Consider the following 56,610-nt stretch of genomic DNA (forward strand, 5'->3'; position numbering starts at 1 on the left):
GGTGCTGCCGATCGGCGGCGCCGACATGCCCGTGGTGATCTCGCTGCTCAACGCGCTGACGGGTCTGTCGGCGGCGGCGGCGGGTCTGGCGCTGAACAACCAGGCGATGATCGTGGCGGGCATGATCGTCGGCGCGTCGGGTTCGATTCTGACGAACCTGATGGCGAAGGCGATGAACCGGTCCATCCCGGCGATCATCTTCGGCTCGTTCGGTGGCGGTGACGCCGGCGGTGCCGGCGCGAGCGCGTCGGGTGGCACCGTGAAGGCCACCTCCGCCTCCGATGCGGCGATCCAGATGGCGTACGCCAACCAGGTGATCGTGGTGCCGGGTTACGGGTTGGCGGTCGCGCAGGCGCAGCACGCGGTCAAGGAGATGGCCAGCATGCTCGAGGAGCGGGGGGTGGAGGTCAAGTACGCGATCCATCCGGTCGCGGGCCGGATGCCCGGTCACATGAACGTGCTGCTGGCGGAGGCGGACGTGGAGTACGACGCGATGAAGGAGATGGACGACATCAACGGCGAGTTCTCTCGCACGGATGTCACGATCGTGATCGGCGCCAACGACGTCACGAACCCGGCCGCGCGTCAGGACTCGTCCAGCCCGATCTACGGGATGCCGATCCTGAATGTCGACCAGTCGAAGTCGGTGATCGTGCTCAAGCGGTCGATGTCGTCGGGGTATGCGGGTATCGACAATCCGCTGTTCACGGCGGATCAGACGTCGATGCTGTTCGGTGACGCGAAGAAGATGGTCTCCGAGGTCACCGAGGAACTGAAGGCGCTGTAACTCGCGCGCTGCAACACCACCGGTGGTGTCGCATCGACGGCGCTGTGACACCACCGGCTCTGCACCGACACGGGCACCTTCGCGCGGCTGGACCGCGCGAAGGTGCCCGTCACTCGTTGAGGACGGCGGGCCGGATCACGGTGTGGGCCGGAGCAGTCCGGCGAACCGACACGCGATCAGGACGCACAGCAGTGGCACCGCGAGTGTCGCGGTCAACGGCATCAGCTGCGTCAACCACCCCAGCAGTGCCGGACCGGCCAGCAACCCGAGATACCCCATGCCCACCACCCGGGACATGTTCACGCCCGGGGAGCCCGCGTGCAGGTTGCCCGCGGCGGTGAAGATCTGCGGGATGCAGCCCGAGAGCCCGAGTCCGAACAGTGCCCAGCCGAGCAGGGTGAACGGGACCCAACTCGACGCCATCACCGCGCCCATCCCGACGGCCGCGATCAGGGTGCCGTAGCGCACCACCGCGACCGGTCCCAGCGCGGCCGCGACCCGGTCCGCGGTGAACCGGCCGACGGTCATCATCACCGCGAACGCGCCGAACGCCAGTGCCGCGGTCGCGTCGGAGGTGCCGAGATGTTCCTTGACCTGCAGGGTGCTCCAGTCGTTCGCGGCGCCCTCGGCGAGGAACACGGCGAACGCGATCGCGCCGAGGGCGAGGACCTTCGCGGTCGCGGGACGATCGGGCGACCCCGCCGAGCCGGTGGCCGCGGACTGTTCGTGAGCTTCGTGCGGCAGCAGCGCCGGCAGGCAGGCCAGGATGACGACGGCGCCGAGCGCGGCGGCCCCCGACAACGCCGTGAGCGGAACCACGCCCGCGGCCAGCGTCGCCGCACCGAGCAGCGACCCGGCGACCCCGCCGAGCGAGAACAGCGCGTGGAACGCCGACATGATCGGCCGTCCGTACGCCCGCTCGACGTGCACGGCCTGCGAGTTCATCGACACGTCCAGCGCCCCGTTGCCGAGCCCGAAGACGGCCAGCGCCACGCCCAGGCCCACCGCGTCGGACGCCAGCGCCGGCCCGATCGCACCCGCGGACAGCAGCAGCCCTGCGACCCCGACCATCGTGCGACTGCCCCAGCGGTCCGCGAGCGGACCGGCGATCTGCATGCCGATCAGCGCCGCACCCGCCAGCACCAGCAGCAGCCAGCCCAGCGCGGCGTGGCTGACGCCCGTGCGCTGCGAGATCGCCGGGATGTGCACCACCCAGGCCGCGAGGAGGAATCCGTTGACGGCGAAGACGCCGAACACCGCGGCGCGGGACCGACGCAGGCGGACGGGGTCGACAGTGGTGAGCAGCATCCGTTCCATTGTGGCGGCCGTGCCGCGGCGCTGCTCAGGCCCGGGCCAGGAGGGCGAGCGGGTCGGTCAGGGCGGCCGCGACATCGGCGAGGAACCGCGACCCCTGCTCGCCGTCGACGATGCGATGGTCGAAGGACAGTCCCAGTGTCGTCACCCAGCGGGGCACGACCGCGTCGCCGACAACCCACGGTCGGCGGGCGATCGCCCCGAGGCACAGGATCGCGGCCTGCCCGGGCGGGAGGATCGGGGTGCCCGCGTCGACGCCGAACACCCCGACGTTGGTGATCGTGATCGTCCCGCCGGTCAGGTCCGCCGGGGTGGCGGTGCCGGCGCGGGCGGTCGCGGTGGCCACGCCGATCGCGCGGGTCAGGTCGACCAGGCTCATCGTGTGCGCGTCCGCGATCGTCGGCACCAGCAGTCCCCGCTCGGTCGCGGTCGCGATCCCCAGGTTCACGTAGTGCTTGGTGACGATCTCCTGCCGCACCTCGTCCCAGCTCGCATTCAGCTCGGGATGCGACCGCAACGAGACCAGCATCGCCTTCGCGACCAGCGCCAGTGGCGTCAGGGACAGGTCGACGAACGCCGGGGTGGACCGCAGCCGGTCGACGAGGTCCATCGAGGCGGACACCTCGGCCGTCACGAACACGCTGACGTGCGGTGCGGTGAACGCACTGTGGACCATCGCGGCCGCGGTCTCCTTGCGGACACCGTGGATCGGGACACGGGACTCGCGGCCGGCCGGCGCCGGTGCCGACGATGCGGCCGGGCGGTTCGCGGCGGAGCGCACGTCGTCGACGGTCACGGCGCCGCCCGACCCGGTGCCGGGGACCGCGGCGAGGTCGATGCCGAGTTCGTGGGCGAGTCGGCGGGCCGCCGGTTTCGCGTCGGGCCGCCCGGCGTCCCCCGCGTCACCGCTCCGCGCGCCGTCCGCGATGGCGGGCGTGGGCACCCGGTTCGTGCGGCGTCTGCGCCTGCTCGCCGCCGGTGCCTCGGGGCCGTAGCCGACGAGTACGGAATCCCGGTGCGGTGCTTCGGTTTCGGTGGGAACCGGGGAGTCGGCGTCGCCGATCCGGAGCAGCGGAGCGCCGACCGGGACCGCGTCGCCGGGCTCCGCGAGCAGGGCAAGGACGGTGCCGGCGAACGGTGACGGCAGCTCCACGACCGCCTTCGCGGTCTCGACCTCCGCGATCACCTGGTTGAGGACGACGGTGTCGCCCACGGACACCGACCACGACAGCAGTTCCGCCTCGGTCAGTCCCTCGCCGAGGTCGGGCAGGCGGAACTCGTGCGAACTCGGCGACGGCGAATCGGGTTCGGTCACGGGCTGGTCCGTTCAGGCGGCGAGCGTCTTGTCGACGGCGTCGAGGATGCGGTCGGGGTCGGGCAGGAAGTACTTCTCGAGCTTCGCCGGCGGATACGGTGTCGCGAACCCGCCGACCCGCAGGACCGGTGCCTCGAGCTGGTAGAAGCAGCGTTCGGTGATGCGTGCGGCGATCTCCGCTCCGAGCCCGGCGAACACCGGGGCCTCGTGCACGACCACGAGGCGTCCGGTCCGGCGCACCGACGCCTCGACCGTGTCGAAGTCGATCGGAGACAACGACCTCAGGTCGATCACCTCGAGGGTGTGCCCTTCCCGCTCGGCCTCGTCCGCGGCCGTCAGTGCGGTCGCGACCATCGGCCCGTACGCGACGACGGTCGCGTCGCTGCCGGCGCGCACGATCCGTGCCCGGTACAGCTCGAGCCCGGGCGGCGCGTCGAGATCGACCTCGCCGCGCTCCCAGTACCGCCGTTTCGGCTCGAAGAACAGCACCGGGTCGTCGTCGGCGATCGCCTGCTGGATCATCGTGAACGCGTCGCCGGGAGAGGACGGACTGACCACCCGCAGCCCGGCGGTGTGCGCGAAGTACACCTCCGGCGACTCCGAATGGTGTTCCACGGCACCGATTCCACCGCCGAACGGGATGCGGATCGTCATCGGCGCCCGGACCCGGCCCTCGGTGCGGTAGTGGATCTTCGCGACCTGCGAGACGATCTGGTCGAACGCCGGATACACGAACCCGTCGAACTGGATCTCGCAGACCGGACGGTAGCCGCGCAACGCGAGGCCGAACGCCGTGCCGACGATGCCGGACTCGGCGAGCGGGGTGTCGATCACGCGCGCGCCGCCGAAGTCCTTCTGCAGGGTGTCGGTGACGCGGAAGACGCCGCCGAGCGCGCCGACGTCCTCACCCATCAGCACCACCTTGGGGTCGCGTTCGAGGGCGCGCCGCAACCCGGCGTTGATCGCGCCCGCGAGGGTCAGCGTGGTCACGACGGCACCTCCTCGAATGTGCGCAGGTAGTCGGCGTAGCGGTCACGTTCCTCGTCGAGCAGGGGATGGGGACCGGTGTAGACGTGGTCGAACAGGGTCATCGGATCGGGGTCGGTCAGGGCCAGGGTGCCTGCGCGGAACGCGGCGGCCGTGTCGTCGGCCTTCTCCCGGACCCGGGTGTCGAAGGCGTCGTCCCAGGCTCCCTCCCGCTCGAGCAGTCGGCGGACCCGGTCGATCGGATCCCTGGCCCGCCACGGCTCCAGGTCGGCCCCGGTCCGGTAGCGGGTCGGGTCGTCGGACGTGGTGTGCGGACCCATCCGGTACGTCAGCGCCTCGATGAAGCTCGGCCCGCTGCCGTCACGGGCGCGGGCGACCGCGGTCCGGGTGACCGCCAGGACCGCCAACACGTCGTTGCCGTCCACCTGCACCGACGGGATCCCGTAACCGGTCGCTCTCTGCGCCAACGGAATCGGGCTCTGCAGGTGCACCGGTTCGCTGATCGCCCACTGGTTGTTCTGGCAGAAGAACACCACCCCGGCGTTGAAGCTTGCCGCGAACCCGAGTGCCTCGGCGAGGTCGCCCTGGCTGGTCGCGCCGTCTCCGAAGTACGCGACGGTCGCGATCTCGGCGCCGTCGAGGTGTGCGCCGAGCGCGTACCCGGTCGCGTGCAGTCCCTGCGCGCCGACGACGATCGCGGGGTTGGTCAGTGCGAGCGCGTTCGGATCCCAGCACGACAACGCCACTCCGCGCCACAGCCGGGGCCACTGCGCCGGGTCGACCCCGCGGCAGTACGCCAGGGCGTGCTCGCGGTAGCTGGTGAAGACGTAGTCGTCGGGGTGCAGCGCGTGCGCCGATCCGACCTGGGCGGCCTCCTGCCCGAGGCTCGGTGCCCAGATTCCGAGCTGACCCTGTCGTTGCAGTGCGGTCGCCTCGGTGTCGATCCGCCGCACGACGACCATGTCCTCGTACAGTTCGCGCAGCCCGCGGGCGTCGACGTCCGCGACGACCTCCGCGCATCGTGCGCCGTGCACCCGTCTGCCGTCCGGTTGGACGAGCTGGACCGGATAGACCATTTTGTCGGTCACCGGGACCTCCTCGTGCGGGCGCCGAACGGGTCCTCGTGAGACCGTGCCCGACGCGCTGTGCCCTCACCCACCAGGATCCCCCTTTACGGTGGCGACGCAAGAGGCCGGCGGGCGCGCGATCAGCGGCGGCGCAGACCGAGACGCAGGTTCACCGGTTTGAGCGTGAACTCCTCCGCCACCTCGAGTTCGTAGCCGGGGTCGGGTTCGAGGTCGTACCGGTGCAGGATCAGGGCGAGCGCGAGCACCGACTCGTGCAGCGCCAGTTGCCGTCCGATGCACTGGCGCAGCCCGGTGCCGAACGGCTTGTAGATCCCGGGCGGACGGGTCCGGGCGCGTTCGGGCAGGAACCGGTCGGGGTCGAAGGCGAGGGGGTCGGGACCCCACACCGGGTCCCGGTGCACGGCGAGCGTCAACGCCACCATCGGCTGCCCGGCCCGGACCGGGTAGCGACCGCCGAGCAGGGTGTCGCGGAGCGGCTCCCGGAGGAATCCGGGCGCGATCGGCCACAGGCGCAGCGTCTCGTCGACGACCCGGCGCACGTACTTGAGTTTGTGGATGTCGGCGAACACCGGGTCGGGATCGGTGCCCGCCGGCCACAACGACTCGATCTCGGCGCGGGCCAGGTCCGCGACGTCGGGGTGGGTGGCGAGCAGGTGCAGGGCGAACGACAGAGTGCCCGAGGTGGTTTCGTGACCGGCGTTGAGGAACGTGATCACCTGGTTGCGGATGTTCTCGTCGCTGAGGAAGCGCCCGCCCTCGGGGTCTGCGGTGGTCAGCATCAACGCCAGCAGGTCGTCGTCGGGGGCGCCTTCCGGGTGGGTCCGGCGGGTGCGGATCACGTCGTCGACGACACTGCGGGTGTACGCGAGGTCGGCCTCCACCTGGGCGATCGTGCGGCGGTGCACGAGGTGGTCGAGCCAGTGCACCGGTATCCGGTACCCCGACCGTCCCATGTAGGCGAACACCCCTGTCACCGCGGTCGCGTACGGATCCGGCTCGGACGACTCGAACGAGCGGAAGTCGTGCCCGAAACCGATCCTGCCGATCGTCTGCAGGGTCAGCTTGCTGGTGTCGGTGTGCACGTCCACCGGGCCGGAGCGGGCGCGCTCGTCCCAGTACGCGATCAGTTCGCGGGTGGTGTCGACCATCGTGGCGTGGTAGTTCTTCATCGCGGACAGCGAGAACGCCGGCTGCAGGATGTTGTGCGCTCGTGACCAGTTCGGCTCGGTCGTGTACGCGGAGAACAGGGCGTCGGCGACGACCTCGCGGGCGAAGCCGATGCTGAATCCGACGTGCTTGCCGAACCGTTTCTCGTCGCACAGGTCCGCGTACAGGTCCGTGCCGGACACCACCGTCAGGTGGTGTCGAAAGATCTGGGTGTCGAAGATCGGGCCGAGTTCGGGCACCTGCTCGGCCAGGTGCTGGGTGGGACGGGCGGGGTCGGCGGTGAGGACGTCCCCGAGGACGGGCAGGCGGTGCGGGGGGTGCGGCAGGGTGGTGGTCATCGTGATGCACTTCGATTCGGCTGGCCCTGGGATGACGTGGTCCGATGCCATTGTCCCGCGGTCGGCGGCCGAAGTCTGCTCCCGAATCGTGATGCGTCGGACCCGTTTCGGTACCGCAGGTTTCGATTCGGGTCGCCTTACGCTGGACGAGCCCGGCCACGGGCGGACAACGCGGACCGGAAGGGGATGCGCATGGGACTCGGCAGGGGACTGGTGACGACGGCGGCGGTGACGACAGCGGCGGCGCTGGCCCTGGCGCCCTCGGCGTCCGCGGCCACCACGTACCGGATCACGACCGTCCCACCGATCGGCACGGTGTACGCGAACAACCTGGTGACGCTGGGTGTCTCGGTCGGGCCCGTGCCGACCGGGGCGGATGCGACGACCCCGGTCGCGCTCACGATCACCGAACCGGACGGCGACACCCGCTCCGTCACGATGCCCCTGACTCTCGGGGTCGCCACGGTGGCCACACCGATCCACGAGGCCGGACGGTACGTCGCCACGTTCACGTTCGACCCGGCCGGTGGCGACCGGGCCGAGGCGACCGTGCAGTTCGACGCGGTGCCCTCACCGCTGGGCAGCGGCAGCGCGTCGTAGCCGCCGACCCCCGCCGGGGCACAGCGATATCGGTCCGGGCGGACCTGGGTCGAACTACCATCGACGGGTCAGTGCCGGGGTGGTTCGACGGCGGAACCGTCGCACATCGCGGTCGCGTTCGCCGCGCATCCACAGTGAGGGGAGCAGTCGATGAACAAGGTCGTGGGGCTGGACGAGCAGGCCGTGTCCGCCTGGATCGCCGAACTGGGGGTCGGTGCGCTGGCTCCGCTGACCTACAGGCGGATCGGCAACGGACAGTCCAATCTCACCTTCCTGGTGACCGATTCGGGCGGGTCGCACTGGGTGCTGCGGCGGCCGCCGCTCGGGCATCTGCTGGCGTCCGCGCACGACGTCGCCCGGGAGTACCGGATCCTCTCGGCCCTGCAGGGTACCGGGGTTCCCGTTCCGAAAGCGCTTGCGCTGACCGAGGACAACGCGGTCACCGACGCGCCGCTGATGCTGATGGACCACGTCGACGGAATCGTCATCGACAGCATCGGGGTGGCCAAGCAGTTGACGCCGGACCGCCGGCGTCAGACCGGCGAGTCGATGCCGAGGGCACTGGCCAGCATTCACCAGGTCGACCTCGAACTCGCCGGTCTCGAGGATCTGTCGAGCCGGTCACCCTTCGCGGAGCGGCAGATCCGACGGTGGTCCGGGCAGTGGGCGAAGTCGAGGACCCGCGAGGTGCCGCAGGTCGACGAACTGACCGCGATCCTGACCCGTTCGATTCCGCAGCAGAACGAAATCACCTTGGTGCACGGGGACTTTCACCTGAGCAACGTCATCACCTCCCGCGACGACGGCCGGGTCGTCGCGGTCCTGGACTGGGAACTGTGCACCCTCGGCGACCCACTGGCGGACGTGGGGGCGCTGCTCGCCTACTGGTCGCAGGCGGACGACGCGGTACCGGGCCCGTTCGTCGCGTCGACGATGGACGGGTTCCCGACCCGCGACGAACTCGCGGCCATCTACTTCGAGGAGACCGGACGCGATCCCGCGGCGCTCGGCTTCTGGCACACCCTGGCGCTGTGGAAGCTGGCGATCATCGCCGAGGGAGTGCTGCGTCGCACCATCGACGACCCCCGCAACACGGCCGAGACCGGGGCGCCGTCGACCCGGATCATCGACGACATCGTGGCCCGCGCGATCTCGACCGCCGCGGACGCAGGCCTGCGGTGAGCGGCGGCTTCCAGCAGAATCCGCCCGCGATAGTTGTGGATTCGTGATCCCTCCGGTCTTGAAATGTTTGTTCCCGGTTCGGGCTAGGCCTCGCAAACGGGGCACGGCCCCGCCACAACTTTCCGTCCGCCCCGCTCGTGCCCGAGCGGGGCGGACGGCGTCGTTCGGGGGTCAGCCTCGGACGAGCGGCGCCACGGCCCTGCGGATCTCGTCGGGCACGGGGACCGGTCGGCGGGTCGCCGAGTCCACGTACACGTGCACGAACCGTCCGGTCGCGGCGAGCGAGAGATCCGGACCGGACTCGCGGAAGATCGCCAGCGCGTACGTGATCGAGCTGGTGCCCAGGCGATCGACCGCCAGGCCGACCCGCAGCGCGTCCGGGAAGCTGAGTTCACTGAGGTACGTACAGGAGGTCTCCGCCACCACGCCGATCGCCGGCAGTGCGCGAATGTCGACACCGGACTCGGCGATCAGGTAGGCGTTCACCGCCGTGTCGAAGTACGAGTAGTACGTGACGTTGTTGACGTGCCCGTAGTGGTCGTTGTCCGCCCAGCGGGTCGGCACCGGCCACAGCACCGGGTAGTCGGCGGAGGTGGGGGCGGGCGGTGCGGTGGTCATGGTGCCGACCTTAGAACAGCGGCCGTCGGCGCCGGAGCGCCCGGTGACGTGGCGCCGACGCGGCGGCCCGGGGAACGCGGGGAACCGGCCGCGCCCTTCCCGGAGTACCGCCGATCACCGGCCCCGACCCCGGGGACGTCGTCACCGAGTCGGCCCGGATCGTCTCAGGGAGTGTCGGGGCGCCTGATCCCGCGCAGCACCAGCCTGGTCGCCAGACCGGCCACGAGCGCCCAGAACGCGGATCCGATGCCGAGGATACCGACCCCCGAGGCGGCGATCAGGAACGTCAGCACCGCCGCCTCCCGGTCGGAGTCGTCCGCGACTGCGGCGGCGAGTGCGCCGCCGAGGGTGGCCAGCAGGGCGAGGCCGGCGACCGCCTCGATCACCCCGGCCGGTGCGGCCGCGACGAGGGCGGCCAGCGCCGCGGAGCAGAACGCGAGCACGAGGTACGCCCAGCCGGAGGTGAACGCGGCGATCCAACGACGATTGCGATCGGGGTGCGCGGTGGGGGCGGCCGACAGCGCTGCGCTGATCGCGGCGAGGTTGATCGCGTGTCCGCCCGCGGGCGCCCCGCAGACGGTGCCGAGTCCGGTGACGGTCATCGCGGCCCGCCACGGCACCCGGTAACCGAAGGACGACATCACCGCGACACCCGGGATGTTCTGCGAGGCCATCGTCACGATGTAGAGCGGGACCGCGATGCCGACCAGCGCTTGCCAGGTCCAGTGCGGCACGGTCGGGTCGAACCGCGGAATCAGCGCGGTCGCGTCGAGGGAGCGGTCGTCGCGGGCGAGGCTGACGCCGATCACCACCGCCGCGGTGGCGAACGCGGCAGGCACGGCCCAGCGTTTGGAAAACCGTTGCAGGACAAGCCAGACCGCCACGACCGGCGCGACCGCGGCCGGGGAGTCCCGGAGTGCGGTGATCGGGGCGAGGCAGAGCTGCAGCAGCACGCCGGCGAGCATCGCCTGGGCGAGGGTGGTCGGGATCGCGGCGATCAACCGACCCAGCCGTGGCCACAACCCGGTGAGGACGACGGCCAGGCCGACCACGACGAACGCCCCGACCGCGGCCGGCCACCCGCCCTGGACCGCCCCGGTGCCGGCGAGCAGCGCGGCGCCCGGCGTGGACCAGGCCAACGTGATCGGCATCCGGTACCGGCGCGAGAGCCAGAGGATCCCGACGGCCTGCGTCACGCACAGCGCCATCAACCCCGATGCCGCCTCCGTGGGGCTCGCCCCGACCGCGCGCAGCCCGGTGAGCACCACGGCGAACGAGCTGGTGAACCCGACCAGCGCGGTGACCACCCCGGCGCTGATCGCGTGTGTGAGCACCGGGTCGGTGGTGGACGGCTCGGGTTCGAGGGTGCGCGACACGACGGCCATCCTGCCTCAGCGGTGTCGACCGGTGCCGTCCGCCCAGGTCCAGCCGGAATCGTCGGTCCGGACCGCCCGGGCCATGTCATCCGAGTAAATGACTCTTTGTCTTTGCTTTGGACAGGGAATGGATATGGAGGCAGACTCGACCTCGAGCCGAAGCCGGCTCGAGGGAAACACGAGACAAAGGGAGTGATCCATGGAAAAGATCATCGAACTGCTCACCGGTCTGCTCACCAGCTTCTCCGCCGACGCCGAGACGCCCGAGACCCCCGAGACTCCCTAGTCGCCTCGGCACCACGCAGCCGTTCGCTGCGTCGACCTCACCGGACGCCCCGCTCGTCGAGCGGGGCGTTCCGTCGTGTCGGGACCGCAAATCCCGCGGGTGCGCCGTGCCGAGGAGTAGGTTCCGACCCACCAAGCACACCTCGACGACGGGACGGGTGATGGCCCCACAGTCCGTGATGAAGACGCACCGGCGCCGGGGGCTGTTCGCGGCCGCGGCCGTCACCCTGCTGGTAGCCGTGGCGGGATGCTCCGACAACTCGACGACCGAGCCGGCCACCACCACGGCCGAGTCGACCGCGGCGATGAACCCCGCCGTCGCGCAGCGGCTCGACTCGGCGATCCAGGCCACGATGGCGGAGGCCTCGGTGCCCGGCGTCATCGTCGGTGTCTGGGGTCCGGACGGCAACTACGTCAAGGCGTTCGGCGTCGCCGACAAGGCCACCGGCGCCCCGATGCAGACCGACTTCTACACCCGGATCGGCAGCCTCACGAAGACGTTCACGGTCACGGGCGTGCTCCAGCTCGTCGACGAGGGCAAGGTCGGCCTCGACGACCCGATCTCGAAATACATACCGGGAGTGCCCGCCGGCGACCAGATCACGATTCGGCAGCTCGCGCGCATGCAGAGCGGGCTCGCGAACTACACCGCGAGCGAGGAGTTCCAGAAGGCGTTCTTCGCGAATCCGCGGGCGCCCTTCACGCCGCAGCAGCTGCTCGGGTACGCGTTCGCGATGCCCGCGTCCTTCCCGCCCGGTCAGGGCTTCCAGTACTCGAACACCAACACCACGCTGCTGGGGCTGGTGGTCGAGCAGGTCAGTGGAATGTCGTTGCCGGACTACATTTCGCAGAAGATCCTCGCACCGCTGAAGATGGATCAGACGAACTTCCCCACCACGAACGCCTTCCCGGCCCCGCACGCGCAGGGGTACACGGTGCAGACCGCGGACGGCAAGGAGGCGACGGCCACCGACTGGGACCCGTCGTGGGGCTGGGCGGCGGGTGCGATGATCTCGACGCTCGACGACCTGCACACCTGGGGGCCGGCACTGGCGACCGGCACGCTGCTCACCCCGGAGACCCAGAAGCAGCGGCTGGAAACCGTGAACGCGCCCGGATATCCCCCGAACGTCGGCTACGGCCTCGGCCTGTTCAACGCCGCCGGGTGGATCGGGCACAACGGCAGCCTGCCCGGCTACCAGACGGTCACGGTCTACCTGCCGGAGAAGCAGACGACCCTGGTGATCATGACCAACACGGACACCGCGTACGAGGGCAGCGAGCCGAGCACGCTGCTCGGGACCGCGATCACCGAGATCATCTCCCCGGACCACGTGTACCGGCTGACCGAGACCGCGCCGACGCCCGGCGAGTCGCCCGCACCGACACCGTCGGCCACCCGCTAGCGGGCCGGGGCACCCATCCGCACACCACCGTGATCCGACGTCCTCGGGACGTACGATGCGAGTGTGCGGAGGCGGGGCTTCCGGTCACCGACGTCATGACCGGACGCGGAGAGGTCACCACCCGGCGCCCGGTGGCGCGGGCGGTGGCGGGGATCGTCGCCGCGGCCGTGGCACTCGGGGTCGGCGAGCTGGCGTCGGTCCTCGTCGGTCCTGACTCCTCGCCCTTCCTCGCTGTCGGATCGGTGACCGTGGACCGCAGCCCGGCCTGGGCCCGCGAGTTCGCGATCACCACGTTCGGCACTCACGACAAACCGGCGCTGTTCGTCGGGATGTCGGCGGTCATCGTGGCGATCGCGGCCCTCGCCGGGCTGATGGAGCGGCCGCGGGGGCCCTACGGCAGCGCGATCCTCGCCCTCCTCGGCGTGGTGGGTGTGTCCGCCGCCGTGTCCCGGCCCGGCGCGACGTGGACGGCCGCGCTGCCCACTGTCGTCGGCGTGGCGCTCGGGGTCGTGGTGCTGCGGCTGCTCACCGCGGCCGCGGTCACACCCGCCCCGCCGGCGTCGGGGGCGTCGTGGCCCTCGCGGCGGCGGTTCCTGCTGCTCGCCGGGGCGGCGGTCGCGTTCGCCGCCGGTGCCGGGGCTCTCGGAGCGCGGGCGGGACAGCGCCTCGCCGGCGTGCTCGAGAACCGGCGCGGCGTCACGCTGCCCAGCGTCGCCGACCGGGCCGCGCCGATCCCGGCCGGCGCGGACGTCGCGGTGCCCGGCGGCACCAGCTTCCTCACCCCCGACGACACCTTCTACCGCATCGACACCGCGTTGCGGGTGCCCCGGTTGCGGACCGACGAGTGGCGCCTGCGCATCCACGGCCTGGTCGACCGGGAACTGACGCTGACCTGGGACGACCTGCGCCGGCGAACCCCGATCGAGCGGGCGATCACGCTGACCTGCGTGTCCAACGACGTCGGTGGGAGCCTGGCCGGCAATGCGGTGTGGATCGGCTACCGCGTCGACGAGCTCCTCGACGAGGTCGGGGTCCGTCCCGACGCCGACATGCTGCTGTCCACGAGCGTCGACGGCTTCACCGTCGGCACGCCGGTCGCCGTGCTGCGCGACGGGCGCGACGCGATGCTGGCGGTCGCGATGAACGGCGAACCGTTGCCCCTCGCCCACGGGTTCCCGGTGCGTCAGGTGGTGCCGGGCCTGTACGGATTCGTCTCGGCCACCAAGTGGGTGGTGGACTGGGAGCTGACCAGATTCGATCGGGCGCAAGCGTATTGGACGCGGCGCGGCTGGGCGGCCCAGGCGCCGATCAAGACGGCGTCCCGGATCGACGTGCCCGCGGCGTTCGCGTCGGTGCCGGCGGGGCGGCTGGTCGTCGCGGGCACCGCATGGGCACAGCACCGCGGCATCGCGGCGGTCGAGGTGCGGGTCGACGAGGGCGCCTGGCATGCGGCGACGTTGGCACCGTCGTACTCCGTCGACACCTGGCGGCAGTGGACGTGGGAGTGGGACGCGTCGGCCGGGACACACGCCTTGCAGGTGCGGGCCACCGACCTCGACGGCAGCGTGCAGACGCCGGAGCGGCGGACCCCGATACCGGACGGCGCGACCGGCTGGCACAGCCGCACGATCACGGTGGAGCGCTGACCCGCCCGTGCGCGAGTTTCACCGCGGTTGGGGGAATCTCACGCACCGGCGCGGGGGTACGGTGAGCCGATGGTGACCATCGACGTCGTCCGAGGCGACATCACCCGGTTCGAGGCCGACGCGATCGTGAACGCGGCGAACTCCGGTCTGCTCGGTGGCGGGGGAGTCGACGGTGCCATCCACCGGGTCGGCGGCCCCGCCGTCCTCGCGGAGTGCAGGCGGCTGCGCGAGACGACCCTGCCGGGTGGTCTGCCCGCCGGGGACGCCGTCGCGACCACGGCCGGAAATCTGCCCGCGCGCTGGGTGATCCACACGGTCGGGCCGGTGTACTCGGCGGCCGAGGACCGGTCCGCGGTGCTGCGGTCGGCCTACACCCGCAGTCTCGCGGTGGCCGACGAGCTGGGCGCGCGGACGGTCGCGTTCCCGCTCGTGTCGGCGGGCGTCTACGGCTGGCCGCACGCCGACGCCGTACACCAGGCGGTCAGCGCCGTGCGGTCGGCGTCGACGTCGGTGCGGAGGGTCACGTTCGTCGCGTTCGGTGACGCGATGGCCGACCTTCTGCGGCGGGAACTGTCGCCGCTGGTGGCGGTGGAGGAGCTGGCCACCAGGCTCGGGTCGGCGCGGCCGACGGTGCTGCTCGACGTCCGGTGGGCGCTGGGCGACCCGCACGGACACGACCACTTCCTGCGCGGCCACCTTCCCGGAGCCCGATTCGTGGACCTGGACACCGAACTGGCCGCGCCGCCGACCCCGGAGCTGGGCAGGCACCCCCTGCCCGCGGCCGCGGACCTGCAGGCGTCGGCGCGGCGCTGGGGCATCGACGACGGCGACGTCGTGGTCGTCTACGACGCCACCGGGAACACGGCGGCGGCGCGCGCCTGGTGGCTGCTGCGCTGGGCCGGCATCGCCGATGTGCGGATGCTCGACGGCGGGCTGCAGGCATGGACCGCGGCCGGATACCCGCTCGAGGAGGGCCCCGGCGTCCCGGTCGCGGCGGGGACCGTCGTGCTCGGCTCCGGGCACCTGCCGACCGTCACGATCGACGAGGTCGCCGACCTGGCGCGGGACGGGATCGTGCTCGACGCCCGGGCCGCGGAACGGTACCGCGGCGAGGTGGAACCGGTCGATCCGCGGGCGGGCCACATCCCGGGCGCCCGCAGCGCTCCGACCACCGAAAACCTCGACGGTGCAGGACGATTCGCCGATGCGGCGACTCTGCGGCGCCGCTTCGCCGAGCTGGGGGCCGACGGGTCGGTCCCGGTCGCCGCGTACTGCGGGTCCGGCGTCAACGCCACCCACGAGGTGGCCGCGCTCGCGATCGCCGGGATCGAGGCCGCCTTGTTCCCCGGCTCGTGGTCGCAGTGGTCCGGCGATCCGGCGCGGCCGGCCGCGACCGGGCCGAACCCGTAGAACCGGCGGCCCGTCCCGTCCTATGCCCGGGAGAACTCCGACGCCCGGCGCACCTGGTCCGGAGTGGGCCGCACGCCGGTGTAGAGCGCGAACTGCGCCGCCGCCTGCAGCGCGATCACCTCGGCGCCGGTGACGACGGTCCTGCCGAGCTCGACGGCCGCGCGGATCAACGGGGTCTCCGGCGGCAGCGCGACCACGTCGAACACCACCTCCGACGCCGCGACGGCGTCCGCGTCGAACGGCAGGTCGTCGGCGCCGGGACCACCCGCCATCCCGATCGGCGTCGCGTTCACCAGCAGCCGTGGTCGCAGGTCCCCGAGTTCGGGGCGCCATGCGAAGCCGTACCGCTGCGCGAGCGCCCGGCCCGTCGTCGCGTTGCGGGCCACCACCGTGACCGCACGGAAACCGTTGTCGCGCAAGGCGGCCACCACGGCCTTGGCCATGCCGCCGCTGCCCGCGACCGCGACCGTCGACGCCGGATCGACGCCGCGGTCGGCGATCAGCGTCGCCACCGCCTCGTAGTCGGTGTTGTAGGCGTGCAGGACGCCGTCCTCGTTGACGAGGGTGTTCACCGAGTCGATCGCGGCGGCCGACGGGTGCATCACGTCGACGAACTCGATGCACGCCTCCTTGAACGGCATCGACACCCCGCAGCCGCGGATGCCGAGTGCGCGGATCCCGGCGATCGCGGCGGGCAGGTCGGTCGTCGTGAAGGCCTTGTAGACGAAGTCCAGGCCCAGCTCCTCGTACAGGAAGTTGTGGAAGCGGGTGCCGATGTTCGACGGCCGCGCGGACAACGACATGCACAGCGTCGTGTCCTTGGTGATGGTGTCCCTGCTGATCCGGTGCACCGGTCCACGGTATCGCCGACCTGGGTCGGGGGCCGGTCGGGCGGGTTCGCCGCTAGTGACTCGCCTCACATCTGGACGTAGAGTCGTCGGTGCGTCACGGCCCTCGCCGTGGCGCGAAATCCGCGGTGGTGGTGGCAGGGGAGCTGCAGGTAGGGGTCTGAGCTGGGTGAAGTTACCAGACGGTAGGTGCGCCGGCCGCCGGGCCGACCGTTGCGCGCCACGCCGATAGCAGTACGCTTGTCTTGTTTGGCGCGCCGACCCGGCGCCCGGGTTCGTTGTATAGGTTTACCGATTGAGTCGTTCGCCGACCGCTCACAAAGCGGACGGCAAACCGTGTGACCAGGGGAAACTTCCTAGGAGGACGCGAAGTACACATGTCCAAGATCAAGGTTGAGGGCACCGTCGTCGAACTCGACGGCGACGAGATGACACGCATCATCTGGCAGTTCATCAAAGACAAGCTGATCCATCCGTACCTCGATGTGAATCTCGAGTACTACGACCTCGGTATCGAATACCGCGACAAGACCGACGACCAGGTCACGATCGACGCCGCGAACGCCATCAAGAAGCACGGCGTCGGCGTCAAGTGCGCGACGATCACGCCGGACGAGGCCCGGGTCGAGGAGTTCGGCCTCAAGAAGATGTGGCGCTCGCCCAACGGCACCATCCGCAACATCCTCGGCGGCACCATCTTCCGCGCGCCGATCCTGATCTCCAACGTGCCGCGCCTGGTTCCGGGCTGGACCAAGCCGGTCATCGTCGGACGTCACGCGTTCGGTGACCAGTACCGCGCCACCGACTTCAAGGTCCCCGGCGCAGGCACCGTCACCATCACGTACACCCCCGAGGACGGCTCCGAGCCGATCCAGCACGAGGTGTGCAAGATTCCCGAGGACGGCGGCGTCGTCATGGGGATGTACAACTACAAGAAGTCCATCCAGGACTTCGCGCGTGCCTCGCTGGCCTACGGCCTGCAGCAGAACTACCCGGTCTACCTGTCGACCAAGAACACGATCCTCAAGGCCTACGACGGCATGTTCAAGGACGAGTTCCAGCGGATCTTCGAGGAAGAGTTCAAGGCCGAGTTCGACGCCGCGGGCCTGACCTACGAGCACCGCCTGATCGACGACATGGTCGCCTCCTCGCTCAAGTGGGAGGGTGGCTACGTCTGGGCCTGCAAGAACTACGACGGCGACGTCCAGTCGGACACCGTCGCGCAGGGCTACGGCTCGCTGGGCCTGATGACGTCCGTGCTGATGACCCCGGACGGCAAGACCGTCGAGGCCGAGGCCGCGCACGGCACCGTCACCCGGCACTACCGTCAGCACCAGCAGGGCAAGCCGACGTCGACCAACCCGATCGCGTCGATCTTCGCCTGGACCCGGGGCCTCGAGCACCGCGGCAAGCTGGACAGCACGCCCGAGGTGATCAACTTCGCGCAGCAGCTCGAGGACGTCGTCATCAAGACCGTCGAGGGCGGCCAGATGACCAAGGACCTCGCGCTGCTCGTCGGCGGGGACCAGGGCTACCTGACCACCGAGGAGTTCCTCGGCGCGCTCGACGAGAACCTGCAGAAGGCGTACGCGGCGAAGTAAACCGCGCGAGCCACACCCGAAGGGGCGTCCGGACACTCCGGGCGCCCCTTCGGCGTTCCCCGGGCGCGAGCGGCGGCGGGTGAGCGAACTCACGCCGTCTCGCTTGGCGGTCCGGGCGCCGCCGCGACCACAATCGACCAGTGGTTTCGTCGACACTGCCCAGCGCCGGACTCGCACCCGCCCGGAGCGGCGGTCGTGCGATGGCGATGCTCGCGCTGTCGCTCGGCGGCTTCGGGATCGGGACCACGGAGTTCGTCGCGATGGGTCTGCTGCCCGAGATGTCGACCGGGCTCGGGGTCGGCGAACCGACCGCGGGACACGTCGTCTCCGCGTACGCGCTCGGCGTGGTGGTCGGCGCCCCGACGATCGCGGCCCTGACTGCGCGGGTCCCGCGCCGCACCCTGCTCGTCGCCCTGATGGTCGCGTTCACCGTCGGAAACGCCGCGTCGGTGTTCGCGCCCGGCTACCCGGCCCTGATGGTCGCCCGGTTCGTCGCCGGGCTCCCGCACGGCGCGTACTTCGGGGTGGCGGCGCTGGTCGCGGCCCACCTCGCGCAGCCGGGTCGGCGGGCGAAGGCGGTCGCGACGGTGATGCTCGGCCTCTCCGTGGCCAACGTGATCGGGGTGCCGGTCGCCACCTGGATCGGGCAGCACCTCGGGTGGCGGGCCGCGTTCGCGCTCGTCGCGGTCGTCGGCGTCGTCACGGTCTTCTCTCTGCTCAGGTGGATTCCGCCCCTGGACGCGATGCCGACGACGAACCCGATCACCGAACTCGGTGCGCTGTCGCGGGTGCAGGTGTGGCTGACGTTGGTGATGGGCATGGTCGGCTTCGGCGGCATGTTCGCCGTGTACGCCTACATCAGCACCACGTTGACCGACGTGTCCGGTCTGGCGCGCTCGCTGGTGCCGCTCGCGCTGATGCTCTACGGACTCGGGATGGTGGCCGGGAACGTGGTCGGCGGTCACCTCGCCGATCGGGCGCTGATGCCCGGGCTCGCCGCCTCGATGGCCGCGCTGGTCGTGATCCTCGCGGTCTTCGTGGTCGCCGTGCGAACCCCGGTCACGGCGCTGCTGTTCGTGTTCCTGATCGGGCTGGCCGGGTCGGCGATGGTGCCGGCACTGCAGACCCGGCTGATGGACGTCGCGGCCGACGCGCAGACCCTCGCCGCCGCCCTCAACCACGCCGCCCTGAACATCGCGAACGCATTCGGCGCGTGGATCGGCGGGGTGGTGATCGCGGCCGGATTCGGGTACACCGCGCCGGCCGCGGTCGGCGCGATCCTCGCCGCCGCCGGACTGCTGGTGCTGGCCGTCGCGGTGCTGACGGCCCGGAACCCGGTGCGGTAGCTCAGCGCGCCCGGGAAGGCCCCGCGACGAGGGAATCGGCCATGCGGGTGTAGCGGTCGGCGACCTCGTCGATCGACAGCGGCCCCGACGGATCGAACCACTGGCACACCCCGTTGACCAGATCCAGCAGTGCCATCGTGACCAGGTCGGAGTCGCCGGGCGCGACGTCGGGGCCGTGGAGCGCGCCGACGACGTCGCGGACGGCGCCCTGGTAGGAGCGCTGCATGCCGACGATCGTCGTCAGCTGTGCGGGGGACAGCGCGACGCGGTTGCCGAGGATGGTCAGGAGCTCGGTGCGCCTGTCGTTGCTGATCGTCAGGTGCAGCCTGATCGCGTCGCCCAGTCGGTCCCCGGGCGGACGCGCCCCGTCGCGCAGCACCGCGAGCAGTGCGGCGTTGAAATCGGCCATGAACTGCCGGGATATCGCGAACAACACGTCCTGCTTGTTCCGATAGTGGTGATACATCGTCGACGACGAGATGCCGACGGCCTCGGCGATGTCGCGGATCGTGGTCGAACCGTACCCCCGGTGGTGGAAGAGTTCCGCGGCCTCGACTCGGATCCGCTCGGCCACGTCGATCCCGTCGTCGAGACCGATGTTTCTCGCCATCTCCCACCTCCGACGCGGACCGCCACCCGGTTCCAGGCGTCCTGCGAAGTGAACCTAGCAGGACGTCGGTGGTCCGGAATCGAACGACTCCTCGGAACCTGCGCACAGCCGGCTCTGCGGAACCGGCTGTGCGGGTGGGTGTCTGGCGCTCAGGTGCTCGGGATGATGCTGGTGCCGAGGCGCCAGATGGTGTCCAGCAGTTCCTGACGCGAGGGGGTGACCTCGCGGCTCATCGCCTCGGCCATGAGTTCGCGGAACGCTCCGAGGAAGGCCGCCGCGGCCAGTCGCGCGTCGATCCCGGGTTCGATCTCGCCGTTGCGCTGCGCGTGTGCGATGTTGCGCGCGGCCATGTCGATCTGGGTCGCGAGCCGCTCCGCGTCGGCCTGCGCGGCCGACGGCTCGCGCAGTCGCCGGCCCACGACGATCCGGGCGAGCGGATCCTCGCACAGGAAGTCGATCTCCCTGGACAGACGCAGTCGCTCGCGCTCGATCCATCCCAGGTCCTCGGACACCGTGACGGCGAACACCGCGTCGTCGTAGGCGTCGTAGAAGGCATGGACGACAGCCGCGACCAGGCCGTCCTTCGCTCCGAAGTACCGGTAGAGCAGACCGGGGGAGACCTCGGCGCGGACCGCGACCTTGGCCACCTCCAGGGTTCCGCCGGTCTCCAGCAATTCCGCGCGGGCGGCCTCGATGAGACGCAACCGAGTGGCGCCTCCTCGGGCCGTCAGCGCGTGGGGGGATCTGTCAGGGGATGATGACATTGTTCGGGTCCGGCTGCTCTTCCTTGGGTGCGGTGCTGTAGTCCCCGAACGGCTCGTCCCGCACCTTCACCATCGCGGAAACGCCCTGCTGCTCAGCCAGTTCGATGAACTCCAGCGCTTCGGGAGTGTTGCGCATCAGTCCGTCGAGGATCGGACCGAGCATCTGCGTGCTGGCCAGTCCCATGTTCTCGTACGCCTGGTTGACGATGAGCTTCATCGCGGACAGCTGGGAGACCGGGATGCTGGACAGCTGCTGGGCCAGTCGGGAGACCTCGTCCTCGAGCTCCGCAAACGGCACCGCCTTGTTGATGAGTCCGATCTCCGCGGCCTGGGCGCCGGAGACGGGTTTGCCGGTCAGAGCATACTCCTTGGCCTTCGTCAGCCCGAGGCGGTAGATCCACATGCCGGAGAGGTGGCATCCCCACATGCGCGCGTAGGGGGTGCCGATCCGCGCGTCCTCGGAGGCGATCACGAAATCGGCGCCCAGCGCCATCTCGCTTCCGCCGCCGAGGCACCAGCCGTGGATCTGGGCGATCACCGGCTTGGGGCTGCGCCACATGCTCATGAACTTCTGGGTCGGGGCCTCCGAGGGCGCGGTCGCCATGACGAAGTCCTTGCCTGCGTCCCACTTGCCGTCGGTGTTCATCTGGTCGCCCCAGTGCTGGAACCCGCCGCCGAAATCGTATCCGGCACAGAATGATCGGCCGGCACCGCGGACGACGATCACCTTGACCTCGGGATCGCGGGTGGCCCTGGTCATGGCGTCCTGGAAGTCGTCGGGCATCGGCGGAACGATCGTGTTCAGCCGGTCCGGACGGTTGAACGTGATCGTGGCGACGGGACCTGCGACGGAGTAGATCAGGGTCTGGTACATCTTCCACCTTCCTTGGTAAAGTGAATTCACTTTAGCTTTCGTTTCGTCCGGTTGTCCACCCCGATCGAGCGTCTCGGTCGGCCGCCGATCGGACCCATTGACGGACGTGTGTGACGTGGGTAACTTGAGGCGCGATCCGGCGGTCGATCAAGCGATCGACCCAATTGTCTTGTGTTCTAACACTATCCATTCAACTGATGCGCAGAGAGGCGGTTGGCCGCCATGGAGTTGTCACCAGTCGGTCCGCTCACGGCCCCGAGGCCGGGAACCAGGGTCGTCGTCACCGGCGCGGCCGGCGGGATCGGTGTCGCGTTGATCGCCGCCCTGGCCGGACACGGGTGCGACGTCGTCGGAGTCGACCGTCCGGGCACGGTGCTGCCGGACGGACTCGGGGCGATCCCGCTCGTCGAGGCCGACCTCGCCGACGAGACGGCTGCTGCGGCGGCGGTCGACGGGGCGGTGTCTCGCCTCGGTGGGTTGGACTGTCTGATCGGCGCCGCGGCGAGTGTGGCGTCGGTGCATCGCGCCTCGTCGTTCTCTCCGGGTGTGTTCCGGCGGGATGTCGAGTCGAATCTGTTGTCCCAGTTCTGGACTGCTCAGGCCGCTCATGGCGCTCTGGTCGAGAGCGGGTGCGCGAACCTGGTGTTGTTCTCCTCGACCGGGGCGTTGGACGGGTTGCCCGGTCAGGTGTCGTACGGGGCCGCCAAGGCGGGCGTGCTCGGGTTGGTGCGCACGCTGGCGGCGGAGTGGGCCGACTCGGGCATCCGCGTCAATGCCGTCGTCCCCGGGCTGGTGGCCACCCCGAAGGTGCTGTCGATGCCCGAGTCCACCCGTGGTCGCGTGCTGCGCAACGTCGCGATGAGGCGTCTGGTGGAGGTGGACGAGGTCGTGGCGACCGTCCTGTTCCTGATGTCGCCCGGAGCCGGCGCGATCACCGGCCAGTCGCTGCGGGTCGACGGGGGCGCGGGGATCAACACCGAAGGCCTCTACCGCTGATGTCCCGGCTCCACCCCGGCGGTCGGGTGCGGCCGACGATCACCATCTGAACAGGAACAACCATGACCAACACTCAGCAGGATTCGACACGGACGGACGTGCTCGTCCTCGGTGCCGGGTTCTCCGGTCTCGCGGCGGCCGCGATGATCTCCCGCGTCGGTGGTCTCGACTACCTGATCCTCGAGCAGGGCGACGACGTCGGCGGGACGTGGCGGGAGAACACCTACCCCGGGTGCGCCTGCGACATCCCGTCGCCGCTCTACTCGTTCTCGTTCCGGCAGAACCCCGATTGGCGCCATCTGTTCGCGCCGCAGCAGGAGATCCTGCAGTACCTCCGGGACACCAGTGCGGAACTGAGGATCACCGAGCGAATCCGCTTCGGAACCAAGGTCACCGGTGCGGCCTGGGACGAGCAGGACGCGTCCTGGACGGTCGACACGGAGGACGGCGCGGTCTTCCGGGCGCGATTCCTGGTGTCCGCGATGGGAATTCTGCACCATGCCTCCTACCCCGACCTGCCCGGCATCGAGAACTTCGACGGCCCGGTGTTCCATTCCGCGCACTGGGATCATTCGGTCGACCTGGACGGCAAGCGGGTGGCCGTCGTCGGCACCGGTGCGAGCGCGATCCAGTTCGTCCCCGCCATCGTCGACCGGACCGCCACGCTCGCGCTCTTCCAGCGGACCGCCCCGTGGATCGTCCCGAAGTTCAATCGCGCGTTCCCCGAGGGGGAGCGGGAACAGATGCGGCGCAACCCGATCAAGCGGTGGTACCGGCGCGCGCGGCTGTTCTGGATCCACGAGAAGCGGGCCCGGGGATTCGTCTCGGACACCTCGAAGATGGGGCCCACGAAGGCCATGGCCTCGGACCATCTGCGGAAGCAGGTCCGCGATCCCGAGTTGAGGGCGAAGCTCACGCCGGACTACGAGATCGGCTGCAAGCGCCTGCTCATCTCCAGTGACTACTACCCGGCCCTGGTCAAGCCGCACGTCGACGTCGTCACCGCCGGCGTCGAGGAGGTCCGGGCGCGGTCCGTGGTCGCCGCCGACGGAGCCGAGTACGGTGCGGACGTCCTCATCTTCGGCACCGGCTTCGACGCGCAGAACAGCCTGACGCGGGTGCCGATCCGCGGGCGCGACGGCGTGGCCCTCGGATCCCGGTGGGCCTCGGGACCGGAGGCGTATCTCGGTACCACGGTCGCGGGTTTCCCGAACCTCTTCCTGCTGTGCGGCCCGAACACGGGCCTCGGACACAACTCACAGGTCTTCATGATCGAGGCCCAGGTCAGATATCTGATCGGGTGCCTGCGGTACGCGGGTCGCGACGGTGTCCTCGAGGTCAAGGGTGACGCCCAGGACCGCTTCAACCGGTTCCTGCAGGGACGCCTCTCCTCGACCGTGTGGCAGGCCGGTGGCTGCACGAGCTGGTACCAGGACCCCGTCACCGGGCGCAACACGCTGCTGTGGCCCAGATCGACGCTGTCGTACTGGCTCCGCACCCGCGTCGTGCGGCGTTCCGACTATCTGCGCCGCACCGCCGTCACCCGTGCGCAGTCGTCCGTCACCGCCGCCTGACCCGCGCCGCGAACTCGTTCCGAATCCTGCCGAACCCCTCACCCAATCCCGAAAGGCCCTGCGATGACGACGATCCCCGAACTGATCCACCGCAACGCCGAAGAATTCCCCGACAAGCCCGCGCTCACCCACGACGGAGAGACCCTCACCTGGCGGGAGACCCGGTTGAGCATCGCCCGGATCGCGCTCGGACTGTCGCGGCTGGGCGTGGGGACGGGTGATCGTGTCGCGATCATGATGTCCAGCCGGCCGGAGCACTGGCTGACGGATCAGGCGGTCGCGCATCTGGGCGCGCTGCCTGCCACGGTGTACGGCACCATGCCCTCCTCGCAGGTCGCCTACGTGGCCAGGCACAGCCGGGCCCGGGTGGCCGTGCTCGAGGGGGCCGACGAGGTCGCGCGCTGGCTTCCGGTGCTCGACGCGCTGCCCGATCTCGAGCGGGTGGTCGTACTCGATCCCGCCGCGGGTGTCGCCGACGACGAGCGTGTCGTCCGGTGGTCGGACGTGGTGACCGACGAGGTGGACCTGGCCGCGTTCGAGGCCGGGTGGCGGCAGATCACGGCGGACGATCCCGTCACGTTGATCTACACCTCCGGGACGACGGGCGAGCCCAAGGGGGTGCTGCTGACGCATCGCAACGTGATCGCCAACGCGGAGGCCCGGGACGCGGCGTCGCCGGCGCCCGCACATTTCCGCAGCATCTGCTACCTGCCCCTCGCCCACATCGCGGAGCGCATGGTGTCCGTCTACATGGTCATCCACAAGGCCGGCTGGGTGACGTTCTGCCCGGATCCCGGTCGGCTGGTGGAGGTTCTCGTCCGGACCCGTCCGACCAGTTTCTTCGGTGTCCCCAGGATCTGGGAGAAGCTCGCGGCCGCGTTGCGGGCCCGGCCGGGTGCGTCGGCCGCGGACGTCGGGCTCGACCAGGTTCAGTGGGCGTGCAGCGCGGCCGCGCCGCTGCCGGTGGACGTGCAGGAGTACTTCAGGTCGCTGGGGGTCTCGATCGTCGAGGCGTGGGGGATGACCGAGGCGACCGGGGTGGTCACCTCGACCAGCACGGAGGATTTCCGCGTCGGATCGGTCGGGTTCCCGATCCCCGGCACCGAGATCAAGCTCCTCGACGACGGCGAGGTCCTGGTGCGCGGCCCGATCGTGTCGATCGGGTACCTGCAGGGGGACGGATCCGTGGTCCCGGTCACCGACGACGACGGGTGGATGCACTCGGGTGACGTCGGGCGGATCGACGACGACGGGCACCTGTACATCGTCGATCGGAAGAAGGACCTGATCATCACCGCCGGTGGGAAGAACATCGCACCGGCCGCGGTGGAGGCACTGCTGATCAAACACCCCCTCGTCGGGCAGGCGTTGGCCTACGGTGACCGCCGGCCGTACGTCGTCGCGCTGGTCGTTCTCGACCCGGTGGCGGCGAGCGGGTGGGCGAGCGCGCGGGGCATCGAATTCGAGTCCCTCGACGAGCTCGCCACGCATCCCGATGTGATCGCGGAGATCGACCGCGCCGTCGCGCTCGCGAACGAGGACCTCGCCCGGGTGGAACAGGTCAAGCGCTACACCCTGCTCACGTCGGAGTGGACTGCGGACAGCGGTGAACTCACGGCGAGCCTGAAGGTCAAGCGCCGGGTGGTCCACGACATGTACGCCGCAGCCATCGAGGAGCTGTACGAGTCCGCGTAGGTGTGAGTGCGCGCACGAGAACTGGCGTCGACGGTCTCGGCTACGGTTCTCGGCGTGCCCCACATCATCACGACCGTCAACGTCAACGGCGTCCGCGCCGCCGCGAAGAAGGGTCTGCTCGAGTGGCTCACGGCCACCGACGCCGACGTGGTCTGCCTGCAGGAGACCCGTGCCGACGACAAGCAGCTGCACGGCACCCTCGCGCCCGCGCTGGACGCAGGCTGGTCCGTCGTCACCGCCGAGTCGGCCGTGAAGGGCCGCAACGGTGTCGCGCTGCTCTCGCGTCGGCCCGCGGACGCGGTGCGGGTCGGTCACGGCGACGACGAGTTCGCCGACGCCGGCCGCTACCTCGAGGCCGATTTCGGCGAGCTGACCGTCGCGAGCCTGTACCTGCCGTCGGGGGAGGTCGGCACCGAGCGGCAGGACGAGAAGGAACGCTTCCTCGACTCCTTCGGCGCGCACCTGGCCCGGACCGCGGCGGCCGCCGCGGCCGGCGGTCGCGACGCCGTGGTCTGCGGTGACTGGAACATCGCACACACCGAACTGGACCTGAAGAACCACAAGGGCAACGTCAAGAACTCCGGCTTCCTGCCGCACGAGCGGGCCTGGATGGGGTCGGTGTTCGGGGAACACGGTTGGGTGGACGTGGTGCGCGGACTGCACCCCGACCTGCCCGGCCCGTACAGCTGGTGGTCGTACCGAGGCAAGGCGTTCGACAACGACTCCGGGTGGCGGATCGACTACCAGGTCGCCACCCCCGGCCTGGCCGAGCGGGCCAAGGAGGCCGTCGTCGAGCGTGCCGCGACCTACGACCAGCGGTGGTCGGACCACGCCCCGGTGACGGTGCAGTACCGATGACGGCGCTCGGGACGCGGGCGCGCGTCGTGCTCGGCGTGCTCGTCGTCGTCCTTCTCGCGGTCGCGGGCGTCCTGTTCGCGGATCGCGACGGCGGCAGCGGGCCGGACACGACCGTCGCCGCGTCGACCGCCCCCACGCGGACGTCCCTCGCCTCGACCACACCGGACGCATCCACACCGCCCCGGACCGCCGCCGTCGACCGGACCGCCGCCCCGCCCCAGACCATGGGCCCGCGCAGCGTGGTCCCCGTGCCGGTGTCCGCCGCGGCATGGGCGACGCTGGCCGAGATCGACTCGGGACGCTGGCCGGGGTCGGCGAACGCACCCGGCACCAAGGGCGGGGACACCTGGCGCAACCGGGAGGGCACGTTGCCCCGCACCGACGTCGCCGGAGCGCGGATCGACTACCGCGAATGGGACGTGAACCCGAAACGGCGCGGCGAAACCCGCGACGCGGAGCGGATCGTGACCGGCAGCGACACCAGCGCCTGGTACACCGGTGACCACTACCAGTCGTTCGTGAGGATGCGCTGATGACGACACTGCAGCAGTTCGCCACCGCCGACTCCGGTGCGGGGGTGGCCGTCCTGGCCGGATCGCCGCGGGGCGCCGACAACGCGGCGTACGCGATGACCGAGAACGGGCACCTCGTACGCATCGTGCGGGGCGCGAAGATGCCGACGGTCGCAGCCGTGTTCGACGAGTTCGCCGCCGCCCTGCAGTTCCCGTACTACTTCGGTGCGAACAAGGACGCCTTCGACGAGTGCCTGCGCGACTGGCGGGACTGGCTCGGCGACGCCCCGCACCTGATTCTGATCGTGCGCGACGCCGACGCGGTGCTGGCCGCCGAATCCGGGCAGCTGCCCTGGTTGTTGTCGGCGCTGGCGGACGCGGGGATCCCGGTGGTGGCCCAGTCCGAGCGGCTCGACGCGGCCGCCCTGGCACGCCGCTGGACCGAGGCGGGTGCCGCGGTGACGCGCCTGGACCCCTGACGCGGACCGCGCTCAGGGTGGGGATCGTTGCGGCGACTGGGCATGAAAGGATCGAGGCCATGTCGAGTTCCGAATCGTCCGCCCCCACCGCCCGGCCGCGGGTACTCTCCGGCATCCAGCCGACCGCCGACTCGTTCCACCTCGGCAACTACCTCGGCGCGCTGGCCCAGTGGGTGCCGTTGCAGGACGACTTCGACGCCTTCTACTTCATTCCCGACCTGCACGCGATCACCGTGCCGCAGGAACCGAAGGAACTGCGCAAGCGCACCAAGATCGCGGCGGCGCAGCTGCTGGCCCTCGGCATCGACCCGGAGCGTTCGACGCTGTTCGTCCAGAGTCAGGTGCCCGAGCACGCACAGCTGGCGTGGGTCCTCAACTGCATCACCGGCTTCGGCGAGGCCAGCCGCATGACGCAGTTCAAGGACAAGTCCGCCAAGCAGGGCGCCGAGGCCGCGACGGTCGGGCTGTTCACCTACCCGGTGCTGATGGCCGCCGACATCCTGCTCTACCGGCCGCAGCGGGTGCCGGTCGGCGAGGACCAGCGTCAGCACCTGGAGATGGCCCGGGACCTCGCGCAGCGCTTCAACACCCGATTCGGCAAGACGTTCGTCGTACCCGAGGCGCAGATGATCAAGGGCACCTCCAAGATCTACGACCTGCAGGACCCGACCTCGAAGATGAGCAAGTCGGCGGCGACGGAGGCCGGGCTGATCAACCTGCTCGACGACCCGAAGGTGTCGGCGAAGAAGATCAAGTCCGCGGTCACCGACAACGAGCGCGAGATCCGCTTCGACCGGGAGAACAAGCCCGGCGTCTCCAATCTGCTCACCATCCAGTCCGCGCTGTCCGGCACGAGTGTCGAGGACCTCGAAAAGGGCTACGCGGGAAAGGGGTACGGCGACCTCAAGGCGGACACCGCGGAGGTGCTCGTCGAGTTCGTGACACCGCTGCGCGCGAAGGTCGACGAATTCCTCGCCGACCCGGCCGAGCTCGACCGGATCCTCGACGCGGGTGCCGCGCGGGCCCGCGAGGTGTCGTCCCGGGTGCTCGCGGCCGTCTATGACAAGGTGGGATTCCTTCCCCAGCACGGGTGAACGCGACGGGCGGGGACAGCGAGGAGGGGTGAGCGCCGGTGCCGGACGTCAAGGGGATGCTCGAACGCCGGCGCGCGGCCTGGCCGTGGCTCGACCACGTCGTTCGCGCGGGCGACCGGTACCAGCAGCAGAAGGGCGACTACTTCGCGGCCGGGATCACGTACTTCAGCGTGTTCGCGTTGTTCCCGATGCTGATGGTGGCGTTCGCGATCGGCGGTTTCGTGCTGGTGGAGAACCCGGAGATCCTCGACTCGATCCACGACGCGATCACCAAGGCGATGCCCGGTGACGTGGGGACCCAGATCAACCAGTTGATCGACTCCGCGGTCGCCGCGCGCGCCACCGTCGGCGTGTTCGGTCTCGTCGTCGCGGCGTACTCCGGCCTGGGCTGGATGGCGAACGTCCGCGAGGCGCTGACCGCGATGTGGGCGCAGCAGCACCCGGCGAGGGGGTTCGTCACGACGAAACTGCGCGACCTGTCCAAACTGGTCGGCCTCTTCCTCGCGGTGCTGGCCACGATCGCGATCTCGGTGCTCGCGCAGGGCGGGATCATCCGGACCGTCCTCGAGTCCCTCGGCGTCGACGATCAGGACGGGGTTCGGACCGTGATCCGGGTCGCGCTGTCCCTGCTCGCGATCGTCGTGACCTGGGCCCTGCTGATCTGGGTGATCGCCCGGCTGCCCCGGGAAGCGGTCACGCTGCGCAGCGCCGTCCAGGCCGCGCTGATCGCGGCGCTCGGGTTCGAGCTGTTCAAGCGGATCGGAGTGATCTACCTGCAGAAGGTGATGGGTGGGCCCGCGGGCTTGACGTTCGGGCCGATCATCGGCCTGCTGGTGTTCGTCTACTTCACCGCCCGACTCGTGCTGTTCGCGACGGCATGGGCGGCCACGGCCAGGGAGAACGAGGCGCGGGTGTTCGTGCCGCCACCGGAGCCGGCGGTCATCGAGGTTGCCGCCGCGCCGCCGACGAGTCCGACGGTCGCGGAGGCGCTGGCGCTGGTCGGCGCCGGCGCGCTCGCGGCGATCGGGGTGAGCGGGCTGATCCGGCGTCGGCACGATCGCGGCTGAGCCGAGGGTTCAGCGGCGCTGCCGTCGCTGGACGACCGCGGCCGCCGCGACCAGCAGCGCCGTCAATGCGGCGCCGACCGCGGCGATGACGGCCCGGGACACGTCGGACGAGCCCGCCGGCGGGACGGCGGCTGTCACGGCATCCGGAGTGGGTGAGCCGGCCGGCGGCCGGGCGAGGGTGATCGCCGTCGCCGCGTCGCCCTGCGTGCCCGGATCCACCAGCTCGCCGACCGACGTCCCCGCCGGCAGTGCGAAGCCGTGGTCGAGCAGTCTGGCCGCCTGTTCCCACGGCCGGATCGGGAGCACGTCCCCGGCCATCAGGGTCACCGCGAGACGGCGGCCACCACGCTCGGCGCCGCCGACGAAGGTCTGCCGGGCGTCGTCGGTGTAGCCGGTCTTGCCGCCGAGCGCGCCGTCGTAGTTGTAGAGCAGCCGGTTGTCGTTGGACAGGGTGAAGTCGGGGTGGTCCTTGTCCTCCGGATCGTCCGGGTTCCTGGGAAATCCGGGGAACTGCACCGTCTCGGTGTGGATCAGTTCGGCAAAGGTCTTGTTGCGCATGGCTTCCCGGTAGATCAGCGCGAGATCGTAAGCGGAACTGGACATTCCGGGCCCATCCAGGCCGGAGGGTGTGGCGGTACGGGTGTCGAGTGCGCCGAGACGGTGGGCAAGTTGGTTCATCTTGCGAACCGCCGCCTCGTCGCCACCGAGCTGGGCGGCGAGGGCGTGCGCGGCGTCGTTGCCCGACGCCATCACCAGCCCCTGCAGAAGTTGCCGGTTCGTGTACCGGCCGCCCTTGCCGAGGCCGACGGCGCTGCCCTCGGCGTTCGCGTCGTCCGCGGTCGCCACCACCGTCGTGTCGAGATCCAGTTCGTTCAGCGCGACGATCGCCAGCAGCATCTTGATGGTGCTCGCGGGCCGGTACCGGCCGTGCGGGTCCTTCGCCGCGAGCACCGCGCCGGTGTCGAGGTCGGACAGCACCCACGAGGTCGCCGCGATGTCGGCGGGAAGCGGGGGAGTACCCGGCGCGGTGATCACTCCGCAGCGGCCCAGGTCGCCGCCGCCGACCGGATCGGCAGGCACCGGCACCGGCGCCGGCGCCTGCTGCCCCGGGGCGGGCACCTCGGACAGGTCGATCGCCGGCGGCGGGACATCGCGATGGGGGCAGGAATCGGTGTTCGGTGTCGCGAACGGTGGGCTCGTCACCGGCGGGGGCGGCGGATCGCCTCCGAGCGGCTGCGCGGCCACGGGCGCACCGATCAGCCCGATCGCAGCGACGGCGATCGCGCAGCGGTGGGCGGTCCCGAACACAGTCATCGAAGAGGCAGGGTAACGCACCTTGCGCGGAGGTCTACGCGACGGTGGACGCGGCGCGCCGCCGCGGCCGGTTGTACGCCGCACACACGGCCAGAATCCACTGCCGATCGGTGACGTCGTCGGGGGTGCCGAGCCAGCTCGGGTCGATCGGCTCCACCGCGACCGCGGTGCGGTGCAGCCAGTGGGCCACCGCCTCGGCCCGCTCGGCGAGGTCCGCCGGCGGCGGAGTCTCGCCCGGGCCGAACAGTCCGGCGCCGGCGTGCAGGTACAGACCGTCGAGGATCTGCGACACCCGGTCGGAGGCCGTCAGGGTCGCGGTCGCCGACCGATAGTCGGTGTCGACGACTTCGGGATGCGCGGTGGTCAGAGCGATCCACAGACCGCGGGTGCGGCGCAGGTCGCGCTGGGCGCGCACCCATTCCTCGATCATCACGGACGAGCAGCCCCCGCTGACGAGAACGATCGCCGGCGTCCACCAGCCGTTCGCCGGATCGAGGTGCGTGCCGGGGTCGGTGACGAGGATGACGGCGCAGACACCGCTGATCACGGCGATGCCGGCGCAGTACAGACCGATCGCGCGACCGAGCGGGTTCCAACCGAGGTACCTGGCCCCCACCCAGACCGCGAACACCGTCGTCACGACCAGGTAGGCGTTCGTGAGAGCGCTGTGGCCCACCCACAGCTCGACCACGCCCACCACCAGCGCTGCGATCGCCGCGGTGGCCGCAGCCGGCCACTGGGGTCGGGCACTGAGGACGGTCAGCGACGCGGCCGCGATCAGTGACGTCGTGGCCGCGAACGCGATCAGGCACAGCTCGAACGCCGTCGCAGTCAGGGTGTCGCCGTACCCGTCGAGCACCGCCGTGACGGTGGTCGTGCGCACCGTCGCGGCCGTGGTCAACGCGATCGCGGCCACTGCGATCGACACCCGCGCCAGCGACGGCGGGCGCACGGTCAGGCGTCCGATTCGGGCGCCGACCGCGGTCGAGCACAGCAGTGCCACGATCCAGGTGATCAACCGAGCGCCTCGTCATAGCAGAGGAGGGGGCGCCAGTTGTCGCCCCGCTCGAACTGACCGAGACGTTGGAGCAGGCGGACCGCGAACGCCTCGGCCTCCCATTCCTGCAGCGCCTCGCTGGTCAGGTCGGAGGAACTCGCGGACCGCTGACTGAGCATGTACGCGATCAGGTCGTCGTCGGCGGCCAGTGTCGTCTCCGTGACCGCGGCACCGGGGTGGCGGAAGACGATGTGCCCGATCTCGTGGGCGAGTGTCCTGGTCACACTCGGCAGGCTACGCGCGATCACGATCAGGTCGTGATCCGGGAACTCCCGGCGCTGGCCCCACACACCCGGCCCCAGGTCCTCGAACTCGACCTCGATCCGCCGCCGCCGCGTCTTCGCCAGCGCCTGGACGATGTCCTCGACGGTCACGGCATGCGACTGCGCGGCCATGTCGAGGACCGCGTCGACGGCGGCCAGCACCCGCCGATGATTGCGGACCGGCCGCGAGCCGCTGTCGGATGCACCCATCACGGCCTCGGATCCAGGAACTCGGCGCGCGCCAGATTCAGTCGCGTGCGGGTGGCACGAGCGCCACGGAAACTCATGAAGCCCGTCGCTCCGGCGGCGAACAGGACCGTGGTCACTCCGGCGGCCGCGGCCCCGAGGTCACCTCCCGGGCGCGAATCGGCTGCCAGTGCGACGTCGCGGGTGGTGGACTGCGCTCCGTGGTCGGCGGCGGTCGCAGCGGCACCCGGATCGGGCGCCCCACGCGCGATCAGCGTCTCGTGGCCGGCGATGTCCCGTGCGGGAAGCCGGTCACGTTGACCCGCAGGAACATTGGGGTCGGCGCGGTCGGCGGGCGGATTCCCCGGACCGGCATTGTCGCCCGCCGGTGCGGCGTTGCCCGGTGGATCGTCCACCTGCGGCGCGGGCGCGCCCGGTTGCGCGGCCGGCGCACCGCCGTCGGGCTGAGGGCCCTGCGGCGCCGGCTGCTCCGCATCGCCGGGACCGGGCCGGTCGGGCGGATCGCCCGGGCCGGCGACCACCACGGACCCGGTCGTCGGTGTCGTCGTGGTCGGCTCGGGCGCTGTCGTCGTGGGTTCGGCCGTTGTGGTCGCCTCGGCCGTTGTTGTCGGCTCGACCGTGGTGGTCGGCTCCACGGTGGTCGTGGTGGGCTCGACGGTGGTGGTCGGCTCGACGGGGGTGGTCGGCTCGACCGTCGTGGTCGTGGGTTCGACCGTGGTGGTGGTCGGCTCGACGGTGGTTGTCGTCGGCTCCACGGTGGTCGTGGTGGGTTCGACCGTGGTGGTGGGCTCGACGGGGGTGGTCGGCTCGACTGTCGTGGTCGTGGGCTCGACCGTGGTGGTGGTCGGCTCGACGGTCGTCGTGGGCTCGACCGTGGTGGTCGGCTCGACGGTGGTCGTGGTGGGTTCGACGGTGGTGGTGGGCTCGACGGTGGTCGTGGTGGGTTCGACGGTGGTGGTGGGCTCGACGGGGGTGGTCGGCTCGACTGTCGTGGTCGTGGGTTCGACCGTGGTGGTGGTCGGCTCGACGGTGGTTGTCGTCGGCTCCACGGTGGTCGTGGTGGGTTCGACCGTGGTGGTGGGCTCGACGGGGGTGGTCGGCTCGACTGTCGTGGTCGTGGGCTCGACCGTGGTGGTGGTCGGCTCGACGGGGGTTGTCGTGGGCTCGACGGTGGTGGTCGGCTCGACCGTGGTGGTCGGCTCGACGGTGGTCGTGGTGGGCTCGACCGTGGTGGTCGGCTCGACTGTCGTGGTCGTGGGCTCGACCGCGGTGGTGGTGGGCTCGACTGTCGTGGTCGTGGGCTCGACCGCGGTGGTGGTGGGCTCGACTGTCGTGGTCGTGGGTTCGATCGTCGTCGTCGTGGGTTCGACCGTGGTGGTCGGCTCGACGGTGGTCGTGGTGGGCTCGACGGTGGTGGTCGGCTCGACTGTCGTGGTCGTGGGCTCCACGGTGGTGGTGGGCTCCACGGTGGTTGTCGTGGGCTCGACGGTTGTGGTGGTGGGTTTGACGGTAGTGGTGGTGGGTTTGACCGTCGTGGTGGGTTCGACCGCAGTGGTCGTGGGCCTGGTGGTGGTCGGCTTGGTGGTGGTGCTGGGCTTGGTCGTCGTGGGCTTCGGTCCGCCGCCGTTGCCGCAGTTGTCTCCGTGGTGCTCGTGGTCGCACCAACCGCCACCGTTGCCGTTGCCGTTGCCGTTCCCGCCACCGTTGCCGTTGCCGTTCCCGCCACCGTTGCCGTTGCCGTTCCCGCCACCGTTGCCGTTGCCGTTGCCGTTGCCGTTCCCGCCACCGTTGGCGTTGGCGTTGCCCTGTTCCTGAGTCGCCACTCCGGGTTCGGATCTGCCGTCACCGTTCGCGGCTGCGGCGAGTGCGGGGATGAACAGCAGCGAACCCAGCAAGGCGCTGGCGGTCAGGACCCGCCAGCGCCTTGTCGGTGTGAAAGTGGTGCGCACGCCTTCTACTCGGTGGAGTCCGGCGGGGTCGCCGGCAATCCCTCACTGCGCCGAAGCTTTTCGGCCATCGCGGTGAGTAGTTCCTGTGATTCGGTGGACAGGTCGAAGGCGCGCGCGGACAGCCGTCGCAGCCCGTACCCGCGGAGCTGCGCGAGCAGCTCGAGGTCGTGGTCGATGCGCGACGCGTAGATGTCGTCGAAGAAGTAGTCGGACTTGACCTTGAAGAACTGGGCAAGTGCCGCAACCGTTTCCGGCGACGGGTTGGTGCGCTGCCCGTTGCGGAGCTGCGAAATGTACGGCTTGGAAATGCGATGGCCGGCGGCATTGAGCGCCTCGGCGACCTCGGTGTTCGTATGAGGCTTCCGCCCCGGTGGATGTACCGACTCGAACAGCTTGTTCAGTCGAGATGCGAAATCTGACTCCATTGACGTAGGTCCCGATCCCTTCGTGTGTGACCCTGAAACCAGGGTCTCGCCCCCTCTGCCCGGCCATGGTAACGGATGGGTAGCCAACCGAGTGGGAGATTCTTGCGACGAAATGCAAGTATCTGCATCTGACCTGGGGAGAATGCACGCAAAGGCGCGGACCCGGGCGGGTCCGCGCCTTTGTAGCTGTTGCCGGATACAGCGAGCTCTCGTCCGCGGTCAGCGGGCGAAGAGCAGAGCCCGCTTGACCTCCTGGATGGCCTTCGTCACCTGGATGCCACGGGGGCACGCGTCGGTGCAGTTGAAGGTGGTGCGGCAGCGCCACACACCATCCTTGTCGTTCAGGATGTCGAGGCGCTCGGAGGCACCCTCGTCACGGCTGTCGAAGATGAAGCGGTGGGCGTTCACGATCGCGGCCGGGCCGAAGTAGCTGCCGTCGCTCCAGTACACCGGGCACGACGTGGTGCAGCACGCGCACAGGATGCACTTGGTGGTGTCGTCGAAGCGCGCGCGGTCGGCCTGCGACTGGATGCGCTCGCGGGTCGGCTCGTTGCCCGAGGTGATCAGGAACGGCTTGACGGCACGGAACGCGTCGAAGAACGGCTCCATGTCGACGACGAGGTCCTTCTCCACCGGCAGGCCCTTGATCGGCTCGACGGTGATGGTGACCGACTTGCCGTCCTTGGGCAGCAGGTCCTTCATCAGGATCTTGCAGGCCAGGCGGTTGACGCCGTTGATCCGCATGGCGTCCGAGCCGCACACGCCGTGCGCGCAGGAGCGACGGAACGTCAGCGTGCCGTCCAGGTAGCCCTTCACGTACAGCAGCAGGTTCAGCATGCGGTCCGACGGCAACGCCGGAACCTGGAAGCTCTCCCAGCGCTGACCCTCGCCGTCCTCGGGGTTGAAGCGAGCGATCTTGAGCGTGACCATCGTCGCGCCCTCGGGCACGGGCGGCAGCGCGGTGGCGTCCTTGTCTACAGCGGGTGCGGACATCAGTACTTACGCTCCATCGGCTCGTAGCGGGTCTGGACAACCGGCTTGTAGTCCAGACGGATCTCGGAGATCAGGTCCTTGCCGACCTTGTACGCCATCGTGTGCTTCATGTACTCGGCGTCGTTGCGATCCGGGTAGTCCTCGCGGGCGTGGCCACCGCGCGACTCCTTGCGGTTGAGCGCGCCGACGACGGTGACCTCCGCCATCTCCAGCAGGAAGCCGAGCTCGACGGCCTCGAGCAGGTCGCTGTTGTAGCGCTTGCCCTTGTCCTGCACGGTGATGTGGTTGTAGCGCTCCTTGAGGGCGTGGATGTCCTTCAGCGCCTGCGTCAACGTGTCCTCGGTGCGGAACACCGACGCGTTGTTGTCCATCGACTGCTGCAGGTCGCGCCGGATGTCGGCGACCCGCTCGTGACCGTGCTCAGAGAGGATGACGGCCAGCCACTCCTCGACCATCTTCGCGGGCTCGTCCGGCAGCGGCACGAAGTCCGTCGCCAGCGCGTGCTCCGCGGCGGCGATACCGGCGCGCCGGCCGAACACGTTGATGTCGAGCAGCGAGTTGGTGCCGAGGCGGTTCGCACCGTGGACCGAGACGCACGCGCACTCGCCGGCGGCGTACAGGCCGGGCACGTGGTCCTCGTTGTTGCGCAGCACCTCACCGTTGATCTTGGTGGGGATGCCGCCCATCACGTAGTGGCAGGTCGGGTACACCGGCACCAGTTCGGTGACCGGGTCGACGCCGAGGTAGGTGCGCGCGAACTCGGTGATGTCGGGGAGCTTCTCCTCGAGCACGTCCTCGCCGAGGTGGGTGACGTCGATGTAGACGTAGTCCTTGTTCGGACCGGCACCGCGACCCTCGAGCACCTCGAGCACCATCGAGCGCGCGACGATGTCGCGGGGCGCGAGGTCCTTGATGGTCGGGGCGTAACGCTCCATGAACCGCTCGCCGTCGGCGTTGCGGAGGATGCCGCCCTCGCCGCGGACGGCCTCGGAGATCAGGATGCCCAGGCCCGCGAGTCCCGTCGGGTGGAACTGGTGGAACTCCATGTCCTCCAGCGGCAGGCCCTTGCGGAAGATGATGCCCATGCCGTCACCGGTGAGGGTGTGGGCGTTGGACGTCGTCTTGTACATGCGACCCGAGCCGCCGGTGGCGAAGACGATCGACTTCGCGTGGAAGACGTGGATCTCGCCGGTCGCGAGCTCGTAGGCGATGACACCGGTCGCGACCGGGCCCTCCGCCGTCTCGGTGAGCGCGATGTCGAGGGCGTAGAACTCGTTGAAGAACTCGACGTCGTGCTTGACGCAGTTCTGGTAGAGCGTCTGCAGGATCATGTGGCCGGTGCGGTCCGCGGCGTAGCAGGCCCGGCGGACCGGGGCCTTGCCGTGGTCGCGGGTGTGGCCACCGAAACGACGCTGGTCGATCTTGCCCTCGGGGGTGCGGTTGAAGGGCAGACCCATCTTCTCCAGGTCGAGCACCGCGTCGATGGCCTCCTTGGCCATGATCTCGACGGCGTCCTGGTCGGCCAGGTAGTCGCCACCCTTGACGGTGTCGAAGGTGTGCCACTCCCAGTTGTCCTCTTCGACGTTCGCCAGCGCGGCGCACATGCCGCCCTGGGCGGCACCGGTGTGGGAGCGGGTGGGGTAGAGCTTGGTCAGGACCGCGGTGCGGGTGCGCGGCCCGGACTCGATGGCCGCGCGCATGCCGGCGCCGCCGGCGCCGACGATGACCACGTCGTAACGATGTTCCAGCATGAAGATTAGCTCCCCGGGACGAAGGTCGGGTCGAAAGTGAAGATGACGTACGTGCCGAGGCCCATGATCAGGATCATCGACACCGCGAGGATCGTGTTCAGCCAGAAGCGCGTCGAGTCCTTGCGCGAGTAGTCCGCGATCACGGTGCGCAGGCCGTTACCGCCGTGCAGCTGGGCGAGCCAGAGCATCGACAGGTCCCAGAACTGCCAGAACGGGCTGGACCAGCGACCGGCGACGAACGCCCAGTCGATCCGGTGCACGCCCTCGTCGACCATCAGCATGATGAAGAGGTGGCCGAGCACCAGGATGATCAGCGCGAGGCCGGAGAGGCGCATGAACAACCATGCGTAGAGCTCGAAGTTGTTCTTGGCCTGGCGCCGCGGCGACCGCGGGTTGTCCAGGCTGGCCGGGCGGTCGTACGACGTCGCCAGGGTCTTCGCTTCAGCGCTCATCTCAGTGCCCCGCAAACATGTTGTAGAAGATGCGTCCTGCGCCCGGAATCATCACGACGAACCAGATCGCGAGAATGATCCACAGCATCGGGCGCTGGAACTGCGGGCCCTTCGACCAGAAGTCGACGAGCATCACGCGAACGCCGTTGAGTGCGTGGTAGAGAACCATCGCGACCAGGGCGAGCTCCATGAGACCCACGACGGGGTTCTTGTAGGTCTCGATGACCCGGTCGTAGGTGTCCGCGTTGACCCGCACGAGAGCGGTGTCGAGAACGTGAACGAAGAGAAAGAAGAATGTCGCGACGCCGGTGATCCGGTGTAGAACCCAAGACCACATTCCGGGGTCGCCCCGGTATAGCGACCGCGTGCGCTCCTGTGCCGGAGCGGCTTCAGTCGTGCTACTCATCGAGTGCTGTGCCTCCAACGTCTTTGGTGGACGCGTCGCACCGGGAGTTCGGCTGTTTCTGGGGACCACCCTGGAGTTTTCAGCCTATGGCGCGACGAGAACCTGAACCGACTCACTGCACTGTAATCCTCCCCGAATGCGGGAACTAATTCGGTAAGCGGTTCGTACGAGCGCCGTCGAGGCGTCTTAGGTTTGCCTGTCCAATGGAGCGGGAGCGGGGTCGTGTCGTGTCGTGCACCCGGGGGGGCGCCGTGCCAGGATGGGAAACCGTGGCAGATGTTGATTGGAAAATGTTGCGGGACAAGGCGGATCGTGTTCGCGGCGGTGCGTATGCGCCCTACTCCCGCTACCCGGTCGGCGCCGCTGCGCTGGTGGACGATGGGCGAATCGTCGTCGGATGCAATGTGGAAAATGTCTCATACGGACTGAGCCTGTGCGCCGAATGCGGACTGGTCGGTAACTTACACGCGACCGGTGGAGGGCGCCTGGTGGCGTTCAGCTGCCGGGACGGCAGCGGCGCGGTTCTCACGCCCTGCGGCCGGTGCCGACAGCTGCTCCTCGAGCACGGCGGACCCGATCTCGCGATCGACACCGTCGGTGGTCCGGTGCCGCTGTCGACGCTGCTGCCTGCGGCTTTCGGCCCCGACGACCTCGAGCGGGTGCGGATCGCGTCGGGCGACGGTGCGGCCCGGTGAGCCCGTTCGACGCGGTCTCGGTGCTCACCGCGAAACGGGACGGCCGTGAGCTCACCGACTCGCAGATCGAGTGGGTGGTCGACGCGTACACCCGCGGTGACGTCGCCGCCGAACAGATGTCGGCGCTCGCGATGGCGATCGTCTTCCGCGGGCTCACCCGGGGCGAGACCGCGGCCTGGACCCGCGCGATGATCGCGTCCGGCCGCCGGATGGACCTCGGCGGACTGCCCCGCCCGACCGTCGACAAGCACTCGACCGGCGGGGTCGGCGACAAGATCACCCTGCCGCTGGCGCCACTGGTCGCGGCCTGCGGCGCCGCGGTGCCGCAGCTGTCGGGGCGGGGGCTCGGCCACACCGGCGGCACGCTGGACAAGCTCAAATCCGTCCGCGGCTGGCGCGCCGACGTCGCCGCGGACGAGATGATGGCCATCCTCGCCGATCCGGGGGTCGGGGCGGTGGTGTGCGCGGCCGGCGCGGACCTGGCCCCCGCGGACCGCAAGTTGTACGCGCTGCGTGACGTCACCGGCACCGTCGAGTCGATCCCGCTGATCGCCAGCTCGATCATGAGCAAGAAGATCGCGGAGGGCTCACAGGCCCTCGTCCTCGACGTGAAGGTCGGTTCCGGCGCGTTCATGAAGTCGCTGTCCGACGCCCGCGAATTGGCCACGGCGATGGTCGAACTCGGTCACGACGCCGGGATGCACACGGTCGCACTGCTCACGGCGATGGACACCCCGCTCGGTCTCAGCGCGGGCAACGCCCTCGAGGTCGCCGAAGCGGTCGAGGTCCTCGCCGGTGGGGGACCGGCCGACGTCGTGGACCTGACCCTGACCCTCGCCCGGGAGATGCTCGGCGCGGTCGGGCTGGACGCCGTGGACCCGGCCGACGTGCTGCGCGACGGGCGGGCGATGGACCGCTGGCGGGCGATGCTGGCCGCGCAGGGCGGCGACCCGGACGCGCCCCTGCCCGTCGCCCGCGAACGAGAAGTGTTGTACGCGACCGAGTCCGGGATCCTGACCCGGCTGGACGCGATGGCGGTCGGGGTCGCGGCGTGGCGCCTCGGGGCGGGCCGGGAGCGGCAGGGCCAGGCCGTGCAGGCCGGTGCCGGGGTGCAGTGGCACGCGCGGCCCGGCGACGTCGTCGCGGCCGGCCGGCCGCTGCTGACACTGCACACCGACACCCCGCACCGGTTCGCCGGCGCCCGGGCCGCGCTCGACGGGGCCTGGGCGATCGGCGACACGCCGCCCGACGAGCCGCTCGTGATCGACCGCATCGGGCTGGTCCGGGTGTGAGGGATGCCCCCGACCTCGGGACCGACGTCCCCGCCGCCGGATCGTCGGGTGCATCCGGACGGGGGTCGTGGACGTGCCCCGGTGCTCACGCCCCACGCCCGAGGCCCTCGCGAGTGCGCCGGACGCATGCGGCACCTCGACGCATCGACCGGAACCCTCGGCACGTCGTCGACGGACTTCGGGTGCGAGGAACTAGCGTCAGCGCATGAGCACTCCACCGCCGCCACCCGGACCCGCTCCACTGGACCTGCCGACGGTGCGGACCGCGCCGAAGGCCCTCCTGCACGACCACCTCGACGGCGGACTCCGCCCCGCCACCGTCCTCGAACTCGCCCACCACTGCGGGTACGACGGGTTGCCCGCCGACGACGCCGACACGCTCGCCGGGTGGTTCGCGGAGGCGGCGGGCAGCGGCTCCCTCGAGCGGTACCTGCAGACGTTCGCGCACACCGTCGCGGTGATGCAGACCCCCGAGGGGCTGCAGCGGGTGGCCCGCGAGTGCGTCGCCGACCTCGCCGCGGACGGTGTCGTGTACGCCGAGATCCGGTTCGCCCCGGAACAGCACCTCGAGCGTGGCCTGACCCTCGACGAGGTGGTGCACCACACGCTGCTCGGGTTCGAGGACGGCACCGCGCAGGCCCGCGACGCCGGCCACGACATCCGGATCGGCTGCCTGCTCACCGCGATGCGGCATGCGGCACGGTCCCGGGAGATCGCCGAACTGGCCGTCCGGTTCCGGGACCGCGGGGTCGTCGGCTTCGACATCGCCGGGGCCGAGGCCGGGCACCCACCGAGCCGGCACCTCGACGCGTTCGAGCACATGCGGGCCAACAACGCGCACTTCACGATTCACGCCGGCGAGGCGTTCGGGTTGCCGTCGATCCACGAGGCGATCGCGTTCTGTGGCGCCGATCGGCTCGGTCACGGCGTGCGGATCACCGACGACATCAGCGTCGACGACGACGGCCGCGCGCGGCTCGGGCGTCTCGCGAACTATGTGCGGGACAAGCGGATTCCGCTGGAACTGTGCCCGAGCTCGAACGTGCAGACCGGTGCGGTCCCCAGCCTCGAACGGCACCCGTTCGACCTGCTCGCCCGGCTGCGTTTCCGGGTCACCGTCAACACCGACAACCGGCTGATGAGCGCGACCAGCATGAGCGAGGAGATGGTCAAACTCGCGTCCACGTTCGACTACGGCTGGAGCGACCTGGAACGGTTCACGATCAACGCGATGAAGTCCGCGTTCATCCCGTTCCCCGACCGGCTGCGGGTGATCGAGGAGGTCGTCAAGCCCGGGTACGCGCTGCTGGCCGGCTGACGCCGGGGCGGGCGACGGGCTCGGTCACTCCGCCCGCAGGCGCGACTCGAACTCGTGCTCGAGTGCCCGCCACGACTCGGACTCGTCGGTGTACGGGGCGCTCGGCGCCATCCGCGTCGGGTCCGGGTTGAGCGTGTACGAGACGTACCAGCCGAGGGGCGTCGACGGCGCGAGGGCCTGGTCGGTGGAGTCGTCGCCGGCGTACGCGGCCGCGTCGGTGAACAGTTCGACCGCGAGGTCGAGCTGGTCGGCGTCGACCGAGCCCGGTCCGGCCGCGAGGTCGTCGGCCAGCCCGGGGAGCACGTAGACGTTCTCGTCGGTGACCTCGATCTCGAGGGCGCCGTCGACGGCCGCGGCCTGCACCTCGGAGTAGGTGCTGACGTGGGCGAGATCGTGGTCGTGGTTGTCGGCGAGGTAGCGGGCCAGCGCGCGTTCGGAGGTGAACACCAGGATCTTGCCGGACGCGCCGAGGAACACCGGCTCGTCGTCGAGGTAGCAGCGCAGCGTGAAGTAGGTGGCGGACGAGGTGATGATCTTGACCGGGTCGATCCCCACCGACGTCCAGAACGTCTCCTCCGCGGCGGCCGCTGCGACCTGATCGACCTCGTGGTCGTCGAGGTCGAGCGTCATGAACTCGAGGTCGTCGCTCTCGTCGTCACCCTCGTCCGCGGCGTCGTCGGCGTCGACGACGTTCTCCTCGGCCGCAACGATTTCCGCCTCGGCCTCCTCGACCGCGGCCGCGTCCACGGCCGGGCCGGCGACGACCGCGTCGATCGCGTCGATCACGTCGTCCCAGCCCGCGGCGACCGCGGCGCCGATCTGATCCCACCGCTCGGCGCCCTCGCGTCCGACGAACGCGTTCGGACCGGCCGCGACGGCGGAGAGCACCGGGTGCGACCCGAAGTAGCGTGTGACGACGTCCAACTCGCAGACCTCGCCGATCGAACGAGCCATCTCGAAGGTGTCCTCGAGCTCGCCGAGCGTGTCGGCGTCGGGATCGCCGGCGACGAGTTCGGGCACGCCGACCAGGTCGTAGACGTGGGCGTCGTCGGGCTCGAACTCGGCCGCGGCCAACGCGGCGACGATCTTCCACGACGGATGCTCGACGAGGTCGTGGTCGGTGTTCGCGCGCACGAACGCGGCGAGCTCGGCGGCCGAGCCGAAGCCGTACAGGTCGTCGTCGTGGCCGAGGAACGCCTCCCACTCGTCGTCCCCCTCGCGCCACCGGGGAGCCCACAGGGTGATGAGGTCTCCGTCGGTCAGACCGAGCTGGATCGGGACGATGTCTCCTGCCATGGCGCGAAGCCTAATCGTTCAACCGGTCGTGAAGCGATGCCAGGATCCGATCGCGGCGTTCGGCGACCGTCGCGGCCGCCCGGGCGGCGGTCGCGACCACCGCCCGGCCCAGCTCACGGGCGTCGACGTCCCGCAGCGACTCGGGGATCCGGAGGTCGATCAGGCCGCCCTGCTCGTCGACCTCGACGGTCACCAGCCCCGACGGATCGGTCGCGCGACCCCGCAGCGCGGACAGTTCGCCGAGGGTCTGCTCGAGCGAGGCCAGTCCCGCGGTCGCCCGCGCCACCACCTCGTCGATCGCGCTCACACCGGCCTCATCCAGGTCACCGGCGCCGGCGCGGCGGACGCGCGGTCCGCCCGGGCGTGGGCGAGCGCGTCACCGGTCGGCAGGAGGGTGTCGAGCAGGTCGGCGTCGACGCCCGCCGCCGCGAGATCCTCGCGTCGCCGCGCCCGCGCCTCGGCGGTCGCGACCAGACACATCTCGAGGATCGCCTCGGCCAGGTGCCTTCCGCCGTACCGCAATTCGCGCGGATCGACGTGCACGTCCACCGGCAGGCCCCGGTCGGTCGCGGTGACGGCCACGGTGTCGGTGCGGTTCGCCGCGGTCGCGGTCGCGACATCGGGCGGCTCCGGTACCGCGGAGGCGGCCGGGGCGGGAACGGGCGCCGGTTCGTCGTCGGATGCACCGAGCACCGCCGCGAGCGGGATGCCCGGACCGAAGCGATCCGGATCGTCGGCCGGGCCCGGTCCGGGCTGCGGCGCGTTCACGCGGTCGGCCGGTAGAAGCCGCGGAAGGACATGCCGATGTTGTCGGTGCGGACCGCGCTGACCTGGACCGGGTCCCCGGCTTCGACCATCTGCCCGTTGCCGATCACCATCGCGACGTGACCGTCCCACACGGCGAGGTCCCCGGGTTTCAGGTCGGACGGGTCGACCGGGACACCGACCGACTGCTCCTGCGCGAGCCGGGGCAGCGGCACCCCGGCCTCGCCGTACGCCCACTGCGTCAGACCCGAGCAGTCCAGACCCTGGCCGGGTGTCGTGCCACCCCACGAGTACGGGACGCCCTGTTGGCTGAGCGCGTTGCGGACCGCATCCGCGGCCACCTGGTTCGGCGCCATGGCGGTGCTGCCGTCCGGGAGAAACACCTCGACCCCGCCGCTGGACCCCCAGCCGTCCGAACTCCCGCCGCCCCGGGGTATCGCCGGCGCGGGGGAGGCCGCTCCCGAGTAGAGGGCGCCCACCGCGTCCGAAACCCCGGCCGGCGGCGACGCGCCGTCCGCGACGCCGCGGGCGAACCCGCTGAACGCGTCGCCGCGCTGCTGCAGCCCCGTCATCGGTGTCGCCGCCGTGGACGCGGTCGGGCGGAGCGCGGCCTGCGCGGCCCCCGGATCGGCCGGGGCGAGGGCCGGGTCGGGTGCGGTGAGTTCGACCATCGCGGTGGTGTGCGCGCCGAGTTCGGCGCGCACGCGCGCCACCACCGCCAGGCCGCGGGACAGATGGTCGATCGCGGACGCGACGATCATGAGCTGCCCGGTCGGAGTGGCCAGCGCCGGACCGGCCGCCACGGCGGTGGACACGAACGACTGGACGATCGCCTCCAGTTCGGCCAGGCCCGCCCGGACCGCGTCGGATGCCTCGGTGAGGACCGCCGCGATCTCGGTGCCGCGCTCGGAGAGCCGGACCTGCCGTTCCTGGGCCTGCTCCGCTTTCGCCGCCGCGGCGTCCGCGGCCGCGCCCGACCACACGGACCCGAGTTCGGCGAGCCCGAGCTTGCCGATGGCGTATGCGGAATCGAGTGCGGCGGAGGCGATCTCGAGGGCCTGCGGCGGACCGTCGGTGGGCATCATGCCGGTTCCGAACGTGTCGAGCAGGTCGGTCAGCGGGCGGGTGAGCACGTCGACACCGATCACGGCCGGGCCCCCGATCCGGCGGCGTCGAGCCCGGCCGAGACGCCGTGGTCCGTCTCCGCGTAGGCGGTGGCCGAGGCGGCCGCGGCAGCGCCCATGCTGTCCAGGGTGTCGGCGAGGTTCGCCAACGCGGCGGTGTGCGAACCGTGGGCGGCGGCGAACGCCGCCAGGAAGTCGCCGCCGATCAGCCCGAACACCGGTGTGAGCAGTCCCGGACCCGCCACGGCCGCGCCGGCCGCGGCCTCCCGTACCCCCGCGGCCGTCGTCACGGCCGTGGTGCCGAACCCCCGGATTCCGTCGGTCACCGCCGAAAACTCGGTCATCGCCCGATTCCCCCCGTCTCGATTCCGTCCCCGTCACGAGAATTGGACGCAGCCGCCGGCGGTGCGGTTCCGCACGATCCGCCGAACCGGCTGCCCGGGACCGCCCTCGGGTCGCGCTGTCCGGGGCCGGGTGAGTGCCTATCCTGTGGCGTATGGACACGCACGTGGTGGCACACCCGCTGGCCGCAGCCCTGTTGACCACGATGCGCGATCGGCGCAGCAGCAACCCGGCGTTCCGGGCCGCCCTGCGCGAACTGACCCACATGCTGATCTACGAGGCGATCCGCGACGCCGAGGTCGAGGAGTTCGACATCACCACGCCCGTCGCGCCGGCCCGGGGGGTCCGGCTCGCGAACCCGCCGCTCCTGGTGCCGGTGCTCCGCGCCGGGCTCGGCATGGTCGAGCAGGCCAGCTCGCTGATCCCGCAGTCGCAGGTCGGGTTCGTCGGCATGGCCCGCGACGAGCACACGTTCGAGCCGGTGCCCTATCTCGAGTCGCTGCCCGCCGATCTCGCGGGGATTCCGGTCTACGTCCTGGACCCGATGCTCGCGACCGGCGGTTCGATGGTGCACACGATCGAACTGCTCGCCGAGCGCGGCGCCACCGACGTCACCGCGGTGTGTGTGGTCGCCGCGCCGGAGGGTGTTGCGGCACTGGAGAATTCGAAGCTGCCCGTGCGGCTCGTCACGGCCGGCATCGACGAGGGGCTGAACGAGGACGCGTACATCGTCCCCGGTCTCGGCGACGCGGGCGACCGCCAGTTCGGACCCCGCAATATCTAGGGCACGCCCCGGCGGCGGCCCGATTCAGGGGACGTGGCCTGGGCCGGGGTGCGTGATCAACCCGGGTGGGGCAGGGATCGTTCGCAGGCCCGCAGCGCCTCCGCCGCCGCGGCGCGGGCCCGGGGCAGGTCCGCGCGGTCGGTGACCGGTTCGACCACCTCGAGGTAGCACTTGAGCTTCGGTTCCGTGCCCGACGGCCGCACCACCACGCGGACCCGGCTCCCGGTGAGGACGACGGCGTCCGTGCGGTCCTGACCGCGCCGCTCGAGCAGATCGTCGGCGGTCACGGGCTCGCCCGCCACCTCGGCCGGCGGATCGGACCGCAACCGGTCCATCGCGGCGGCGCTCTCCCGGGTGCTGTCGACACGCCACGACACCTGTGCCGTCGCGTGCACCCCGAACTCGACGGCCAGGTCGTCGAGCACGTCGAGCAGGGTGCGTCCCCGCGCCTTCAGGGTGGCGGCGAGGTCGGCGACGACCACGGCCGCGGACATCCCGTCCTTGTCCCGCACGGTGTCGGGGTCGACGCAGTGCCCGATCGCCTCCTCGTACGCGTACACCAGGCCGCTGCCGGCCCGGACCAGCCACTTGAACCCGGTCAGGGTCCGCGCGAATCTGGCCCCGCGCGCGGCGGCGATGCGGCCGAGCAGCGCCGACGACACGAGCGTGGTCGCGACCAGCGGATCCGAACCCGCGGGCTGCGTGGCGAGCACGTGGTCGCCGAGCAGGGCTCCGGTCTCGTCGCCGGTGAGCATCCGCCAGCCGTCCGGGCCGGGGACGCCGACGGCACACCGGTCGGCGTCCGGGTCCAGCGCGATCGCCAGGTCGGCGTCGACCCGGGCGGCGAGTTCCAGCAGGGCGTCGGTCGCGCCGGGCTCCTCGGGGTTCGGGAACGCGACGGTCGGGAAGTCGGGATCGGGCGCGAACTGGCCGGCGACGGTGTGCACCTCGGCGAAACCGGCGGCCTGCAGGGCCTCGACGGCCACCTTGCCGCCGACGCCGTGCAGGGGAGTGAGCGCGATGCGCAGATCGCGCTCCGAACCGCGTGGCAGGGTGGCGGCCCGGTCGAGGTAGTCCCGGACCAGCCCGGTCTCCTCGGCGGGATGCACCGGGGTGCGGGGGACGTCCGCGGCGGGTCCGATCGCGGCGACGGCGGCCTCGATCTCCCGGTCCGCCGGCGAGATCAGTTGCGCGCCACCGTCGAGGTAGACCTTGTAGCCGTTGTCGGCCGCCGGATTGTGGGACGCGGTGATCTGCACGCCGAGCTGGGCCCCGAGTGCGCGGACCGCGTACGCGAGGATCGGTGTCGGTGTGGGTCCGGGCAGGTACCGCACCGAGAACCCGGCGGCCGCGAGCACCTCGGCCGCGGTCGTGGCGAAGACCGCGCTGCCGTGGCGCCCGTCGCGCCCGACCACGACGACGGAGCCGCCGAGACACCGCGCCTGCAGCCAGGCCGCGATCCCGGCCGTGGTGCGCGTGACCACCGCGACGTTCATTCCGCTCGGGCCGGCCCGGATCGGTCCGCGCAGGCCCGCGGTGCCGAACGTCAGCGGAGCCGAGAAGCGTTCCGCCAGTTCGCTCTCCGGGAGCGTGGCGAGCTCGGCCCGGGTGGCGGGATCCGGGTCGCCGGCGATCCAGTCGGCGACGCGGTCACGCAACTGCGGGTTCACAGCGCGGCCACCAGATCCCGGAGGAGGGCCCCGATCCGTCCGGCCGACGCGGCCCCGGCGGCGAGCACCTCGGCGTGGTCGAGGCTCTCGCCGGTGATCCCGGCGGCGAGGTTGGTCACCAGCGAGATGCCGAGCACCTCCGCGCCCAGCGCCCGCGCGGCGATCGTCTCGTGCACGGTGGACATGCCGACGAGATCGGCGCCGAGGGTGCGCAGCATCCGGATCTCGGCGGGGGTCTCGTAGTGCGGGCCCGGCAGTCCCGCGTACACGCCCTCCTCCAGGCCGGGGTCGAGGGACCGGGCGAGGGCACGCAGTCGCGGCGAGTACGCGTCGACGAGGTCGACGAACTGTGCGCCGACGAGCGGGGAGCGGGCCGTGAGGTTGAGGTGGTCGCTGATCAGCACCGGCTGGCCGACGTGCAGGCCGGCGCGGATCCCGCCGGCGGCGTTGGTCAGGACCACGGTGTGGGCGCCGGCCGCGACCGCGGTGCGGACCGGGTGCACGACCGTCCGCAGCTCGTGGCCCTCGTAGGCGTGGCTGCGGCCCAGGAACACCAGGACGGCCATGTCGCCGACGCGGACGGAACGCACCGCCCCGGCGTGCCCGGACGCGGACGGCGCGGCGAAGCCCGGGAGCTCGCTCATCGGCACGGACGCGGTCGGGTGACCGAATGCGTCGGCAGCGGCCTGCCAGCCGGACCCGAGGACGACCGCGACGTCGTGCTTCGGAACTCCGGTGCGATCGCCCAGGGCCTGCGCGGCCTGTTGTTCGGGGGTGCCCATGAGGGAAGAGTAATGCCGACACCGGAAGTTACTCGTTGGTAGTATCCGGGCATGCCTTACCTCGAGCGCGACGGCGACGTCCACATCCTCTACCTCGGCGACCCGGGCCGGACCGACAGCGAGAACCGCTTCCACCCGGACTGGATGGACCGCTTCCACGCCGCTCTCGACGAGGTCGAGGCGACCTCCGGCCCCGCCGCCCTCGTGGTGACGGCCACCGGCAAGTTCTTCACCAACGGACTCGACACCGACTGGCTGTTCGGCAACCTCGGCGAGATCCACGGCTACCTCGACCGGGTCCACACCGTGTTCAGTCGGCTCCTGACGTTCCCGATGACCACCGTCGCCGCGATCGGCGGACACGCCTTCGGTGCCGGCGCGATGCTCGCCACGTCCTGCGACCTGCGGGTGATGCGGGCCGACCGCGGCTTCTACTGCCTGCCCGAGGCCAACCTGAACATGCCGTTCACCGTCGGGATGAACGCGCTGATGACGCTGCAGCTGCCGCGGCACGTCGCCGTCGAGGCGATGACCACCAGCCGGCGCTTCGGCGGCCCCGACGCCCTCGCCGCCGGAATCGTCAACGAGATCGTCGACGGCGACGGCGTCCTCGCCGCCGCGGTCGCCCGCGCGAACGCGACCACCACGCTGCGCGGCCCGAATCTCGCGAAGATCAAGGCCGACGTCCACGCGCCGATCGTGACCGCGCTCGCCACCAAGACCGACCCGGGCAACCTCGCCTTCGGCTGAGGCGCGCGTCGCGCAGCGGTGCGCACGCGGAGGCACGTGCCTCCGCGTGCGCACCACCGCGGCGTGGCCGCATATCCTGGAGCGGTGACCCCGGAAGTCGATGACGCGCTCGCTGCCGCGCAGGCGGACCTGATCGCGCTGTCCCATTCCATCCACGCCGAACCGGAACTGGCCTTCGCCGAACACCGGAGCGCCGCGAAGACCGCGGACGTGCTGTCCCGGTACGGATTCGAGGTCACCACACCGTTCGCGGGCCTGCCGACCGCGCTGCGCGCCGACCACGGCAACGGCGAGCTGGTCGTCGGGATCTTCGCCGAGTACGACGCGCTGCCCGAGATCGGGCATGCCTGCGGGCACAACGTCATTGCCGCCGCGGCGGTCGGCGCCGGCATCGCCCTCGCGCCGGTCGCGGAGCGGTTCGGCCTCACCGTCCGGGTGATCGCGACCCCCGCCGAGGAGAGCGGCGGCGGCAAGATCCTGATGCTCGAACGCGGCGCCTTCGACGACCTGGCGATGGCGTTGATGGTGCACCCGGGTCCCGAGGACATCGCCGGCGCCACGTCCCTCGCGATGGCCGACCTCGCGGTCACCTTCAGTGGGCGGGAAGCGCACGCGTCCGCGGCGCCTCAGCTCGGCCGCAACGCCGCCGACGCCGCGACCGTCGCGCAGGTCGGTCTCGGCCTGCTGCGTCAGCACCTCGCACCGGGGCAGCAGATGCACGGGATCGTCAGCGACGGCGGCGTGGCTCCGAACATCGTGCCCGCCCGCACCGAGATGCTGTACTACCTGCGGGCGCGCACCTCCGACTCCCTCGACGAGCTCACCCGTCGAGCACTGGCGTGCTTCGAGGCGGGTGCCCTGGCCGCCGGATGCACCCACGAAATCCGAACGGTGTCACCGAATTACGCGGAGCTTCGACCCGACCCCTGGCTGGTCGGCGCCTACCGTGAACTGATCGAGACGATGGGCCGCAGTCCGCTGCCGCCCGACCGGGAAGGAGCGCGCCCGCTGGGCAGCACCGACATGGGAAACGTGACGCATGTGATTCCGGGGATACACCCGGTGATCGGAATCGAGTCCGCCGGCGCCGTGACGCACCAGGCCGAGTTCGCGGCCGCGTGCGTGACCGCCTCGGCCGACCGGGCCGTGCTCGACGGCGCGCGGGCGCTGGCCGGCACCGCGATCGCCGCCGCCACCGATCCGGTGCAGCGAGCCCGCCTGCTCGACGGCGTGGCCGCGCGGACCGCGCCGGCCGCGCACGGGACGGCTCCCGGCTCCGCGTCCGCGCACCGCGAGGCGGCTCCGCTCCGCTCCGCGCACGAGCGAGAGGCGCGGCGGTCGTGACCGGGTGGATCGATCGCTGGGTCGACGGCCACGCCGGCGACCTGTCCGCGTGGCGCCGGCACATCCACGCCCACCCGGAACTGGCCCGGCACGAATTCGCCACCACCGAGTTCGTCGCCGGCATGCTGACCGCGGCCGGCCTCGAACCCCGGATCCTGCCCGGCGGCACCGGACTGATCTGCGACATCGGACCCGACACCGGCGCCCGGGTCGCCTTGCGGGCCGACATGGACGCACTGCCCCTGCAGGAGGACACCGGCGCGCCGTACACGTCCACCGTGCCCGGTGTCTCGCACGCCTGCGGACACGACGCGCACACCACCATCCTGCTCGGCACCGGCCTCGCGCTCGCGCAGGCTCCCGAGCCGCTGCCGTACGGCGTGCGCCTGGTGTTCCAGCCCGCCGAAGAGGTGATGCCGGGCGGAGCGCTCGACGTCGTCGCCACCGGGGCGATGAAGGACGTGTCGAGAATCTTTGCGCTGCACTGTGATCCCCGCCTCGCGGCCGGCCGCGTCGGGGTGCGGCTCGGTGCGATCACCTCGGCCGCGGACACCGTCGAGCTGCTCCTCGACTCGCCCGGCGGGCACACCTCGCGTCCCCACCTGACCACCGACCTGGTGTACGCGCTCGGCACCGTCATCACCGGGCTGCCCGGCATGCTCAGCCGGCGGATCGACCCCCGGACCAGCACCGTGATGGTGTGGGGAGCGGTCAGCGCGGGCCAGGCGCCGAACGCCATCCCGCAGACCGGCCGCCTCGTCGGCACCGTCCGCACCGGTGACCACGACACCTGGGCGCTGCTCGAACCGCTCGTCCGGGAGATCGTGCACGGGTTGCTCGCCCCGACCGGCGTCCGGTACGAGTTGAACTACCGCCGGGGCGTGCCGCCGGTCGTCAACGACGAGATCTCCACCCGGATGTTCGAGCACGCGATCTCACAGCTCGGCCCCGACGCCCTGTCCGACACCCCGCAGTCCGGCGGCGGCGAGGACTTCTCCTGGTACCTGGAAGAGGTGCCGGGCGCGATGGCGCGGCTCGGCGTGTGGTCCGGTGTCGGCGAACAGCTCGACATCCACCAGCCGACGTTCGACCTCGACGAGCGTGCCCTCGCGGTGGGGGTGCGGGTGATGGCGAACCTCGCCGTCTGCGGGGAACCGACCGTTCCCTGAGGTCGGCCCGCCGACGTGCCCCGGGGTCGGCTCGCCGCGCTCAGGCGGAGTAGCCGGGCGTGCCCGGGCCGACGTTGCGGCTGTTGCGGGTGCGCAGGTCGCGGACGTAGTCGGCGGGAGCGCCTGCGATCTCCGCGGCGTCGGCCATCACACCCAGGTAGCGGGCGGAGGGAAGACCGCCCTCGTAGGCGTCGAGCACGTACAGCCAGGCGAGGACGGAGTCGCCGTCGTCGGTGTCGACCCGCAGCCGGATCTTGCGGTGAATGCCGAGTTCGGCGCCCTCCCACCGGTCCAGGCTGGCCTCGTCCTCGTCGGGGACGTCGTAGAGCACCACGAACACCCGGGAGTCGGGGTCCTCGACGACCGTCGCGAGGGCGCCCTCCCAGCCGATGTCCTCGCCGCTGAAGGTCAGGCGCCAGCCGTTCAGCCAGCCCGTTCCCGCCATCGGCGAGTGCGGGCAGCGCTGGAGCATCTGCTCCGGGTGCATGTTGGATCCGTACGCGGCGTAAATCGGCACGGCGAAAGCCTAGTCCGTGCGGCGACCGGCTTCGAACCGCACGGGGAATCGGCCGCCGCCGGACCGGTGCGGGCGCGGCAACCGTACACAGCAGAATCGACACCATTCGGCGCATCGCCGCCGCACCGATGTGCGGCGCGGCGGAGCGGTGGAATAGCGTGGATGCACCGAGAAGTGTGCACACGCTGCCGAAACATGGAGGACGCATGACCCGGATCGTGATCATTGGCGGCGGGCCCGCCGGCTACGAGGCGGCACTCGTCGCAGCGCAGCACGGGGCGGAGGTCTCCCTGGTCGATTCGGACGGCGTCGGTGGCGCGTGCGTGCTCTGGGACTGCGTGCCCTCGAAGACGTTCATCGCCTCGACCGGGGTGCGCACCGACATGCGGCGGGCCACCGACCTGGGGATCGCGCTCGATCCGTCCCAGGCGACGATCTCGCTCCCGCAGATCCACTCCCGAGTCAAGAGCCTCGCCCAGGCGCAGTCCGCCGACATCCGCGACAAGCTGCAGACCGCCGGTGTCGAGGTGCTCTCCGGCACCGCGGAGCTGATCGACCCGGTCATCGGAATGGCGTCCCACCAGGTCAAGGCCACCCTCGCCGCCGGTGGCGAGCGGGTCCTCGACGCCGACGTCGTGCTGATCGCGACCGGGGCGTCGCCGCGGGTGCTGCCCGGGGCGAGGCCGGACGGCGAGCGGATCCTGAACTGGCGCCAGCTCTACGACCTCGAGACGCTGCCCGAGCACCTGGTGGTGGTGGGTTCGGGTGTCACCGGTGCCGAATTCGTGTCCGCGTACACCGAGATGGGCGTGCAGGTGACGATGGTCTCGAGCCGGGACCGGGTGCTGCCGCACGAGGACGCCGACGCCGCGATGGTGCTCGAGGAGGCGCTGTCCGAGCGCGGTGTCACGCTGGTCAAGCACGCCCGCGCCGACGTCGTCGAACGCACCGGGGACGGGATCGTCGTCCGGCTCTCGGACGGCCGCACCGTGACCGGCAGCCACGCCCTGATGACCGTCGGTTCCACGCCGAACACGTCCGGACTCGGACTCGAGAAGGTCGGCATCGAACTGGACCAGGGCGGCTACCTGCGCGTCGATCGGGTTTCCCGGACCTCGGTGTCCGGCATCTACGCCGCCGGTGACTGCACCGGACTGCTGCCGTTGGCCTCGGTCGCGGCGATGCAGGGCCGGATCGCGATGTACCACGCACTCGGTGAGGGTGTCAGCCCGATCAAGCTCAAGACCGTCGCGTCCGCGGTGTTCACCCGCCCCGAGATCGCGAATGTCGGCGTCAGCCAGGCCTCGATCGACAACGGCGAGGTGCCCGCCCGGACCGTGATGCTGCCGCTGAACACGAACCCGCGCGCGAAGATGTCGAGTCTGCGCCGTGGCTTCGTGAAGATCTTCTGCCGCCCCGCCACCGGTGTCGTGATCGGCGGCGTCGTCGTCGCCCCGACCGCGTCCGAGCTGATCCTGCCGATCGCGATCGCGGTCCAGAACAACCTGTCGGTCAACGACCTGGCGCAGACCTTCTCGGTGTACCCGTCGCTGTCGGGGTCGATCACCGAGGCCGCCCGCCAGCTGATGAGGCACGACGACCTGGACTGAGGGGTGCGGCGCCGGAGTGGGGCGACGCATCGATCCCAACATGTGAGCGCTGTGGTTCACATGTCGAACGTGGCGTGAAACAGTGGAAGGCCGGTCGGGCACCCCCGGCCGCCATCCGTGCCTTCCGCCCCGTGGATCCGCCGGCGACAGGACGTTCGAAGAACTTCGTCCGCGCCCAAGGGGGTTGCCGTGTCCACTGCGTTTCCTGTGTCCCCGCCGCTCGCCCGCCGCATGGCGGCGCTGCGGTCGTCCGCGATCCGCGACCTGCTCGCGGTCACCGCCCGCCCCGACGTCGTCAGTCTCGCCGGCGGCCTGCCCGACCCGGATCTCGTTCCGCGTGAACGCATCCGAGATGTCACCGCTCGGGTGCTGCACTCCGCGGACGCACTGCAGTACACCGAGACCGCGGGCCTGCGCTCGCTGCGCGAGGTCGTCGCGGCCCGGGAGTCGGTGCGACTGTCCGCGCCGGTCGACGCGGCGCGGGTGGTGATCACCCACGGTTCCCAGCAGGCGCTGAGCCTGCTCGCCCAGGTGCTGCTCGACCCCGGTGCCACCGTTGTCGTCGAGGAACCGGCCTACACCGGCGCGCTGCAGGTGCTGCGGGCCGCGCAGGCCCGGATCCTGACCGTTCCGCTCGACGCGGACGGCATGCGCGTCGACCGGCTCGCCGACCTGCTGTCCGCGGGGGAGCGGCCGGTGCTGGTGCACACCGTCGCCACGTTCCACAATCCGCGGGGTGTGACCATGTCCGCCGCGCGGCGTCGCGAACTGGTCGGACTCGCCGACCGGTACGGCTTCCGTGTCGTCGAGGACGACCCGTACGGTGAGCTGTACCACGGTGGTCCGCCGCCGGAACCCGTTGCAGCCCATTTCGATCGGGTGATCCGGCTGTCCAGCGTGTCCAAGACGCTCGCGCCCGCGCTCCGTGTCGGCGCGATGGTGGCCATGCCCGACGTCTGCGCGGCGGTCGAGCTGGTCAAGCAGGGAGCGGACCTGTGCGACTCGCGGCTGACGCAGGAGATCGCCGCCGAGTTGCTCGCCGACGAGCCGTGGCTCGATGCGCACCTGACGGGGCTGCGCGACGAGTACGGCCGCCGGGCGGCGGCGCTGCGGTCCGCGGTCGCGCGCGAGCTCGGCGGCGTCGCGACCCTCGGCGCGATCGACGGCGGCATGTTCGGGTGGCTGGAATTCGTCGACGGCACCGACGCCGACGCGCTGCTGCCGGTGGCGTTGGACCACGGGGTCGCGTTCGTGCCGGGGTCGGCGTTCGCGGTCGAGGGCGTCGACCGCGGGGCCGCCCGCCTGTGTTTCACGACGAACACCTCCGACCGGCTCGAGGACGCCGTCGCACGGCTGGCCGCGGCGCACCGCGCGCCGATTCCTGGTGCCGCGGGGGGTCAGTCCACCCAGGAGTAGGTGCGTTCGACGGCCTTGTTCCACTCCCGGTACAGCCGATCCCGTTGCTCGGCAGGCATGTTCGGCGTCCAGGTGTGGCCGACCTCCCAGTTCGCGCGGATGTCGTCCTCGGAACTCCAGAAGCCGACCGCCAGGCCGGCCGCGTAGGCGGCGCCGAGCGCGGTGGTCTCGTTGACGACGGGCCGGATCACCGGGACGTCGAGGATGTCGGACTGGAACTGCATCAGCGTGTTGTTGAGCACCATGCCGCCGTCGACCTTGAGGGAGGTCAGCGCGACGCCGGAGTCGGCTTCGGCCGCCTCGATCACCTCGCGGGTCTGGAAGGCGGTGGCCTCGAGTGCGGCGCGCGCGAGGTGCCCCTTGTTCACGAACCGGGTCAGGCCGACGATCGCCCCCCGGGCATCCGGACGCCACCGCGGCGCGAACAGTCCCGAGAACGCCGGGACGAAGTAGGTGCCGCCGTTGTCCGGGACCGTCGCGGCCAGCAGTTCGACCTCCTGAGCCGAGTCGATGATGCCCAGGTTGTCGCGCAGCCACTGCACCAGTGACCCGGTGACGGCGACCGAGCCCTCCAGCGCGTAGACCGGCGGCGCCTCCCCGATCCGGTAGCAGACGGTGGTGAGCAGCCCGTGCCTGCTGTGCACCGGCGTCGTTCCGGTGTTGAGCAGCAGGAAGTTTCCGGTGCCGTAGGTGTTCTTCGCCTCGCCCGGGCTCAGGCACGCCTGCCCGAACGTGGCGGCCTGCTGGTCGCCGAGGATGCCGGCGACCGGGACCCCGCCGAGCGTGCCGCGCTCCCGGGCGGTGCCGTACGGCCCGGACGAACTGCGGATCTGCGGCAGCATCGACATCGGGATGCGCATGTCGGCGCAGATCTGCTCGTCCCAGGCGAGGGTGTGCAGGTTCATCAGCATCGTGCGGGACGCGTTCGTGACGTCGGTGGCGTGCACACCACCGTCCGGACCCCCGGTGAGGTTCCACAGGATCCAGCTGTCCATCGTGCCGAAACACAGGTCCCCGGCCTCGGCGCGGGCGCGGACCCCCTCGACGTTGTCGAGGATCCAGCGCAGTTTCGGTCCGGAGAA

At 70.8% G+C, this 56,610-nt stretch carries 54 protein-coding genes and 1 pseudogene (1 of these 55 only partly in view); 26 read left to right on the top strand and 29 right to left on the bottom strand.

The annotated features are described in order from the left end of the window. Nucleotides 1-787, top strand: a 787-nt coding sequence (locus tag ABD951_RS11035) for an NAD(P)(+) transhydrogenase (Re/Si-specific) subunit beta (protein WP_345344639.1), incomplete at its 5' end; no start/stop codon positions are given. 135 nt (nt 788-922) lie between these two features. Here ABD951_RS11035 and ABD951_RS11040 read toward each other — a convergent pair. From ABD951_RS11040 to ABD951_RS11060, 5 genes are all read right to left on the bottom strand, one after another. Next, entirely contained in the window at nt 923-2,095 is a 1,173-nt protein-coding gene (locus ABD951_RS11040; protein WP_345344641.1) for an MFS transporter, read from the bottom strand. 34 nt (nt 2,096-2,129) lie between these two features. Next, entirely contained in the window at nt 2,130-3,416 is a 1,287-nt protein-coding gene (locus ABD951_RS11045; RefSeq protein ID WP_345344643.1) for a dihydrolipoamide acetyltransferase family protein, read from the bottom strand. A gap of 12 nt (nt 3,417-3,428) precedes the next feature. Further along, nucleotides 3,429-4,406, bottom strand: a complete 978-nt coding sequence (locus tag ABD951_RS11050) for an alpha-ketoacid dehydrogenase subunit beta (RefSeq protein WP_345344645.1) — start codon at nt 4,404-4,406, stop codon at nt 3,429-3,431. Continuing rightward, the gene (pdhA, locus tag ABD951_RS11055; RefSeq protein WP_345344647.1) at nt 4,403-5,491 is read right to left on the bottom strand and encodes a pyruvate dehydrogenase (acetyl-transferring) E1 component subunit alpha; all 1,089 of its coding nucleotides are present in this window, start codon (nt 5,489-5,491) and stop codon (nt 4,403-4,405) included. Before pdhA ends, ABD951_RS11050 begins: the two co-directional genes overlap by 4 nt. A gap of 119 nt (nt 5,492-5,610) precedes the next feature. After that, nucleotides 5,611-6,996, bottom strand: coding sequence for a cytochrome P450 (locus tag ABD951_RS11060; RefSeq protein ID WP_345344649.1), 1,386 nt, complete (start codon nt 6,994-6,996; stop codon nt 5,611-5,613). A 192-nt stretch (nt 6,997-7,188) separates the two neighbouring features. Between ABD951_RS11060 and ABD951_RS11065 the strand changes: the two genes are divergently transcribed. Continuing rightward, nucleotides 7,189-7,596, top strand: a complete 408-nt coding sequence (locus ABD951_RS11065) for a hypothetical protein (RefSeq protein ID WP_345344651.1) — start codon at nt 7,189-7,191, stop codon at nt 7,594-7,596. Nucleotides 7,597-7,746: 150 nt separating this feature from the next. Then, a complete protein-coding gene (locus ABD951_RS11070; protein ID WP_345344653.1) occupies nt 7,747-8,778 on the top strand; it encodes a phosphotransferase family protein in 1,032 nt (343 codons plus the stop codon). Between the two features lie 171 nt (nt 8,779-8,949). On the opposite strand, the gene ABD951_RS11075 is transcribed toward ABD951_RS11070, so the two are convergent. Next, nucleotides 8,950-9,396 (bottom strand): acyl-CoA thioesterase, encoded by a 447-nt coding sequence (locus tag ABD951_RS11075; RefSeq protein WP_345344655.1) that lies wholly within the window; start codon nt 9,394-9,396, stop codon nt 8,950-8,952. A 164-nt stretch (nt 9,397-9,560) separates the two neighbouring features. After that, entirely contained in the window at nt 9,561-10,781 is a 1,221-nt protein-coding gene (locus ABD951_RS11080; protein ID WP_345344657.1) for a benzoate/H(+) symporter BenE family transporter, read from the bottom strand. 437 nt (nt 10,782-11,218) lie between these two features. Here ABD951_RS11080 and ABD951_RS11085 point away from each other — a divergent pair, with 437 nt between their 5' ends. The 4 genes and pseudogenes from ABD951_RS11085 to ABD951_RS11100 all read left to right on the top strand — a co-directional run bounded on the left by ABD951_RS11085 (nt 11,219) and on the right by ABD951_RS11100 (nt 15,519). After that, nucleotides 11,219-12,463 carry a serine hydrolase domain-containing protein gene (locus tag ABD951_RS11085; RefSeq protein WP_345344659.1) on the top strand — a complete coding sequence of 415 codons (1,245 nt, stop codon included), beginning with the start codon at nt 11,219-11,221 and terminating at the stop codon, nt 12,461-12,463. Nucleotides 12,464-12,558: 95 nt separating this feature from the next. Continuing rightward, nucleotides 12,559-14,109, top strand: coding sequence for a molybdopterin-dependent oxidoreductase (locus ABD951_RS11090; protein WP_345344661.1), 1,551 nt, complete (start codon nt 12,559-12,561; stop codon nt 14,107-14,109). 69 nt (nt 14,110-14,178) lie between these two features. Further along, nucleotides 14,179-14,670 (top strand): annotated as a pseudogene (locus tag ABD951_RS11095) (O-acetyl-ADP-ribose deacetylase); the annotation flags it as partial. Then, nucleotides 14,656-15,519, top strand: coding sequence for a sulfurtransferase (locus ABD951_RS11100; protein WP_345344788.1), 864 nt, complete (start codon nt 14,656-14,658; stop codon nt 15,517-15,519). The pseudogene ABD951_RS11095 and the gene ABD951_RS11100, both read left to right, overlap by 15 nt. 20 nt (nt 15,520-15,539) lie before the next feature. Here ABD951_RS11100 and ABD951_RS11105 read toward each other — a convergent pair whose 3' ends face one another. Continuing rightward, nucleotides 15,540-16,370, bottom strand: coding sequence for a shikimate 5-dehydrogenase (locus tag ABD951_RS11105; RefSeq protein ID WP_345344663.1), 831 nt, complete (start codon nt 16,368-16,370; stop codon nt 15,540-15,542). A gap of 374 nt (nt 16,371-16,744) precedes the next feature. Between ABD951_RS11105 and ABD951_RS11110 the strand changes: the two genes are divergently transcribed. Together ABD951_RS11110 and ABD951_RS11115 are read left to right on the top strand one after the other, a co-directional pair. After that, complete coding sequence (locus tag ABD951_RS11110; RefSeq protein WP_345344665.1) at nt 16,745-17,968, top strand: NADP-dependent isocitrate dehydrogenase; 1,224 nt, start codon at nt 16,745-16,747, stop codon at nt 17,966-17,968. A gap of 200 nt (nt 17,969-18,168) precedes the next feature. Next, entirely contained in the window at nt 18,169-19,314 is a 1,146-nt protein-coding gene (locus ABD951_RS11115) for an MFS transporter (RefSeq protein ID WP_345344790.1), read from the top strand. A 1-nt stretch (nt 19,315) separates the two neighbouring features. Here ABD951_RS11115 and ABD951_RS11120 read toward each other — a convergent pair whose 3' ends face one another. From ABD951_RS11120 to ABD951_RS11130, 3 genes are all read right to left on the bottom strand, one after another. Continuing rightward, nucleotides 19,316-19,924 (bottom strand): TetR/AcrR family transcriptional regulator, encoded by a 609-nt coding sequence (locus ABD951_RS11120; protein ID WP_345344667.1) that lies wholly within the window; start codon nt 19,922-19,924, stop codon nt 19,316-19,318. A 149-nt stretch (nt 19,925-20,073) separates the two neighbouring features. Then, nucleotides 20,074-20,628: a TetR/AcrR family transcriptional regulator gene (locus ABD951_RS11125; protein ID WP_345344669.1), complete on the bottom strand. Its 555-nt coding sequence runs from the start codon at nt 20,626-20,628 to the stop codon at nt 20,074-20,076. A gap of 43 nt (nt 20,629-20,671) precedes the next feature. Further along, nucleotides 20,672-21,562, bottom strand: coding sequence for a crotonase/enoyl-CoA hydratase family protein (locus ABD951_RS11130; protein ID WP_345344671.1), 891 nt, complete (start codon nt 21,560-21,562; stop codon nt 20,672-20,674). Nucleotides 21,563-21,784: 222 nt separating this feature from the next. Between ABD951_RS11130 and ABD951_RS11135 the strand changes: the two genes are divergently transcribed. The 8 genes from ABD951_RS11135 to yhjD all read left to right on the top strand — a co-directional run bounded on the left by ABD951_RS11135 (nt 21,785) and on the right by yhjD (nt 29,837). Then, a complete protein-coding gene (locus ABD951_RS11135; protein WP_345344673.1) occupies nt 21,785-22,558 on the top strand; it encodes an SDR family NAD(P)-dependent oxidoreductase in 774 nt (257 codons plus the stop codon). Between the two features lie 62 nt (nt 22,559-22,620). Beyond that, entirely contained in the window at nt 22,621-24,132 is a 1,512-nt protein-coding gene (locus tag ABD951_RS11140) for a flavin-containing monooxygenase (protein WP_345344674.1), read from the top strand. 63 nt (nt 24,133-24,195) lie between these two features. Continuing rightward, complete coding sequence (locus ABD951_RS11145; RefSeq protein WP_345344676.1) at nt 24,196-25,827, top strand: AMP-dependent synthetase/ligase; 1,632 nt, start codon at nt 24,196-24,198, stop codon at nt 25,825-25,827. 54 nt (nt 25,828-25,881) lie between these two features. Next, nucleotides 25,882-26,685, top strand: coding sequence for an exodeoxyribonuclease III (locus ABD951_RS11150; protein ID WP_345344678.1), 804 nt, complete (start codon nt 25,882-25,884; stop codon nt 26,683-26,685). After that, the gene (locus ABD951_RS11155) at nt 26,682-27,218 is read left to right on the top strand and encodes a guanyl-specific ribonuclease (protein ID WP_345344680.1); all 537 of its coding nucleotides are present in this window, start codon (nt 26,682-26,684) and stop codon (nt 27,216-27,218) included. The genes ABD951_RS11150 and ABD951_RS11155 overlap by 4 nt, the downstream gene beginning before the upstream one ends. Further along, nucleotides 27,218-27,676 carry a barstar family protein gene (locus tag ABD951_RS11160; RefSeq protein ID WP_345344682.1) on the top strand — a complete coding sequence of 153 codons (459 nt, stop codon included), beginning with the start codon at nt 27,218-27,220 and terminating at the stop codon, nt 27,674-27,676. Before ABD951_RS11155 ends, ABD951_RS11160 begins: the two co-directional genes overlap by 1 nt. 59 nt (nt 27,677-27,735) lie before the next feature. After that, complete coding sequence (gene trpS, locus ABD951_RS11165; RefSeq protein WP_345344684.1) at nt 27,736-28,770, top strand: tryptophan--tRNA ligase; 1,035 nt, start codon at nt 27,736-27,738, stop codon at nt 28,768-28,770. A gap of 38 nt (nt 28,771-28,808) precedes the next feature. Continuing rightward, nucleotides 28,809-29,837, top strand: a complete 1,029-nt coding sequence (yhjD, locus tag ABD951_RS11170; protein ID WP_425569827.1) for an inner membrane protein YhjD — start codon at nt 28,809-28,811, stop codon at nt 29,835-29,837. Nucleotides 29,838-29,846: 9 nt separating this feature from the next. On the opposite strand, the gene ABD951_RS11175 is transcribed toward yhjD, so the two are convergent. The 9 genes from ABD951_RS11175 to sdhC form a co-directional block, all read right to left on the bottom strand. Beyond that, nucleotides 29,847-31,151, bottom strand: a complete 1,305-nt coding sequence (locus tag ABD951_RS11175; protein ID WP_345344686.1) for a D-alanyl-D-alanine carboxypeptidase family protein — start codon at nt 31,149-31,151, stop codon at nt 29,847-29,849. A gap of 34 nt (nt 31,152-31,185) precedes the next feature. Further along, nucleotides 31,186-32,169, bottom strand: a complete 984-nt coding sequence (locus tag ABD951_RS11180) for a hypothetical protein (RefSeq protein WP_345344688.1) — start codon at nt 32,167-32,169, stop codon at nt 31,186-31,188. After that, nucleotides 32,166-32,681 carry a M48 family metalloprotease gene (locus tag ABD951_RS11185; RefSeq protein WP_345344690.1) on the bottom strand — a complete coding sequence of 172 codons (516 nt, stop codon included), beginning with the start codon at nt 32,679-32,681 and terminating at the stop codon, nt 32,166-32,168. The genes ABD951_RS11180 and ABD951_RS11185 overlap by 4 nt, the downstream gene beginning before the upstream one ends. After that, nucleotides 32,681-34,627 (bottom strand): hypothetical protein, encoded by a 1,947-nt coding sequence (locus tag ABD951_RS11190; protein WP_345344692.1) that lies wholly within the window; start codon nt 34,625-34,627, stop codon nt 32,681-32,683. The genes ABD951_RS11185 and ABD951_RS11190 overlap by 1 nt, the downstream gene beginning before the upstream one ends. Before the next feature lie 5 nt (nt 34,628-34,632). Next, nucleotides 34,633-35,052, bottom strand: a complete 420-nt coding sequence (locus ABD951_RS11195; RefSeq protein WP_345344694.1) for a helix-turn-helix domain-containing protein — start codon at nt 35,050-35,052, stop codon at nt 34,633-34,635. Between the two features lie 219 nt (nt 35,053-35,271). Continuing rightward, nucleotides 35,272-36,045, bottom strand: a complete 774-nt coding sequence (locus tag ABD951_RS11200; protein ID WP_345344696.1) for a succinate dehydrogenase iron-sulfur subunit — start codon at nt 36,043-36,045, stop codon at nt 35,272-35,274. Next, nucleotides 36,045-37,796, bottom strand: a complete 1,752-nt coding sequence (gene sdhA / locus ABD951_RS11205) for a succinate dehydrogenase flavoprotein subunit (RefSeq protein ID WP_345344698.1) — start codon at nt 37,794-37,796, stop codon at nt 36,045-36,047. The genes ABD951_RS11200 and sdhA overlap by 1 nt, the downstream gene beginning before the upstream one ends. Nucleotides 37,797-37,801: 5 nt before the next feature. Continuing rightward, entirely contained in the window at nt 37,802-38,248 is a 447-nt protein-coding gene (locus tag ABD951_RS11210) for a succinate dehydrogenase hydrophobic membrane anchor subunit (protein ID WP_345344700.1), read from the bottom strand. A 1-nt stretch (nt 38,249) separates the two neighbouring features. Further along, the gene (gene sdhC, locus ABD951_RS11215; protein ID WP_345344702.1) at nt 38,250-38,654 is read right to left on the bottom strand and encodes a succinate dehydrogenase, cytochrome b556 subunit; all 405 of its coding nucleotides are present in this window, start codon (nt 38,652-38,654) and stop codon (nt 38,250-38,252) included. A gap of 269 nt (nt 38,655-38,923) precedes the next feature. Here sdhC and ABD951_RS11220 point away from each other — a divergent pair, with 269 nt between their 5' ends. The 3 genes from ABD951_RS11220 (at nt 38,924) to ABD951_RS11230 (ending at nt 41,959) form a co-directional block, all read left to right on the top strand. Continuing rightward, nucleotides 38,924-39,349, top strand: coding sequence for a cytidine deaminase (locus ABD951_RS11220; protein ID WP_345344704.1), 426 nt, complete (start codon nt 38,924-38,926; stop codon nt 39,347-39,349). Beyond that, nucleotides 39,346-40,641 carry a thymidine phosphorylase gene (locus tag ABD951_RS11225; protein ID WP_345344706.1) on the top strand — a complete coding sequence of 432 codons (1,296 nt, stop codon included), beginning with the start codon at nt 39,346-39,348 and terminating at the stop codon, nt 40,639-40,641. The genes ABD951_RS11220 and ABD951_RS11225 overlap by 4 nt, the downstream gene beginning before the upstream one ends. A 205-nt stretch (nt 40,642-40,846) precedes the next feature. Beyond that, nucleotides 40,847-41,959 (top strand): adenosine deaminase, encoded by a 1,113-nt coding sequence (locus ABD951_RS11230; RefSeq protein ID WP_345344708.1) that lies wholly within the window; start codon nt 40,847-40,849, stop codon nt 41,957-41,959. 24 nt (nt 41,960-41,983) lie between these two features. Here ABD951_RS11230 and ABD951_RS11235 read toward each other — a convergent pair whose 3' ends face one another. The 5 genes from ABD951_RS11235 to ABD951_RS11255 are packed head-to-tail and all read right to left on the bottom strand — an operon-like array spanning nt 41,984 to nt 45,488. After that, nucleotides 41,984-43,255 (bottom strand): primosomal protein, encoded by a 1,272-nt coding sequence (locus ABD951_RS11235; protein WP_345344710.1) that lies wholly within the window; start codon nt 43,253-43,255, stop codon nt 41,984-41,986. A gap of 10 nt (nt 43,256-43,265) precedes the next feature. Continuing rightward, nucleotides 43,266-43,562 (bottom strand): YbaB/EbfC family nucleoid-associated protein, encoded by a 297-nt coding sequence (locus ABD951_RS11240; RefSeq protein WP_345344712.1) that lies wholly within the window; start codon nt 43,560-43,562, stop codon nt 43,266-43,268. After that, a complete protein-coding gene (locus ABD951_RS11245; RefSeq protein WP_345344714.1) occupies nt 43,559-44,023 on the bottom strand; it encodes a hypothetical protein in 465 nt (154 codons plus the stop codon). Before ABD951_RS11245 ends, ABD951_RS11240 begins: the two co-directional genes overlap by 4 nt. Further along, a complete protein-coding gene (locus ABD951_RS11250) occupies nt 44,020-45,168 on the bottom strand; it encodes a C40 family peptidase (RefSeq protein ID WP_345344716.1) in 1,149 nt (382 codons plus the stop codon). Before ABD951_RS11250 ends, ABD951_RS11245 begins: the two co-directional genes overlap by 4 nt. Continuing rightward, nucleotides 45,165-45,488 (bottom strand): type VII secretion target, encoded by a 324-nt coding sequence (locus ABD951_RS11255; RefSeq protein ID WP_345344718.1) that lies wholly within the window; start codon nt 45,486-45,488, stop codon nt 45,165-45,167. Before ABD951_RS11255 ends, ABD951_RS11250 begins: the two co-directional genes overlap by 4 nt. A 152-nt stretch (nt 45,489-45,640) precedes the next feature. Here ABD951_RS11255 and upp point away from each other — a divergent pair, with 152 nt between their 5' ends. Continuing rightward, nucleotides 45,641-46,270 carry a uracil phosphoribosyltransferase gene (gene upp / locus ABD951_RS11260; protein WP_345344720.1) on the top strand — a complete coding sequence of 210 codons (630 nt, stop codon included), beginning with the start codon at nt 45,641-45,643 and terminating at the stop codon, nt 46,268-46,270. 56 nt (nt 46,271-46,326) lie between these two features. Here the strand turns inward: upp and ABD951_RS11265 are convergent, their stop codons facing one another. Together ABD951_RS11265 and ABD951_RS11270 are read right to left on the bottom strand one after the other, a co-directional pair. Next, complete coding sequence (locus tag ABD951_RS11265; RefSeq protein WP_425569828.1) at nt 46,327-47,940, bottom strand: phospho-sugar mutase; 1,614 nt, start codon at nt 47,938-47,940, stop codon at nt 46,327-46,329. Beyond that, on the bottom strand, nt 47,937-48,722 hold the full coding sequence (locus ABD951_RS11270) for a purine-nucleoside phosphorylase (protein ID WP_345344722.1): 786 nt from the start codon (nt 48,720-48,722) through the stop codon (nt 47,937-47,939). Before ABD951_RS11270 ends, ABD951_RS11265 begins: the two co-directional genes overlap by 4 nt. 51 nt (nt 48,723-48,773) lie before the next feature. Here ABD951_RS11270 and ABD951_RS11275 point away from each other — a divergent pair, with 51 nt between their 5' ends. From ABD951_RS11275 to ABD951_RS11285, 3 genes are all read left to right on the top strand, one after another. Continuing rightward, on the top strand, nt 48,774-49,472 hold the full coding sequence (locus tag ABD951_RS11275; RefSeq protein ID WP_345344724.1) for an enoyl-CoA hydratase/isomerase family protein: 699 nt from the start codon (nt 48,774-48,776) through the stop codon (nt 49,470-49,472). An 84-nt stretch (nt 49,473-49,556) separates the two neighbouring features. Further along, nucleotides 49,557-50,816 carry a M20 family metallopeptidase gene (locus ABD951_RS11280; RefSeq protein WP_345344726.1) on the top strand — a complete coding sequence of 420 codons (1,260 nt, stop codon included), beginning with the start codon at nt 49,557-49,559 and terminating at the stop codon, nt 50,814-50,816. Beyond that, entirely contained in the window at nt 50,813-51,985 is a 1,173-nt protein-coding gene (locus ABD951_RS11285) for a M20 family metallopeptidase (RefSeq protein WP_345344728.1), read from the top strand. Before ABD951_RS11280 ends, ABD951_RS11285 begins: the two co-directional genes overlap by 4 nt. A 40-nt stretch (nt 51,986-52,025) precedes the next feature. On the opposite strand, the gene ABD951_RS11290 is transcribed toward ABD951_RS11285, so the two are convergent. Next, a complete protein-coding gene (locus tag ABD951_RS11290; protein ID WP_345344730.1) occupies nt 52,026-52,502 on the bottom strand; it encodes a gamma-glutamylcyclotransferase family protein in 477 nt (158 codons plus the stop codon). A 206-nt stretch (nt 52,503-52,708) separates the two neighbouring features. Between ABD951_RS11290 and ABD951_RS11295 the strand changes: the two genes are divergently transcribed. Both ABD951_RS11295 and ABD951_RS11300 read left to right on the top strand, forming a co-directional pair. After that, nucleotides 52,709-54,112 carry an NAD(P)H-quinone dehydrogenase gene (locus ABD951_RS11295; RefSeq protein ID WP_345344732.1) on the top strand — a complete coding sequence of 468 codons (1,404 nt, stop codon included), beginning with the start codon at nt 52,709-52,711 and terminating at the stop codon, nt 54,110-54,112. Nucleotides 54,113-54,343: 231 nt separating this feature from the next. Continuing rightward, on the top strand, nt 54,344-55,528 hold the full coding sequence (locus ABD951_RS11300) for an aminotransferase-like domain-containing protein (RefSeq protein ID WP_345344796.1): 1,185 nt from the start codon (nt 54,344-54,346) through the stop codon (nt 55,526-55,528). Here ABD951_RS11300 and glpK read toward each other — a convergent pair. Further along, nucleotides 55,510-56,610 carry the 3' portion of a glycerol kinase GlpK gene (glpK, locus tag ABD951_RS11305; RefSeq protein WP_345344798.1) on the bottom strand. It continues 351 nt past the right edge of the window, so the window shows 1,101 of its 1,452 coding nt (coding positions 352-1,452); its start codon lies beyond the right edge, outside the window; it ends in the stop codon at nt 55,510-55,512. The two genes, ABD951_RS11300 and glpK, sit on opposite strands and share 19 nt — an antisense overlap.

Origin of the sequence: Rhodococcus olei (assembly GCF_039540555.1) — a bacterium.
GTDB classification, from domain to species: domain Bacteria; phylum Actinomycetota; class Actinomycetes; order Mycobacteriales; family Mycobacteriaceae; genus Rhodococcus_G; species Rhodococcus_G olei.

Bases quoted from the DNA above. Each gene is read 5' to 3' on its own strand.
- ABD951_RS11040 (WP_345344641.1), bottom strand. From the start codon at position 2,095: ATGCTGCTCACCACTGTCGACCCCGTCCGCCTGCGTCGGTCCCGCGCC.
- ABD951_RS11060 (WP_345344649.1), bottom strand. From the start codon at position 6,996: ATGACCACCACCCTGCCGCACCCCCCGCACCGCCTGCCCGTCCTCGGG.
- ABD951_RS11065 (WP_345344651.1), top strand. From the start codon at position 7,189: ATGGGACTCGGCAGGGGACTGGTGACGACGGCGGCGGTGACGACAGCG.
- ABD951_RS11070 (WP_345344653.1), top strand. From the start codon at position 7,747: ATGAACAAGGTCGTGGGGCTGGACGAGCAGGCCGTGTCCGCCTGGATC.
- ABD951_RS11075 (WP_345344655.1), bottom strand. From the start codon at position 9,396: ATGACCACCGCACCGCCCGCCCCCACCTCCGCCGACTACCCGGTGCTG.
- ABD951_RS11080 (WP_345344657.1), bottom strand. From the start codon at position 10,781: ATGGCCGTCGTGTCGCGCACCCTCGAACCCGAGCCGTCCACCACCGAC.
- ABD951_RS11085 (WP_345344659.1), top strand. From the start codon at position 11,219: ATGGCCCCACAGTCCGTGATGAAGACGCACCGGCGCCGGGGGCTGTTC.
- ABD951_RS11090 (WP_345344661.1), top strand. From the start codon at position 12,559: ATGACCGGACGCGGAGAGGTCACCACCCGGCGCCCGGTGGCGCGGGCG.
- ABD951_RS11100 (WP_345344788.1), top strand. From the start codon at position 14,656: ATGGCCGACCTTCTGCGGCGGGAACTGTCGCCGCTGGTGGCGGTGGAG.
- ABD951_RS11110 (WP_345344665.1), top strand. From the start codon at position 16,745: ATGTCCAAGATCAAGGTTGAGGGCACCGTCGTCGAACTCGACGGCGAC.
- ABD951_RS11115 (WP_345344790.1), top strand. From the start codon at position 18,169: ATGGCGATGCTCGCGCTGTCGCTCGGCGGCTTCGGGATCGGGACCACG.
- ABD951_RS11120 (WP_345344667.1), bottom strand. From the start codon at position 19,924: ATGGCGAGAAACATCGGTCTCGACGACGGGATCGACGTGGCCGAGCGG.
- ABD951_RS11130 (WP_345344671.1), bottom strand. From the start codon at position 21,562: ATGTACCAGACCCTGATCTACTCCGTCGCAGGTCCCGTCGCCACGATC.
- ABD951_RS11135 (WP_345344673.1), top strand. From the start codon at position 21,785: ATGGAGTTGTCACCAGTCGGTCCGCTCACGGCCCCGAGGCCGGGAACC.
- ABD951_RS11140 (WP_345344674.1), top strand. From the start codon at position 22,621: ATGACCAACACTCAGCAGGATTCGACACGGACGGACGTGCTCGTCCTC.
- ABD951_RS11145 (WP_345344676.1), top strand. From the start codon at position 24,196: ATGACGACGATCCCCGAACTGATCCACCGCAACGCCGAAGAATTCCCC.
- ABD951_RS11155 (WP_345344680.1), top strand. From the start codon at position 26,682: ATGACGGCGCTCGGGACGCGGGCGCGCGTCGTGCTCGGCGTGCTCGTC.
- ABD951_RS11160 (WP_345344682.1), top strand. From the start codon at position 27,218: ATGACGACACTGCAGCAGTTCGCCACCGCCGACTCCGGTGCGGGGGTG.
- trpS (WP_345344684.1), top strand. From the start codon at position 27,736: ATGTCGAGTTCCGAATCGTCCGCCCCCACCGCCCGGCCGCGGGTACTC.
- ABD951_RS11175 (WP_345344686.1), bottom strand. From the start codon at position 31,151: ATGACTGTGTTCGGGACCGCCCACCGCTGCGCGATCGCCGTCGCTGCG.
- ABD951_RS11185 (WP_345344690.1), bottom strand. From the start codon at position 32,681: ATGGGTGCATCCGACAGCGGCTCGCGGCCGGTCCGCAATCATCGGCGG.
- ABD951_RS11195 (WP_345344694.1), bottom strand. From the start codon at position 35,052: ATGGAGTCAGATTTCGCATCTCGACTGAACAAGCTGTTCGAGTCGGTA.
- ABD951_RS11200 (WP_345344696.1), bottom strand. From the start codon at position 36,045: ATGTCCGCACCCGCTGTAGACAAGGACGCCACCGCGCTGCCGCCCGTG.
- sdhA (WP_345344698.1), bottom strand. From the start codon at position 37,796: ATGCTGGAACATCGTTACGACGTGGTCATCGTCGGCGCCGGCGGCGCC.
- ABD951_RS11210 (WP_345344700.1), bottom strand. From the start codon at position 38,248: ATGAGCGCTGAAGCGAAGACCCTGGCGACGTCGTACGACCGCCCGGCC.
- sdhC (WP_345344702.1), bottom strand. From the start codon at position 38,654: ATGAGTAGCACGACTGAAGCCGCTCCGGCACAGGAGCGCACGCGGTCG.
- ABD951_RS11230 (WP_345344708.1), top strand. From the start codon at position 40,847: ATGAGCACTCCACCGCCGCCACCCGGACCCGCTCCACTGGACCTGCCG.
- ABD951_RS11235 (WP_345344710.1), bottom strand. From the start codon at position 43,255: ATGGCAGGAGACATCGTCCCGATCCAGCTCGGTCTGACCGACGGAGAC.
- ABD951_RS11255 (WP_345344718.1), bottom strand. From the start codon at position 45,488: ATGACCGAGTTTTCGGCGGTGACCGACGGAATCCGGGGGTTCGGCACC.
- upp (WP_345344720.1), top strand. From the start codon at position 45,641: ATGGACACGCACGTGGTGGCACACCCGCTGGCCGCAGCCCTGTTGACC.
- ABD951_RS11270 (WP_345344722.1), bottom strand. From the start codon at position 48,722: ATGGGCACCCCCGAACAACAGGCCGCGCAGGCCCTGGGCGATCGCACC.
- ABD951_RS11275 (WP_345344724.1), top strand. From the start codon at position 48,774: ATGCCTTACCTCGAGCGCGACGGCGACGTCCACATCCTCTACCTCGGC.
- ABD951_RS11295 (WP_345344732.1), top strand. From the start codon at position 52,709: ATGACCCGGATCGTGATCATTGGCGGCGGGCCCGCCGGCTACGAGGCG.
- ABD951_RS11300 (WP_345344796.1), top strand. From the start codon at position 54,344: ATGGCGGCGCTGCGGTCGTCCGCGATCCGCGACCTGCTCGCGGTCACC.